The organism is Serratia sp. BNK-17, assembly GCF_048684935.1.
GTDB lineage: Bacteria > Pseudomonadota > Gammaproteobacteria > Enterobacterales > Enterobacteriaceae > Serratia > Serratia nematodiphila.
The window spans coordinates 1876551-1934221 of the sequence record NZ_JBLQTR010000001.1; the positions used below are offsets into that span (position 1 = coordinate 1876551).

Consider the following 57671-nt stretch of genomic DNA (forward strand, 5'->3'; position numbering starts at 1 on the left):
GCTTCCCCCATGCCGATCTCCCAGCCAACGAGGGTGAGCGGCAGCCCGGCAGTGAGCACCAGATGCGCGGCCTCGGCATCGGCGTAAAAATTAAATTCGGCCAGCGGGGTGATATTGCCGGGCATCAGCCCGGAACCGCCCATCACATAAACCCTCTTCACTTTTTCGGCCAGCGTGGGCGCTTTCAGCACCGCCATCGCGAGATTGGTCAACGGCCCGAGGGTGACGATTTCCAGCTCGCCATTGAGCCGTGCGGCGCAGTCGATGATGGCGTCCACGGCATGAACGGGTTCGGCGCTCTGGCGCGGATCGGGCAAGGCCATGTCGCCCATGCCGTCTTCGCCGTGAATATGGTGCGAATGATAACGCGTTCGCAAAAGCGGTTTCGCCATGCCGGCATAAACCGGGGGCGCATAGGTTCCCGCTTTTTCCACGCAGATAAGTGCATTTTTGACGCACTGTTCAAGCGGGCAGTTTCCCGCGACGGTGGTGATCGCTTCCACCTTCACGTCGGGTGCGCGCAACGCCATCAGCAGCGCGACGGCATCGTCGGAAGCAGTATCGGTATCTATCAAAATATGTCGCATGGCCATCTCCTCGGGTGGGCTATGCGGAGAAAGTACCCAGACGACCTAAGGCAAAAAAGGTCAGATGTCCTTTTTCGTTCTGAAGCGCGTCGGCTATGCTGAACGCAGTCGAAAGCGAGGATGTAAGACGGTTAAGGATGAGCCCTGGGAGTGAATCGCCTTGAAAACGGTCGGTGACAGCAAGCTAAAAGAAGCTTTTATCGACGCTCACGATCTGCGAACGGCGCTTTCGCCCACGCTGCTCGCCGCACTGCGCCTGGTCAGCGTCGAAGCCGGCGAATACCTGGTGACGCAAAGCGATCGTTTGACCCACCTGTTTTTTCTCGTGCAGGGAAAATTGCAGGTTGAGAATTTTGATGTGAATGGCGCGCACATTGTCTTTTCCTTCGAAACGGATTTCTCGGTGATTGGCGATCTGGAGCTGTTCTCCCAGGCGCAGCGCACGCTGTTCAGCACCGTGCAGGCGGTGACCGACGCGCTGCTCCTCGCGGCACCGATAGAGGCCATCAACAATCACGCCCTGAGCGACCCGGCGTTCCTCACCTTTATCTGCCGGCAATTGAGCAATAAGCTGCTGAATGCCTCTTTGCTGCATGCGAACGGCGTTTTTACGGCGGAGTATAAATTGCGAAAATTTTTATTATTCAAGATAAAGAACGAAGGGGAATTGATTGAGCTGGAAAACCGGGAGGCGCTGGCGGCGAGATTGGGCATCTCCGTCAGACAGCTGAGCCGCGCGCTGGCGCAGCTCGCGGCGGACGGCATCATTCAATTTAAAAACAAATCACTGCGGGTGACGGATCGCCAGCGGCTGTCCGACATCAACGGGAGCGCCAGGATCTAGCCGATCGCCGGCCCCTTCAATTCCACGCGATTGCCGTCCGGATCGCTGAAATAAATGGACGGGCCGTCGCCTTCAGCGCCATAGCGCGATTCGGCGGGATCAACGCCGATCCCCTGCGATCGCAGATAGGCCAACAGCTCGTCCTCGTTGAAAGGATCGATGCGCAGGCAGATGTGATCGACATTTTGCCGGTGAGGATCGGGCGCCGTGCCGCCTTTTTTCCCCAACACGCCGTTAATATCCACCAGATCGATCATGGCCGCTCCGGCGCGCAGGTGCATCAGCCCCAAATCCGGCCGCTGTTTGGCGATATCACAGCCGACGATCCGGGTATAAAAATGCAGGCTTTTCTGCATATCGCGCACGCGCAGCACCACATGGTCGATAGTCTTCAGGCTGAAAGGGCGCACGGCCATCTCCTCAAACGGAAGTCTCCTTTACAGCATAAACGGCGCTGGCGGATTTATCCTGCTCCAGAGCTAAAGCAAAAAAATGGCCGATGGTTTTCACCATCGGCCGTAAGCGTGAGGAGTGTTCACGCATTAACGCGGGAAGTTGCCGCTCAGCGCATGCAGGCCATCCTGGTAGATGCCATGGAACAGGGCGACGGCTTCGTCGTCGCTGATATTGACCGGCGTGAAGCTGCCCGACCATTCCACGCGCGCCACGTTGGCGTCGTCGGTGGCGTGTACCGACAGGGTGGACAGGTAATTCACCACCGGGAACGGCGCCTGCATGATGGAGTAGCTGTAGCTGCGTTGACGGTTGTCGAACGCTTCCAGCCGCTCGATAACGGTGCCGCCGTCAGAGGTCGTCAAAGTGCGCACGCGGCCGCCTTCAGAAACGACGCTTTTCGGAATGAACGGCAGCCAGTCAGGCAGGGCGTCGAAGCCGCCGATCAGTTGCCATACGGTGTCGGCGGATGCCGGGATGTTCATAGATACGGATGTAGTAGCCATTTTCTTTCTCTCTTGATATCGGTTTAGGGTACGGAATTACATTGCCAGGGTGTCGACGACGCCGCCGTCGACGCGCAGCGCCGCGCCGGTAGTGGCCGAAGACAGCGGAGACGCAAGGTAAACGGCCAGGTTGGCCACTTCATCGACGTCCGCCGCGCGTTGAATGATGGAGCTTGGGCGTTCGGTTTTAACGAACTCGTCGGCCTGATCGCGCGCGCTGCGCCCGGATTTGGCCGCCGCTTCCGCCAGCATCTCCTGCAGGCCTTCGGTAAAGGTTGGCCCTGGCAGGATGGCGTTGACCGTCACGCCGGTGCCGGCGAGGCGCTTCGCCAGGCCGTGAGATACCGCCAGGTTGGCGCTTTTGGTCACGCCGTAGTTGATCATATCCGCCGGGATGGCGACGCCGGATTCGGACGACACGAAAATAATGCGTCCCCAGCCCTGTTCGGTCATGCTCTGCGCGTAGTGGCGCGCCAGACGCACGCCCGAGAGGACGTTGACGTTATAGAAGTGCATCCACTCGCTGTCGGGCACGGTAAAGAAGTCTTTATCGTTGAAAATACCGAGGTTGTTGACCAGCACGTCGGCTTTAGGCTCCGCGGCGAACAGGGTTGCAGCCCCTTGTTCGGTGCCGAGATCGGCGACCACGCCGCGTACCTGCGCGCCGGGCACGTTGGCGCTGATGTCGGCGATGGCGTTATCGACCCCGGCTTTCTGACGGCCGACGATCACCACGGTGGCGCCCGTTTTGGCAAGCCCGCGCGCGATGCCGAGACCGATGCCGGAGGTGGAGCCGCTGACGACGGCGACTTTGCCTGAAAGATCCAGTTTCATCATGTATATCACTCTGTCATGTGGGTAATGGGGCCGGGGGCCGGCCCCATAAAACTTAACGAATCGGCAGCGGCGCGTTGTCGGCCACCAGTTTCTGACGGCGCATCTCCGCCCAGAACTCAGCCGGGATCACTGCATCCAGCGCAGCCAGATCTTCGGCCATGCGGCCAGGACGGCTCGAACCGGGGATCACGGCGGCGACGGCCGGGTTAGCCAGCGCGAATTGCAGCGCAGCGGCTTTGACGTCTACCTGGAAGCGAGCGGCGATCTCTTTGATTTTCGCGACTTGCTGGCGAATAGCCGGGGACGCTTTCTGATATTCGAAATGTTCGCCGCCGGCCAGCACGCCGGAGCTGTATGGGCCGCCGACGACGATATCGACATTCTGTTCCAGCGCTTCCGGCATCAGGCGTTGCAGGGCGCGTTCGTGATCCAGCAGGCTGTAGCGGCCGGCCAGCAGGAAGGCATCCGGTTTCGGCTCATCAAGCGCCAGCGTCAGTTCGCAAGGCTCGACGCGGTTGACCCCGAGGCCCCAGGCTTTGATCACGCCTTCGTCACGCAGGCGGGACAGTGCGCGGAAGGCGCCGGTACGGGCGATATTGAACTGTTCCAGCCAGCTGTCGCCATAGAAATCCTGAGCGACGTCGTGGATCCAGACGATATCCAGACGATCGGTTTTAAGACGCTTCAGGCTGTGTTCAATGGAGCGAAGCGTGCCGTCTTCCGAGTAGTCGTTCAGGATCTTGTTTTTCAAACCGTGTTCGAACAGGCCGCCTTTCTCACCCAGATCGCGGGCGGCGGGATCTTCCATTTCGTCCAGCATGATGCGGCCCACTTTGGTGCTCAGCACGAACTCATCGCGTGGGTACTGAGAGAGCGCTTCGCCCATGCGAATTTCCGACAGGCCGGAACCGTAAAGCGGTGCGGTGTCGAAGTAGCGGATGCCCAAGTCCCAGGCGCTGGTTACGGTAGCCAGCGCTTCTTCTTCTGGAATGGCGCGGAACATATTGCCGAGCGGCGCGCCGCCCAAACCGATCTTGCCGGGTAAAATATTTTTGATGCTCATGGTGAATCCTCAATACGTTATCTTTTCAGGGAAACTAGTGGGGCTCATACAGCGTCTGCCCCGTCACGAGGCTAAAGATAACTTGGCAAGTTGTGACTTGATAGGACATAATTTGTCTAAGTTAAGTCCTTTGAGGTCTCACGTGATCGATTTACGTCAGTTGAAATACTTTGTGGCGGTGGCGGAAGAAGAGCACGTCGGCCGCGCCGCCGAACGGCTGCACATTTCCCAGTCACCGCTGAGCCGGCAGATTTCCCAGCTTGAGGAACGTCTGGGTTTGATGCTGTTCGAGCGCAATCAGCAGCGCATCCGTCTGACCGCCGACGGCCAGACGTTTCTGGCCGAAACCCGCGCGCTGTTGACGCACGCCACCCGGCTCGAGTCGCTTGGGCGCCGTCTGGGGCGCGGGGAAGACGGCGGGCTGTGCATTGGCTATATCGAAAATGCGATGCACTCCGGCGTCTTGTCGAACGCATTGCGGTCGCTGCGGGTTTCCCGGCCGGATGTGCACATCGTGCTTTACAGCCAGCCTTCTTTCATACAGCTGGAAGGGCTGCGGCAGCGCAGCCTGGACGTGGCGCTGGTCAATACGGTGCCGGATCGCGCGGATCCGGATTTTGAATATACGCAGGTGCTGGACGATCGCATGCTGTTGGCCTTGCCGCAGGCCCATCCGCTGGCGGAGCGAGAGACGCTGCTGCCGGCGGATCTCACCGATCAGGCCTGGATTTCGGTGCTGCACAAGGAGGATGCCCATTCGCGCGACGACTTCGTGGCGGCCTGCGTGAAGGCCGGGTTCGATCCGGATATCCGGCTGGAGGCGGGCGAGCCGCTGACCGCGCTGGGGCTGGTCGCCGCCGGGTTGGGGATGACGTTGATCCAGCACAGCCTGCGGCATAACGCGCCGCAAGGCGTAGTGCTGCGCGAACTGCCCTGGATGCAATACACCACGCAGCTGTGGGCCGTGTGGCACAAGGCCAACCTGCGCCCGCTGGTCACCCATTTCCGCGAAGTGATGTCGGCCGGGCCGGCCTGCCACTGACTGCGCGGCGGTGTCCGGCCCGGATGGCGCCCGCTACGGCGCAGCGCGCAGGGCGGCGACGATCGCCGCCAGTGCGGCGCGTTGCTCGTCTGCCAGCGCGGGCTGCGCCTGCGCGGCATTTTCCGCCAGCAGGGTCTGCAGGCCGATCAGCCAGTCATAGATATAAAATGCGGTATTTTTGGTTGGCGTCGGTGCCAGCCGGGTGAGCCGCTGCTGGCCGCTCCAGTCCACCGCCGGCTGCGGCGGCGGGGTAAAGATCGGTTGGCCGGGATTGACGCGGCTCTCGGGGCGCGTTGCCGCATCGCGCCGCTGGAAGCCGAGCCAGGCGACGAAGTCGCCCAACAGCGCTAACGCCTGGCTGATCTGCCGATCTTCCCCCTGTTCCGGCAGGCCGCCGGCGCACAGCGCGCGCTCCAGCTCATCATCGAGCCGCTGGCGGCAGGCGGCGCCGATCAACGCATCAACCAGCAGTTCGAGATGCGGTTTGTCGACGCCGAGCAGATCCAGCAACCGGCGGCTGTCCGGCAGGCTGCGCAGATGGTTGATCCAATCCGCGAATATCCGCGTGGCAAAGGGTGACGTGGGGGGCTCGCCGGGCGCCGGGGTTTCCGGTGCGCCGAACAGATCGATGTCGAGCCCGAACGGCGCAGGCGTCGCCGGGGTCGGCGCGGCGTGCTGCTGTTGCTGGTAAAGTTGGCGCAGCGTATCGCGCTGGGGCAACAATCGTTCCAGCAGTTCGCCGTGGCGGCCGGCCTGCGCCTGCAGCGCGCGCAGCAGCTGTTGGGCGCGTTGCTGGGTCGCGTGCGGATCGGCGGCGGTGAGCCAGTTGCCGAGCAGGCTTTCCGTCAGCTCGCGCTGCAACTCTTCGCGCAGCTCGAGCAGGCGCGCTTGCTTGTGGGCCGGGCGCGCCTGTGCGGCCAGGTAGTTCACCATGCGGCGGCAATCCTGCTCATCCAGCGCCAGCAGTGTGGCCCAGCTGTCACCGGGTTCGCCGACCTGGCGCTGAACGGCGTCGTCAGGGCGCGGTTTGCCTTCCTGGCGTGGGTCGAACGGCGTGATCGCCCAGATTAAACCGGGTTTGCGGCGCTGGCGCAGCGCCGGGGTTTCCCCCTGGGTGTGGTCGACCCAACCGGCGAGCGCCTGGCCGATGCGCGCGGCGTCCTGCGGCGTGGCGGCGGCATCGGCTACCAGCAGCAGGTTGGCGTGCAGGCCGTCCGCGCAGCGGGCCAGCAAATGGGCGCGTTTCGCCTGTTGCAGCCGCTGCGTCGGTTCCGCCTGCGGGCGGGCGCAGCTGCCGGGCAGGTCGATCAGCGCCACGTCGGCGGGCAGGCCCGCCTGCGCCGTCTGCGGCAGAACGGTGGTGACTTCGGCGGTCAACCAGACCAGATCGCTCAGCGCGATCTCCCGTTCACCGTCGTGTTCGGCCATCACGACGATTGCCGTGTTTTCCGGTGCGGCGCTCGCGGTCAGCAGCGTCAAGGCGCGGCGCGGGGCATGAACCTGCCGGCTGTCACCGAGGGCATGCAGCGTGTGTGCCAGCTGGCGATAATGCGTCGTCAGCGTCGGTTCCTCTCCCCACAGCGGCGCAAACAGGCGCGCGCGATCGTCGATGCTAAGCTGCGGCGCCAGCGCCACGGCCTGCGGCCAGAAATGCCTGTCCAGCGTCTGTTGCCCCTTGTCGCCGTGGCGGCGTTGGCTATCCCACAGCGCCAGCACATCGCCGTCGCTGAGGCCGTCGGGGGCGATGGCTTGGCGGTGGCGCGCCAACGTTTGCAGATGGCCGGCGATCGCGCGGGCGTCCCAGTCCAGCCGGAAGCCGCCCATCGCGGCGGCATCGAGCGTGATGGCCAGCCACTGCGCTTCATTGAGCAGGGCGAGGGCGATCGGATACTCGGCGGGCCCCGCCTCGGCCGCCGTGCAGTAGCGCACCGCGAGCGAAAGGTCCGCGTTGAAGTGCTTTGCGCCAGGCGCCAGCGCCGCCAGCAGATGGGCCTTGGCGGCGGCGTTGTGGCCATACAAACCGATGGCGACCTGCGCAGGGCATGTGTTTTCCAACCGTGCGGCGCGGTTATGGCAACGGCGCAGGCGCAGCGTCAGGCGATCGGCCTCCCGCTCCAGGCGAGGGGATTGGCGGCGCGCGGCGTCCACCCAGTCGATCGCCTGCAATATGCCGGCGCTGAGCGCGTTATTCGGGGCCGCTGGGGCGAAGGTTTGTGTGTTCATCGTGGGTAAATGCTCCCGCTGTCTATCCAGTAGTGGGTCGCACCGGAGGCGCTGGCAGCCAGGGTATTGAGTTTCAGTTGCAGGTGGTGCGCCGGGACGGGGCTGCCGTCGGCCAGCAGCGCCTGCGCGATCTTGACGCTCTCGGCGCCCTGCTCGGCGCTGGCGGTGATGGCCAGCCGCAGGCTGATCACCGCGTCGCCGGCCAGCTTGCGCGCCAACTGGGCGTCATTGATGGTCAGCGTATAGAGCGGCGAGGCCGGCCAGCGTTCGTTGTCCAATTGGCGGAACCCCAGACGCAGCGGGCCGCGCAGCTGGAAGCTGCCGGCGGGATCGAGCGCGAAATCGGCGCGATCCAGATCGATGTCGCGGTAATAGACGTTATCGTCCGCCAGCATGTTGTTGCCGTCCAGCATGCCCAGATAGCGAATGGTGGAGTAGGGCTGGAAATCGCCGACGTTGAAGTAAAAGCTCTCCAGCCGCAGATCGATCGCCAGCAGGCACAGCATGGCGCCCACCGCTGCGGTGGATTTCGGGTTGTCGATGCGGCCGCGTTTGTTGAACGGGTACCAGCTGCGGGTGTGATACCCCTCGAGCGGCAGAATGCGGCTGGCGGGCAGCGGCTGCAGATGGCGCAGCAGCGCCTGCACGCCGGGGAAGCGCGCCGGGCGGCCGGTCAGCAGCAGTACGTCGCAGGTATACAGCGCCACCACTTCGGCCAGCAGGCGCAGGCAGCGGCCTATGCCGATGCGATCGGACAAGAAGGCGGCGTGCAGATCGGCCAGGCGGATCACCAGCGGGGTGTGCAGGATATCGAAGGCGTTGCTGTCGGCTTCGCGCTGCACTTCGCCGTTGATAAACGCCAGCACCTGCGGCGTCGGCGGCTGCGGCAGCAGATCGCCCAGGCTGGCGGCGATTTCCGCCCGGTTGTCCAGCGGGTCGTATTTTTCATAGGCGCCGAGCAGCGCGCGTCCGGCGGGCATGAAGATCTGCAGCGCGGCCTGCTGACGCAGGGTGGAAAGCCCGTCCATACGCCCTTCGTTGCCGAACAGCCTGTCCATCAGCGCCGGGGCGGCGTTCACGCCGGCGGCTTCGAATGCCTGCTGCACGGCGGGCAGGATAAACTGCTGGATGGCGTCCAGCAGGATATCGTCGCCGGCGACTTTAAAGCCCTCGCGGAACAGCAGGCGCGGGTTGATTTTGATGTTGTTGCCCACGCCGTCGTCGAGCGAATAGTGCGTGATCGCCAGATCCGTGGTGCCCCCGCCGATGTCGATGGAGGCGATGCGCAGCGTTTTTCCCACCTGCTCACCCGGCGCCAGCGACCGGTCGGGCCGGGCCATGGCGGCGAAAAAGGCGTCGGTGCGGCCGGCGAAGTTCACCTGGGTTTCGTTGTACAGATAGACCATCTGGCCGCAGGTGGCTTCGTCCCACTCGATCTGCACCTGCGGCGCCGGGAAGCGGGCGTGCGCGCCGTCGAACGGCGCATCCTGCGGGTGCCAGCCGAGGGCTTTCCACACCAGCCCGATCGCTTCCTGCATGCGGCGGCGGAAAATCTCGCGCTCCGGCTTCGGCATCGCCGAAGGCAGCGTCAGGATGATGGCGCGTAAACGGCGCGGGGCGGCGGCGTTCGGCATGCGGCTGCGCTGGGCGATGCTGTTGATCTGCATCAGCGCCTGCGCCAACAGCTCGCTCAGCATCAGGCTCATCACCGCGCTGCGGCTGTAATGGGCGGCGAACACCGGCAGCCGTTCGGCCGTCGGCAGGGTGGACAGCGGCACGCCTTCGTCGTTGATCAGGGTGGTCAACGGCGCGGCGGCGGCCATCGGCTCGTGCCGCTCGTTGAAGCGCCAGCCGGGCGCATAGCGCTCTTCGTCCCACAGATAGCGGCGCGGGCTGGAGATGCCGGTGGTGCCTTCATGCCCTTCGCGTCGCTGCGCCAATTGCGCGGCTTCACGGCCGACGCGGGTGATGGACGGCCACTGGAAGGCATCGTCGCGTCCGCTCTGGAAGGACAGATGCGGCTTGCCGAACGCGGCCCGAGAAAACTCCACCCGGCTCTCGAACAGTTCGTTGTAGACGTGATGCGGTTCGGACAGCGAACGCAGCTGCAGCTCGTAGGTTTGCTTCAGGCCGTTGCTCTCTTCCGGGTGGTCTTCGACCAGCACGCCACAGGTGTGCGAGTTACCGACGTCCAGCACCAGATCGACGTCGATCGCCGGTTGCTGCAGCGTTGCAGCCGCCATTTTTATCTGCGGCACCGCCAACTGATGGCCGAGCATGTGCAGCAGGTTGAGGTAGTGCGCCTGATACTCGAAGGTTTTCAGCCCGGCGTTGATCTCCACTTCGGCGCGCTGTTCCCGCTCGGCGGCGCGCTGGCTGAACGCCTCGCGCAGCCAGCCGTCCACCCAGGTCAGATCGAGGAACTCGCCCAGCTCGTGGTTGCGGTGCGCCAGCGCGAAGCTCAGATCGGCGCCGAGATCGCTTTCGCCCGGCGCCAGCGCCTCCTGGCCGGGCGCGGCGGCGCGAGTGTCGAAGGCCAGCACCACGCGCAGCAGGTTGCCGTCCTGATCCGGTTCATCCAGCTGCACCACCTGCAGGCGCGCCCAGTTGTCCGGGCCCGACAAAAACAGGCCCGCCGGGGTGTGGCGCAAGAAGGGCAGCGGCAGCCAGAGCTTATCCAGCAGGCGCAGCGACTGCTGCAGCGGATAGCTGAACTCCGGCCGCACCACTTCGGCGGCCTGGTCGCCCACGGCCGGCAACTGGTATTTGCCGCTCTCGGCCTCCCATTGCAGGCGCAGCAGCGGGCCGCTGGCGGTCTTGCGCACGAATTTGCCGGGAAACTCGGCGTCCAGCAGCGGGGTCAGGGCAAAGTCCAGAAACTGAATGCCGCTGTCCTGGATCAGCGTAATGCCGTGTTTGTAGTCCGTAAGGGGTGCCAGCATCATTTACTCTCGCGCTTGAACGTCATGGGATAGGTGGTGTCCGCATCGTAGCGGCCGGTGCACTCTGCCGCGCCGGTTTCGCCCTGGCGGCAGACGATCTCCGGGATCTGGTAGCGGCTGCCGTCGCTGCAGCGCGCCTTGGTGCGGCTGTTGATCACCAGATTGCCGGACTGCATCAGCCCGGCTTCGACCGCCACCCGGCAGCTGACGCCGTCGCCGTAGGCGATGACAGCGCTGCCCTTGCCTGCGTTCAGGCGGTATTGCAGACCGGGGCGCTTGCCGGTAATCGGATCTTTCAGCGCCACCGTGGCGCGCCATTTGCCGTTAAGGAAACGGGTGGAGCCGGCCTTCACCGCCTCGGGCGGCAGCACCAGCGCATTTTTGTCCGCCGGCTGCGGGATGACCGGGGCTGGGGGCGGCGGCATCAGCGTGGCGTGCGCCAGCGGCAAGCGCAGCTTGGGCAACGGCGCGGCGGTTTTTTCCGGCGGCGCCGGATGGCGCACCTCAGCCGGCATCGCCGGTTGCGGCGACGGTGAGCGGTGCAGCCAGGCGGCCAGCGCCGCGCTGCCTAGCAGCAGTACCGGCAACAGCCACAGCGCGTGGCGCCGATGTGGGCGAACAACGGCGGGGGATTCGACGGGCGCCGCCGGGGCGGGCGCCGGTTCGGGCTCGGCGGCCGGGGCCGGCTTTACCGGTTCGACAACGGCCGGTTTACGCGGAGCGGCGGCGATCGGCGCCGGTTTTTCCACTTCGACTTTCATCTCTGCTTCGATCGGGCGCAGGCAGGCCAACGGATCGTTCGGGCTCTGCGCCTGCGGCTTGATAAAGCCCCAGAAGGTCAGCACCGGTCGATCGTCCACCAGGTAAACGTGGTTGGGGTCGGGTATGTGCATCGCTTTGGCCAGCAGCGCGCCGAACAGGCGATGGCTGGGGTGATCGGTCGCCAGGGCCTGTTCCGTCAGGCTGCGGAAGGTCGTCAGGCAGTGTTCCAGGTGCCGTACCGCCTGCGCGCGCTGGGCATCGCTCGCCGCCAGCCAGGAGGTGACTTTGCCGGGGAAGGGCGCATACCAGTCGATGCGGGTGCCGCTTTCGTTCGGCTGGGGGATCGCCAGACAGTCGGCGGCCTGCTGCTGTCGGCGAAGGCGCAGGGTTTCCCGCAGCTGCTGCGCGCAGGCGTAGACCGGTTGCCCGTTCTCGCCTAAAGCCAGCACGTCATCCAAACTGCCACTGCGTAAGAAGGGTTTCACCACGGCGCCGCACCTTGTCCTGTTCTACAAAAACGCATAAAAGTCCATGATACCCCGCAGGCAGGGCCGCCAAACGGCCAAGGACAGCCCGAAAAACGCCCTTCTTTGGCGTTAGCGGCGCGCTTTGCTAACCGGCACAGTGAAAATTTCACTATCTGGACCTGTCTGTGAACCGCTTTATCTGAAAAATAGAACGCAGCCCCGGCAAACGACGCCGGGCAACGATGTTCTCTTTCACTATGACATCGCCTCGCGGGTTGCCGATTTCGGTATGCCTCAGGCGTGCGGAGCGTTCACATGACGGACAGTCAGTCTGCAAAAACTCTCGTTGTTACCCCTGCACATCCCGCCGCCGGGCATTCGGCCCAGGGCTGGATGAACGGTTTTCTTGGTATGATGATCTTCAGCGGCTCGTTGCCCGCGACCCGGGTGGCGGTGCTGGAGCTCGATCCGCTGTTTCTGACGGCGGTCAGGGCGGCGATCGCCGCTTTGCTGGCCCTGTGTGCGCTGCTGATCACCCGGCAGGCGCGGCCGACGCGGGCGGATTTGCCGCCGCTGCTGTTTGTGGCGCTTGGCGTAGTCATCGGTTTTCCGCTGCTGACGGCGCTGGCGCTGCAGCACACCACGTCGGCGCATTCGCTGGTGTATATCGGCCTGCTGCCGCTGGCGACCGCCGGTTTTGGCGTTTTGCGCGGCGGAGAGCGGCCCAAGCCCGCTTTTTGGGCTTTTTCAGGCGTCGGCGCCGTGCTGGTGGGCGCTTTCGCGTTGAGCCAGGGGAGCGGCGGCGCCTGGCAAGGGGATGCGCTGATGGTCGGGGCGGTGTTGCTGTGCGGCCTGGGTTATGCCGAAGGGGCGGTGCTGTCGCGCCGGATCGGCGGCTGGCAGGCGATCTCCTGGGCGCTGGTGGTCGCCTTGCCGTTGACGCTGGCGGCCACCTGGCTGGCGGCACCGGCCGCCTGGCCCGTGGTCAGCGGCGCTGCCTGGCTGTCGCTGGTTTACGTCTCGGTGTTCAGCATGTGGATTGGGTTTATTTTCTGGTATCGCGGCCTGGCGCAGGGCGGCATCGCCGCCGTCGGGCAGTTGCAGCTGCTGCAGCCGTTCTTCGGCCTGGCGCTGGCGGGCTGGCTGCTGCATGAGACCGTCCAGCCGATGATGATCGCCGTGATGGCCGGCGTGGTGGTTTGCGTGTTCGGCGCCAAACGTTTTTCCCGCTAGGCGCCGCTGCCGGCGCAGGCCAGGATCACCCGTCCGAGCCGTTCCACCGCCTGTTGCACCTGGCGGTCGGCGTAACCGCCCAACCCCAGCACCAGGCCCGGCTCACCGTGGCCGGGCGCATACATCGGCGACACCGCCCGCAGCGCCAACCCGGCTTCGTTGGCCTGCAGGGCGACCCGCACGTCGTCGAGATCTTTTCTCAACCACAGCACCATGTGCATGCCCTGATCGCAGGGCTGCACCACCGCCAGCTCGGCCGGGATGTACGCGTTGATCGCCTCGATCAGCACCCGACGCTTCTCGGCGTAGACGCCGCGCATTTTGCGGATATGCCGGTCGAGATACCCTTCGGCGATAAAGGCGGCCAGCACGTATTGATCCGCGCTGGGTGGATGGCGATCCATCAGGATCCTGGCGCCGCAAAAGGCGTCGACCAGCGGCGGCGGCACGATGGCGTAACCCAACCGCAGCGAAGGGAACAGCACCTTGCTGAAGGTGCCGAGATAGAGCGTCCGCTCGGGCGCCAGCCCCTGCAGCGAAGGGAACGGGTGGCCGGCGTAGCGCATCTCGCTGTCGTAATCGTCTTCCACGATCCAGGCCTGCCGCTCTCTGGCCCAGGCCAGCAGGGCGCTTCTTTTCGCCATGCTCATCGGCATGCCCAGCGGATACTGATGCGACGGCGTGACAAAGGCGGCGCGGGCATTGGCGGCCAGACGCACGCCGGCGGCGACGTCGATGCCGTCGTCGGCGACGGGCACCCTAATCATGCGCCGATCGCGGAACAGGCTATCGAAAATGGCGGTAATGCCGGCGTAGGCAGGATCTTCGACCCAGGCGCTGTCGCCGGCGTCCAACAGGATCTGCGCGGCCAGATACAGTCCCTGTTGGGTGCCGGAGGTAATGAGGATTTGCTGCGGCGTGCAGTTTACCGAACGGGAACGGCGCACATAGTCGCAGATGGCTTCGCGCAGCGGCAGTGCGCCCAGCGGATCGCCGTAGCCCGACGGCGCGCCGGGGCCGCGGGCGCGGATGCGGTTGCCGAGCCGCCGCCAGATATCGTCGGGCGCGGTATCGCCGATTGGCACTGACACAGTGAACGGCACCGGCGGCAGCGCCCGCGCCTGCGTGGCAAAGCGCGCCAGATGCTGCGCCTGTGAAGAAAGCGGAACCGCTACCGCCGAACTCGCCTGCGCCGTGGCGTGCGGCGTGCGGCGCGGCGCCTGATAGTGGGCGACCCGAGTGCCGGAGCCGGGCTGCGGTTCGAGAAAGCCTTCCGCCGTCAGCTGAGCAAAGGCTTCCAACACCGTGCCGCGCGCCAGAGCCAGCGCCGCCGACAGCCGGCGCGTCGAGGGCAGCAGATCGCCCGCTTTCAGATCGCCCCGGTGAATGGCCCGGCGCAGGGCCTGCGCCAGCTGGTGGCTCAGCTGCCCCGCCTGGCGGTCAATCTCGCCGAGGGCGGGGACGTCAACGACTTGGGCTGTTCGGGGCATGGATTCCGGCTCGCTTTGCAGTGTGAAAATGAGTATTCAGAGTAAACCACTCTTTCGGCACTCGCGAGTCCGTTGTCAGTCAACTCAGCCCGCGCTGATTCAGCAGCACCTTATTCAGCTCGCTGTTTTTTCGCACGTTCAGCTTGCGCATCGCCGAGCGTTTATGGGCGCTGATGGTTTTCTGGCTGCGCTGCAGCAGGCCGGCGATGCTGCAGGCGGACATGCCGCTGCTCATCAACCCCAACACTTTTTTTTCGCAGTGGCTGAGCGCGGCGATGCGGCAGGCCTGGCATTTCCACATGCCGGCGGCGTGCAGCGCCATCCACGGATGCTGGATAAATTTCTCCAGCGCCATCTGCAGCTTGAGGCGGATGGCGTAGGCCGAATCGCGCCGATGGATGCTGAACAGCGGCGGCAGGTTTTTCACCTGTTGCTGAGTCGTGTCGTCGAGGATCAGCAGAGTCAGCTGCCGCTGGCGCGGGATGCCGTAGGGGCTCTGGTAACAGCAGGCGCAGCCCCAGCGCTCTTCCGGCGTGCGGAGCACGATTTCGATGTTATCCAACGCCTGCAGTGCCAGCGGCGAGAACTGCGGGTACCGGCGCTGGCATTCGTTCAGGGAGTGCAGATAATCCTGCAGCAGCAGACGCAGCCCCTGCTGGTAGAAGTTATCGCTGTCGAACAGCGTGAAGCGAATATCTGGCATGGGTGCCTCCTTAAAAGGCCGCGCCGGAGCGAACGGTGACGGCCCATTGCCGGCGATTGCGCGCCGGGCGTTTTCCTGATTTCCCTGGGGCGGTGCGGGGCTTATTGGTACGCCAGCACAAAATTGGCGACGGACGTGAATTCGCCTTCGGTAATGCTTTGGTTTTGAATCGCGCTCGGCCGCCCTTGTACGTAGGCGGTGAAGTTCAGGTTGTTGGGGCCGTTTTGCAGCGCGACGGCGCTGGTGGCCTTATTCAGAGAGATGTCCGCACCCTGATGATCGAACAGGGCGATGGCGGCGCCGTTCGCGCCGTTGTTGATCGCCAGCTTGCCCGGCAGCTCTCCGTCTTCGGCGCCGCTGAAGGTCACGCTGACGGATTTGAACACCGTGGTCTTGCAGTCGGTCAGCTTGATGCTGAACGGCACCGGCGTGGTATGTCCGTAGCGGTACAGGGTTTTGACGATCACCGTGCCCATCTCCACCAGCTGATCGGCGGACTGCGGTTCGATATTGCACGGGCGGCTCACCACGGTGCCGTGGAACTGCACCGGCGCGCCGATAAGCTCGGTGTTCGCCGCCGCCGGCATGGCGGCAAACCACCAGGGCGCGCAGCTCAGCAGCGCTAAAGCGCGTAGACGCATTTTCCGTTCCTCCCTCGGTTACTGGAATGCCGCCACGATGGTGGCCGATGCGTTGAATTCCCCTTCGCCGATCTCTGCGCCGCCGTTGGCGAACGGCGCCGCCACCAGGTTCCAGGAGCCGCCGTTGCCGATGTTCGGCACCGGGTAAAACTCATTCGGGATAACCAGCTGGCCGTTATGCGTCAGCCGGATGCCGAGATCGTTCTTGTCGGTTTTGAATACCTCGTTGCTGAAGGAGGCCGCCGTGCCCGACACCGCCAGCTTGATATTCAGCGTGCCGTCCTCGAAGCTGCCGCCCTCGCACTGGAAGCGCACCGGAATGCTTTGCGGGTAGTTCGAGCCGTTGAGATCGCTGCCGCCGATCTCGCCGAACTCCACGTTGATCAACTGGCCTTCGTTCACCACGCATTTATCGGGCACGTAGAGGATTGCGGACTGGATAAACACCTGCGCCATCGGGTTGGGGCCGAAACCGCCGTCGGTCGAGCCGAGGCGGCCGTACATCTCGATGATCTGCCGATCGTTAATCTCAACGCCGTTAATGATTTTTTTGCGCACCCGGAAGGTGATCTTGCCTTTGGAGCCGCTGCCGTAGTTGTTGACCTGCAAGTACGGCGGCTGGCAGCGGTGTTGGCTCAGCAAATTCGATTCGTTGTAAAAAGGCACGGTGACGTAGGCGTTCTTGTTGCCGGCAATCCACACCTCGGCTTTTAAATCCAAAAAGTCATTCAGCTTTAAATAGCCGTTGCCGTAGTCGGAGGGGGGCAACGCCGAATCCGACTTGTAAAAGTGCGGGCTGGTGGGGATAGGGGTATCGCAATACACCTTGCCGGTATAGGTGCCGCCCAGATCATAGGGAAACAGTTTGGTGAACCCCACCTGGTTGGTGATGTTGCTTTCATTCAGATCGATATAGAACTGTTTCGGCCCGCCGTCCGGCGTGACATAGCCGTTGGCCCAGGCGGCGGGGGCCGCCAGCGCAATCGCCAGCGGCAGGCAGAGTTTGGTCAGTTGAGTTTTCATTGCGTTCTCGAGCCTCACAGGTAAATCACCTGAATGTGCGCCACGGCGGCGAACCCGGCCGCCATCACCGCCCGCTGGGTGGATTCCACGCTGGCGCTGAACCACAGGGTGTTGCTGCCGGGCTGCAGAATGTAGGGGCGGCTGCGCTGATTCAGCTCCAGCGCCTGGCCCTGCTGGTCTTGCAGCCGCAGGCCGATGCCCTGTACGCCGCCGTTCAGCTTCAGCAGCGACGGGTTGTCGACGTCGCTTTCGCCGAGAAACACCAGCGTGGCGGCCTGCTCACCCTGCAGGTAGAGGCGGCCGGCATCGCCGTTGCGCGGGCCGGCCGGGTTATCCGCCAGCGCGCGCGCGCCCAGCAGGCAATTGCGGAACGAGAGACGAAAACGCACCGGCGCGCTGCGATCGCCGGCGTTGCGGAAGTCGCGTGCGCTGACGTCGCCCAGATCGACGGACTGATCCCGGCTGTCCGGCGTCAGGCTGCAGGGAGAGCTGAGCAGACCGCCGTGAAAGCTGACGGTGCCGGTGGTGCCTTCGATCACGCCCAGCGGCGTTGCCGCCAGCGCGCCGCCGCCGCACAGCAGTGCGCCGAGCAGCAGAGGGCGCAGTCGATCGGTGAATTCAGCCATGCTGGACCTCCTTATTTTTTCTCGGGCACGGCGGTGCAAACGCCGCCATTGCAGACGAAGCGAAGCTCCGGATGGCCGCCGTAGTCGTTGATGTAGGTGATGACGAAGCTGTTCATGCCGGTGTCGTGCAGCTTGAGGCTTTCGCTGGATTTCGGCTTCAGCATCAGCGGCTGAAAACCGCCGATCGCGCCGCCGCCCTGTTTTTGCGTCTGCCGCGTCATGCCGGTCAGGGTGATATAAAACGGCGTCGGGTTGTCGACGGTGATGGCGCCGCCGCTTTTACGGAACACCAGCTTTTCCTGCCACACTTCACCCTTGGGCGCGACAATCGCCTTCGGCCGGTAAAACAGCTTGATCTGCGTCTGCAGCGCCAGCTGCATCACGTTGGTTTTGGTGCTTTTCGGCGGGATCTCGCGCAGGTTGAAGTAGAACACCGACTCGCGATCCTGCGGCAGGCGATCCGCTTCCGGCGTCTTGGTGATGCGCACCACGCTGCGCTCGCTCGGCTCCACGCGCTGCAACGGCGGCAGCACCACCAGCGGCGAGGTGATCTTCTGATGCTGCTCGTTCTCCAGCCAGGACTGCGCCAGGAAAGGCAGCTCTTTGTTTTCGTTGACGATATTCAGGCTGATCGATTTGGCGTCGCTCACATAAACGGCGCGCGTGCGATCCAGCGATATCGCCGCGTCGGCGGTGGGCAGTACGGCGCTCAGGGCCAGGCCGGCGGCGGTCAGTAGCGTTATCGGGTGTTTGTTCATGTCATTATTTCTCAGCGTTACGGATTACAGGGTGGCGCACGGCAGCAGCAGCTGGTCCAGCGGCTTGGCGGCGCCCGGGATCACGATGCGGCAGCGGCGTTGGCCTTCCCAGGCGACATCCAGTTTTTCCTCCGGCTGTACGCCGGTCAGATAGACCGAGCCGCCGTCGTTGACCACCGCGACCTCGCGGCCTTTCTCGCTCAGCACCGCGGCGCCGAACGGCGGTTCGCTGCCGTCCGCGAGGCGAATGGTGGCCAGCAGCTTGCTGCCTTTCACCACCTCGAAGTGGCGGTAGCCGATGGCGCCTTCGGTCAGCGTGCCTTGCACCACGGCGCGAGTGGCCTCGACGTCGTCCGCCAGCTTGTTGACGTCAATACGGGTGTCGGTGTTGTAGTAGCTGGTGATGTCGGAAATCACCGCCAGCCCGAAACGGTTGCTGTAGGCGCGGCCGTTATTGATCGGCACGCCGGCGATGCCGTCGGTGTCGAGCATCATGCGGCTGCCGCCGTTGCTCGAGTTCTGATGCGCCGCGATACCGTGCCGGGTCGCGGTGAGACCGCCGCGGAACGAGCCGCCGATCGACGAGTAGCTGTCCTGCTGGTAAGAGGCGCTGGCGTTCAGCGAGCCGAACGAGGCGTTGTGGGTGTAGTACCCGCGCGCCAGCGATTTGCCGGACTGGTTAAAGCCGCCGCTGACCTGCCAGGTATTGTCCGGATCGCTGTAGTCGTTGTACGACGCGGTCTGCGTGACGTCGCCGTTGTTGGTTTGCAGCGCATAGCCGACGCGCCGACGATCGCCGATCGGTACGGTGAAGTTGAGCATCACGCTGTCGTCGGTGCGGCCCTGGTAATAGGTGCGGTAAGCCGACAGCGAGGCGGTGATGTTGCTGATATCGCCGATGCTGAACAACTTGCTGGTCGACAGCCCGTAACGATCCTGGGTTCGCGCGTCCCAATAGGTCTGGTGCGAGTAAGTCAGATAGGTGGTGATCGCCCTGGCGCTGTCTTCCGCCATAAAGGTTTTACTGGCGGTGATGGTATACAGCTCTTTCTGACGGCCGTTGTAATTCTTGTCGTAATCGCCGTAGCGCTCCTGCAGATACTGCGACATGTTCATGAATTTGCGTTGCGAGAAGCGGTAGCCGGCGAAGGTGATCTGGCTGTTCAGCTCGTCGAAGCGTTTGGCGTAGTTGAGCTTGAACGACATGCCGCTGGCGGTCGGCTCGCCGGGCAGGCGAGCGATCGACTGGGTGACGTCCAGCGACATGGCGCCGAACACGTTCAGATCGCGGCCGAGGCCGAGCGCCCAGGCGTTATAGTCGCCGCCGAGCAGCGCGCCACCATACAGCGACCAGGCGTTGCTCAGCCCCCAGGAGAAGTCGCTGGCGGAAAACAGCGGCCCCTGGGTGCGGTGGTCGTAGGCCGAGGTTTTGCCGAGCGCCACGTTGTAGCGCACGTAGCCCGGGCGGGTCAGGTACGGAATGGTGGCGGTATCCACCTGGAAGGTCGAAACGGTGCCGTCCTGCTCTTCCACCTTGACGTCCAGCTTGCCGCGCACCGAGCTGTTGAGATCCTGGATGGCGAACGGCCCGGCGGGCACGGTGGTTTCGTACAGCGTGCGGCCTTCCTGCGAGACGGTGATCTTGGCGTTGCTCTTGGCGATGCCGCGCACTTCCGGCGCGTAGCCCTGCAGGTTAGGCGGCAGCATGCGCTCGTCGCTGGCCAGGTTGAGGCCGGTGAAGCGATAGGCGTCGAACACCCCGGAGTCGAGATAGATCTCGCCCAGCGTCAGCTTGGCGGCCTGCATCGGCAGCGCGCGGTAGGCGTAGATCTGGTTCCAGTCGAAGCCGGTGCTGCGATCGCCGGCCTGCTGATTGTAATTGGCCTGGTAGTCCGCGCGCAGGCGCCAGGGGCCCAGGTTGGCGCCCAGCGTGCCGTAGCTGCTCAGGTTCTGGGCGGTGTTGTTGTTGTGGCTCTGTTTGCCTAACTGGCCGCTCAGGTTGTAGTCCAGCAGCAGGCCGGGAATGCCGTCGTCCCACTGCTCGGGCGGCGTCCAGTCGGGATCGGAGTATTTCATCCACGCCTGCGGGATGGTGATCGCCAGCACGCCGCCGCCGATGCGATCGGATATGGTCGCGCCTTTGATGCCGCGAATGTCGGCGCACTGGTTGTCGTGCCACAGGGTGATTTTTTTGGCCGCTTCTTCTTTTAACGCCATTTTTTCCACCAGGTCAGGCGGCAGGCACACCTGGCTGCCGCTCTTGTTATCCGGCGACGGGAAATACTGAATGCTGCGCTGGGGCAGCGTTTTCTGGTTGATCTTGATGTCCAGCAAATAAGCGCCGGGCATGACGTAGTCGGCATCGGAGAAACGCGAAAGATCCACTTTGCTGCGCTCGCCGATATCCAGGACGTCGGTATTGAATTCCGTGGCGGAAAATGCCGGACGCACCCAGAGGAAAGACAGAATGACGAGGAGAGGTAGGTGTTTCCGTGTCAGTAATGACGTCATAGCATAATCACTCATGGCAAGTCCGCGCCCAATAGCAGGTCATCCGTACGACCTGAATACGTAATGCTGTGCAGCGCCCGCCGGCGCTAGAGATAAGACAGGGTGAATTTGGCCAGAGAGCTGAAGCCGCCCGCCCGCGCCTTGTCGGGATGCAGGCGCAACTGCGCGCCAAAGCGCAGCGTGTTGTCGCCGGCGACGATCTGGTAATCCGCCGTCGTGCTGCCGAGCGGGATCGGCGTGCCGGCATCGTTCAACAGCTCGATAGCCACGCCCTGCGCCTCGCCGTAAACGCCGAGCAGGGAAGGATCCCCGCTGTCGGCGGTGCCGTCGAACGTGACGTTGGCCGCGCGATAGATGAAGTCAGGCTTCACCTGGCTGGCCAGCTCGCAGTTCACCAGTTTGATCGTGAAATGGCGGCGGCTGCCGATCAGCACCGACTGCCCATCCTGCGAGGCGTCGGTCATGGAAATCAGACCAAAATCGACGGTTTGATCCAGGCTGTCGCTGGCGATGCCGCACGGCGTTTCAACGATGGTGCCGCCCAGGCTGACTTTGCCGTGGCCCTGATTTTTCGCTGCCGCCGCCGCGCTGCCGACGCTTAGCGCGATGAGCAACAGGCCGCAAAGGCGGATAGTCATGCTGGCGTCTCCCTGTCTTTCCCTGTTCCCTTGCCGGTATCCTCGGCATGCAATAAAGCGGGGGATGCCCTGAGACATCCCCTGTGGGGTATTACAGGTAAGCCAGGGTGAAGTTCGCCACGCTGGTGAAGTCGCCCGGCACCACGGCGCTTGAGGCGCTGCTGCCCTGCAGATAAGCGGCGAATTTCAGCGAGTTGTCGCCATCGTTCAGGCCCTGACCGTCGGTCGCGGTGCCCAGTTCCACCTCTTTGGAGTGCAGGTTGTCGTAGATCACGATGCCGGCGCCGGTTGCCGTGCCGCTCAGGGCCAGCAGTTTGTTGTTAACCGGATCAGGCGTGCCGGTAAAGGTCACTTTGACGTTTTTCATGGTGGAGATGGAGCAATCTTTCAGTTCGATGTTGAAAGGCTGCATGCTGGATTTACCCTGGTTGGCCAGGATGCGGCTGCTGATCTGGCCCATCGGCACGGTTTGGTCAACGGATTCCGGCGCGACGCTGCATGGCGCATCGATAATTTCGCCGGTAAAGGTGACTTTACCGCTGCCCTGATTAGATGCGGCATGAGCAACAGATGCGGAAGCGAAAGCAATCATGGTTGCCAGCATTAATTTATTCAGTTTCATTTCTCAGGTTCCTGTAGAGAGTTTTTAAATAAAAAGAACAGCACATCTAAATCCCCCGCGGCGGTGGCAACGCCATGTCGCCGCCCGTGCGGTTGGAGCCAGATCCTTTTGCTCTGGGCAATACGCCGATATCCGTTATTTATGAGAAATAACGAGATTTGGAAAATCGATAATGGATTTTCTGGTAAATAAAATACGTTTTTTACGTGTGGCGTGTTGCTGGGAATATTCTTGCAAATAATAGTATTGCTTGGAAATAGATTTTATTAAATTAAGTCAAATTCAGAATATAAAACCAAAAGGAAAAAGAAATATATTTGCTTTAAAATCAATAGATCGTATACAAATATTATCCAGTATAAATCACTATATAAATAACGATATGCGAGATATTAGATCGGGGGAAATAGGGTGACACCTACAATTCACAATATTGTTTTGCTAATATCGCTCTGAGGCAGCAGATGATGCATTTCCCTTTAGAAACAAAATATAAAACATAATTTATTGTTTTTATTGTTATTTCATGGTTGTTTGTTCATGAGGGAATGGGGTTTCTTATTCGCGTTTAGCCAGCGTTTAGACCTAATTGGTTAACAATTAAATAACAATTGCACCGGTAGTGAATTATTCTATCGCATTGCGTGATAGGGATTTTTTGCTACCTAACCCATTTTGATTAATCAAATTAAGGCATGTGCTGCTGCCGTTCGCCACATAATGATGACCTAAGTGACAATTAAAGGATTATAAACGGAATGATAACGATGATTAATGCTTGCGGCGGGCGCCGTTGGGTGGGGTTGACCCTATTTCTGCTGTCTCTTATGGCGCTTTCTGGCTGTGCGGGCGGGAGCAAGACAAAACTGAATTCCGTGAAAAAAATCTCACAGAATAATCCTAATGATAAATCCGATGAGCAACGCATCGCGCTTTGTCAGCAGCGGGTTAATTCATTAAAGAATATTAATCCGCAAAGTTACCAAAAACGCATCGCCTATTTTAATGGCCTGCTTTCCAACGCTTCGGGATATGCCGGGGTGCGCGGCAACGTGGATGAGAGTACCCGTAAAGCGATTGATGCTCTTTATCAATATAAAACCGAGAAATTCTGCGCTGACGTCGAGCATGAGCTGATGTCCGATCTGTCCAGCCGGGTTGAGAATCTGTAGCCATGAAGCGATGCGCGCAAGGATGGGCGATGGGGCTTTTGCTGTTGGCGGCGAGCGGGGCCGCTTGCGCCGCCGATGACGGCATTCCCGCGCTGTTGAAGTTTGCCGAACAGCGGCAGGCGCCACCGGCCGCGCCCAGGGAAGACACCGCGCGTAAATCGGCGTCAGCACCAGCTGCCAAACCGGCCGCAGACAGCGCTCGTTTAACGTCGTTGCAGCACTCTTTGCAACAGCAGGCGGAGAAAATCCGTCAGCTGGAGCGGCAGTTGGCGGCGGCTCAGGCCGCGGCGGCGCCGAAATGGGAACCGGCCGTTGTCGATATTCGGCCGCTGGCCGATGCTTTGAAGGGATTGCGGCAGGCCGTTGCGCCGGTGCCTGAAGTGAGCGTGCTGGCCGCTTCGTTAACGCGGGCCGAACAGCGCAGCGCAAGTTTGGCGGCGCAGCTGGCGCAGCAGCAGCGGCGGGTGGAGACCTTGCTGGCCGAACGGCAGCAGGCGGCCGAGCCGCCTGCGCTGGCCAGCGAGGCGGACAAGCAGGCGTATGCCGCCGGCGTATCGCTCGGACGCGACATTCTGCATCTGCAGCAGGAGAACCGGCGCGCGGGGCTGGAAGCGGATACCCAGCTGTTGCTGGCGGGCATCGCCGATACCCTGGCCGGGCGGTTGCGGCTCGATGAAGCCGCCATCGACGGCGCGCTGCACACGGCGCAGCAGCGGTTGCAGCAGGCGCAACAGACGCAGGCGCCGCCTCGGGATGACAACGCCTACCTGGCCAATTTCGTTCGTCAGGAGGGGGTCAAGCAGGATGCGCTCGGTTTCTATTACCGGGTGGACTATGTCGGCAGCGGGGCGATCGGCGCCGACGATCGGGTGGATATCGTGGTGCGCGAAAGCCTGACCGACGGCCGGGTAGTCAAAGACATGGAGCTGGCGGGGACGGTGATCTCGCAGCCGTTGACGCGCTACCCGCCGCTGTTTCGCGCGGCTATCGAGAAGCTGCAGCAACACGGTGCGATCACGCTGGTGGTGCCGCCGGCGCTGGCGTACGGCAAACAGGGCAACCCGCCGGCGATCCCCCCGAATGCCACCATGATTTACACCCTGCGCATCGCTGACGTGCAGCCGTGAGCGGGGTGCTCAGCAGTAACCACTCAGGAGGAATGCTATGGCCAAGGCGCCGAAAACGTTTGAAAGCAGAAAATCGCTGATGCTGAATGTGTTGCAAGGATTGTGCAGGGAGCGTGTGGAAGGATCTGGGGGCCATCATCCCCCGCCGGAGCAGTGGCCGAAGACGCGCGAGCTGGCGGATAAATGCGGCGAAAATATTTATACCACCCGCACCCTGCTGCTGGCGCTGGAAAAGGAGGGTAAGGTTCACTGCACCCACCGCAGCATCAACAATTCTCTCCGCTGGTACAGCTGCGACGAACAGGCAGCGATAAAAAAAGAGTGATTCGACCCTGGCGGTCGCTTTTGACTATTCCTACAGCTAATCATTAATTAAATTTATCATTTGGCGGGGCGTTTCGCTCCGTCAATCCTTCCCCTTCGTTCGCTGCCATCCGCACAGCCATTGCTAAGATGTTTTTGGCGGCCATATACTTATCGCTCAGACGGGAACAGGTATAGGGAGCCGGCATCGTAATGAAGGAAAAGAAAGACATACTGAGATTGGATGATATTCATTATCAAATAGACAGCCAGGTGATCCTGGATTCCGTCTCTTTCACGCTGGGTGAAGGCGAGTTCAAACTGATCACCGGACCTTCCGGCTGCGGGAAAAGCACCCTGCTGAAAATCATCTCTTCCTTAATGGATCCGACCAGCGGAAAGCTCTATTTCGACGGCCAGGCGATCGACGAGATGTCGCCGGAGGCGTATCGCAAGCAGGTCTCTTACTGCTTCCAGACGCCGTCACTGTTCGGCAGTACGGTTTACGACAATCTGGCGCTGCCCTACCAGATCCGCCAGGAACCGCCGGCCGAGCGAAAAATGAAGGCCGATCTGGCGCGTTTCGGGCTGCCGGAGGCGATGCTGACCAAAAGCATCAATGAACTGTCCGGCGGGGAGAAGCAGCGGGTGTCCCTGATCCGCAACCTGCAGTTTATGCCTCGGGTGCTGTTGCTCGATGAGATCACCAGCGCGCTGGACGAGGAAAACAAACGCAACGTCAATGAGATAGTGCATCAGCTGGTGGCGGAACACCGGCTGGCGGTGCTGTGGGTGACGCACGATACCGAAGAGATAGCGCATGCGGACGAAGTGATCACCCTGCGCGCGCGCGGCGCCGAGCAACAGGAGCAACAGCATGAATCAGCATAACATCACCAACGAATCCTTGGGCTTGTCGATGGTGCTGGTGGTGGTCGCCATCCTGATCAGCCACCGGGAAAAGCTGGCGCTGGAAAAGGACATTATCTGGAGCATCTGCCGCGCGGTGGTGCAGCTGATCATCGTCGGCTACGTGCTGAAGTATATTTTCGACCTGGATAACGCCGTTCTCACCGTGTTGATGGTGCTGTTCATCTGCTTTAACGCGGCTTACAACGCCAAGAAACGCAGCAAGTACGTCGAACACGCGTTCGTGACGTCGTTTATCGCCATCACCACCGGTGCGGTGCTGACGCTGGCGGTGCTGGTATTGACCGGCTCCATTGAATTTACGCCGATGCAGGTGATCCCCATCTCCGGGATGATCGCCGGCAACGCCATGGTGGCGGTGGGGTTGTGCTACACCAACCTCGGCCAGCGTTTCAAAAGCGAGCAGCAGAAGATTCAGGAGATGCTCAGCCTGGGGGCGACGCCCAAGTTCGCCTCGGCGGCGCTGATCCGCGACAGCATCCGCGCTTCGCTGATCCCGACCGTGGACTCGGCGAAAACCGTCGGGCTGGTCAGCCTGCCGGGCATGATGTCCGGGCTGATCTTTGCCGGCATCGACCCGGTGAAAGCGATCAAATACCAGATTATGGTGACCTTTATGCTGCTTTCCACCGCCAGCCTGTCGACCATCATCGCCTGCTATCTGGCTTACCGTAAGTTTTACAATGCGCGCCACCAGTTGGTGGTCGGCAACCTGAAGTAACGCCATGAAAAACGGCCTCCGCGGAGGCCGTTTTTTTACCCTTGCAGCAGGGCGATGCTCTGGCGGATTTCCCGTTCGATATCCGCCTCGCTCCAGCCGTCCAACTGCGAAGAGAAGGGCTCGAAGGCATAGACGCCGGTGTAGCCCAGGCGTTCCAGGTTCTGTACCTGGCGGCGGCTTTCCAGCCGATCGCCCGCGCTCAGCATGATGCGCTCTTCATCGCTCAGCGCGCCTTTATCCCGCCCATCCTCCACGCCGGACAGATGCACCAGGCCGATCTGCGCCACCTGGATCTGCGCGTCGAAGTCGGCTTGCGCCACACCGCTCAAATAGTGGTGGAAAGTATCGAGCACGATGCGGTATGGCGCGCCCGAATCGCGGATGATCGCCTGGGTCAGCAGCGACGATCGCAACGAGCTGATGCCGAAGCCCAGCGGCTCGACGTATCCCTGCACGCCGTAGCGGGCAAACAGCGGCGCCAGCAGACGCAACGCGGCGAGGGTATCGTCCCGTTTTTGCTGCTCGCTGCGCGTGTCGTCGGCGCTGCAGTGCGGGCACAGCACCAGCGCCCGGCTGTGGATGGCCTGCGCCTGCGCCAGCAACGCTTCGGCGCGCTGCTGCAGCGCCGCCGGGTCATCCACCCGATTGAACATGCCGAGGGCGTTGATCGTGACGATTTCAATGCCGTATTGCGCGGCGAGCGCGTTGAGCTGCGCGTCGCTCAGATCGTCGGTCACCTTGCCGCTGGGCATGTCGTTGCGCAGCTCAACTTTGCTGAGCCCGCAGCGTTTCACCAGGCGGAAAAAATTGTCCAGATCGAGATTCGGCGCGATCTTGCGGTTAATGCAGAAGCGGTCCAGCGCAATGTTCATGGGGCATGACTCCAGCGGTCAGGGTTGAGAGATCAGGATTTGCCGTTTTCCAGCGGCAGCGGCTTGCCGTCGGGCAGGGATTGGCGGAGGCGTTTGGCCAGCACCACCTGTTCCATTTTTTCCAGCGAGACGCCTTTGGTTTCAGGAATATAGCGGCCGATAAACCAGTAGCTGAACAGGCAGCAGGCGGCAAAGATCCACATCGGGAAGGCGCCGTGGAAATGCGAGAACAGGTAAGGGTGGTCGTTGATCATCGGGAACGACTGCGACACCGCAAAGTTGGCGACCCACATGCAGCCGACGGCGATGCTCATCCCCTGCGCGCGCATGCGGTTCGGGAAGATTTCCGACACCAGCACCCAGGCGCCGACGCCCCAGGACAGCGCATAAAACACCATGAAGAACAGCATGCCGAACAGCGCGAAATAGCCGGTGGCCTGCGTGTAGAGCGCGTACGAGGTGAGCAGCAGGCCGGCGATGGCGCCCAGCGTGCCGTAACGCATTAGCGGAATGCGGCCCATGCGATCCATCAGCATGGCGCCGATGACCGAACCGACCAACTGCAGCACGCCGATCCAGATGGTTTGGAACAGCGCTTCCTGCGCGTTTTCGGTGACGGTTTTCAGCACCACCGGCGCGTAATACATCATCACGTTGACGCCGGTGACCTGCTGCAGCATGGCGATCATACAGCCGACGAACAGGATGAACCGCACCCGTACATCGCCGTAGTTCAGCTTCCGGTGCTGCTGCTGTTGATCCTGCTGCAGCGAGTCTTTGATTTCTTTCAGCAGATTCTGCGCATGGGCGGCGTTGGAGACCTTGGTCAACATCGCCAGCGCCTGATCGTCGCGGCCCATCATCACGTTCCAGCGCGGCGATTCAGGAATGACGAACACCAGGATGCAGAACAGAATGCAGGGGATCACGCCCGAGGCGAACATCCAGCGCCAGCCCATTTCCACCAGCCAGGCTTCACTGGCGAGGCTGGCGATTTTGAAGTTGACGTAGAAAATCACGATCTGGCCGAAGACGATGGCGAATTGCTGCATGCTGAGCGCCCGCCCGCGCATGTCTTTCGGTGACACCTCCGACATGTACATCGGCGACACGGTGGCGGCAATGCCGACCGCCAGCCCGCCGATGATGCGGTAGATGACGAACCAGGTGAAGGTCGGAGCCAATGCGGCGCCGACGGCGGACACGGTGAACAGCAGCGCTGCCAGCATCAGCGCCTTTTTACGGCCCCAGCGCGCCGCCAGCGGCCCGGCGGCGAAGGCGCCGACCACGCAGCCGATCACCACGTTGGAGACTGCCCAGCCGGTTTCGGCCGGGCTGAGATCGAAATAGGCTTTCAACGCTTCGATCGCGCCGGAGATCACGGCGGTATCGTAGCCGAATAGAATGCCGCCCAGGGCGGCGATGCCGCAAATTCGCAATATGTAGCCGGTATTGTGCTTACGCTGATATGACATGTGTTGCTCCGATTTTTATCCTGGCTTCCGTCCGCACGGTTGGGTTGTCGGGAAGAGGGCGAGCGGAAGGGTGTGAACCGTGCCTGTCATCAAGGCGATGTCGTCGATAAATGCTGGAACAAACAAGAACATTTATTTCATAATTAGTGAATAATGGAATATTGATTTTTAGATCCAGTTCAAAAAAAACCGTCGCGAGCGATTCGGGCACCTTGGGCGCTCGAGGGCGTGCGGTAACGGCGACAGGGCAGACGCAGTGCGGGTTTTCTGTAGCAAAGTCAGTGTGTATTACCCCAACTTTCTCCGCCGCAGTTGCGCTTTCCCTGGCACGGCAATGCAAGCGCCAACCCGATCGACACCGCAAAATTGCGACCTCACGCACTAAAAACAAATTTTTCAAAACAATTTATTTGAAACTTTTTTTTCAATGAAATAGAGTTTGCTGCATCCGGTCAGGATTTAGCCGGCTTGCCGACGGGGTTTGGCGAGCGGGACGATTAACGCCGCGCCGCCTGGGTGTGGCCAGGCGACAGCGGACTTGAAAAGAGGGCGTGACATGAAAACCGTGGGTAACTTTATTGACGGGCAGGTGTGCCTGAGCAGCAGCAATCAAACCGTCGACGTGCACAACCCGGCCAGCGGGCAGGTTGAGCGGCGCGTCACGCAGAGCACCGCCGCCGAAGTCAAGCAGGCCATCGACGTGGCCCACCGGGCGTTTGCCGACTGGTCGCGCACCACGCCGCTGCGCCGCGCGCGCATCATGTTCAATTTCAAGGCGCTGCTGGAACAGCACCGCGACGAGCTGGCCGAGCTTATCGTCAGCGAACACGGCAAAGTGTATTCGGATGCGCTGGGCGAACTGACGCGCGGCATGGAAGTGGTCGAATTTGCCTGCGGCATCCCGCATCTGATCAAGGGCGAATACTCGCCGGACGTCGGCGGCGGCGTCGACAGCTTCTCGCTGATGCAGCCGCTGGGCGTGGTGGCGGGCATTACCCCGTTCAACTTCCCGGCGATGGTGCCGATGTGGATGTTCCCTATCGCGTTGGCCTGCGGCAATACCTTTATCCTCAAGCCGCCGGCGCTGGTGCCTTCGGCCTCGGTGCGCCTGGCGGAGCTGCTGAAAGAAGCCGGCCTGCCGGACGGCGTGTTCAACGTGGTGCACTGCGCCAATGAAGATGCGGCGCAGCTGTGCACCGATCCGCGCATTCAGGCGGTGAGCTTCGTCGGTTCCTCCACCGTGGCGGAACATATCTATACCACCGCCAGCGCGCACGGCAAGCGGGTACAGGCCTTCGGCGCGGCGAAAAACCAGGCGATCGTCATGCCGGACGCCGATCTGGACGCCACGGTCAATGCGCTGATGGGCGGCGCGTTCGGCTCTGCCGGCGAGCGCTGCATGGCGCTGCCGATCGCCGTGGTGGTCGGTGACGACACCGCCGACAAACTGATCGCCAAACTGAAGCCGCTGATCGCGCAGCTGCGCGTCGGGCCGGGCTTGCAGCAGGGCGGCGAAGAGAATGAAATGGGGCCGCTGGTATCGTCCGCTCACCAGAAAAAGGTGCTGGGCTACATCGATCTGGGCGTGGAAGAAGGCGCCACCCTGGTGGCCGACGGCCGCAATTATCAGGTGCCGGGCTACCCTGAAGGCTACTACGTCGGCGGAACGCTGTTCGACCATGTGAAGCCGAACATGCGCATCTACCGCGAAGAGATCTTCGGGCCGGTGCTGGGCATCGTGCGGGTGCCGGACTATCGCACCGCCATCGACACGGTTAACGGCCACGAGTTTGGCAACGGCAGCGCCATCTTTACCGGCAGCGGCCACTACGCGCGCCAGTTCGTGCAGGAAGTGCAGGCCGGGATGGTCGGCGTCAACGTGCCGGTGCCGGTGCCGATGGCGTTCCACAGCTTCGGCGGCTGGAAGCGCTCGGTATTCGGCGCGCTGAACGTGCACGGCACCGACGGCGTGCGTTTCTACACGCGCATGAAGACCGCCACCGCGCGCTGGCCGGCCGGGCAGCAGACGGTGTCTGAATTCAGCATGCCGACGCTGGGTTAAGCGATCGCAGAGTATGAGCGGGCCGTTGCTCCATGGGGGCAGCGGCCTTTGCACGGGGAGTTAACAGGAGAATCGAAATGTCTTCACTGCTTGCCAAATGTCAGGCGCCGAACGCCGAGGGGCGTATCCAGCACGTGACGCCGGAAAATGCCGGTTGGGGCTATGTCGGCTTTGACGTTTACCGCCTGGCCGCCGGGCAGTCGCTGCAGCTGGAGTGCGGTGACAAGGAACTGTGTCTGGTACTGGTGGCCGGTATCGCCTCCGTCGCCACGCTGCGCGCCGAATACCCGCATATCGGCAAACGCATGAGCCCGTTCGAGCGCACGCCGCCTTACGCGGTGTACGTGCCGCACCACGATCGCATCGACGTGCGGGCAGAAACCGATCTGGAGTTGGCGGTGTGCAGCGCGCCCGGCAGCGGCCATCTGCCTTCACGCCTGATCACGCCGGCGGAAATCGGCGTGGAGCGGCGCGGCAAGGGGCGCAACCAGCGGTTGGTGCATAACATTCTGCCGGACAGCGAGCCGGCCGACAGTCTGCTGGTGGTGGAGGTTTACACCGACGAGGGCAACACCAGCTCCTACCCGAGCCACAAGCACGATCAAGAAGATTCGCCGGACGAGACCTATCTCGAAGAGACGTACTATCACCGCATTCAGCCGGAGCAAGGGTTCTGCATGCAGCGCGTCTATACCGACGATCGCACGCTCGACGAATGCATGCCGGTCTACAATCGCGACGTGGTGAAAGTGCCGCGCGGTTATCATCCGGTGGCGACCCTAGCGGGCTACGACAACTATTATCTCAACGTGATGGCCGGGCCGGTGCGGCAGTGGAAATTCACCTGGGAAAAAGACCACGCCTGGATTAACGGCGAAGGTTACCCCGCCGCGCAATAGGCGCTTGAGGCCCGGCTTGCCGGGCTTTCTCTTTATCAGGGTATAAATTTGACCTAAATTTGCCCTCTATCTTGCTCAAATGATAACCTGTCCGCACGCGATTGCTCCCTGGCTGAGTGAATCTAACGAACCGCTGTTATGCAGTGAGAATGCCGGTACACAGGAGGAAAAACTATGACAACCACCATGTCTCAAAAAGCGGCGCGCGAAGGATTAGGTTCGCCCGATCTGTTTGAAGGCGGGGTTTACGTCACAAAAAATGGTGTTGCCGAGCTGTTTGTGCAAACGGCGGCTGAGAGAGAGGCCGAAATACGGGAACGCAATCTCGAGCGCCAGTCCAACGCGTTGTTGAAACTGACTATGATGGCGAAGCAAGAGATTAAAAATCAGCGCGGTCTGTCGCCCGAAGAAACCTTGCAGCGGCTGCGTGACGCGCGGAAATAGACCCGAGGTGCAGGATGCCCCAGGAAATACGTTTTACCGTCGCGCCGGCGGCGGAATGGAGCCTGAAAGACATCGAGTCTTATAAGAGCGGAACGATAGGGGCCGTCGCAGCCGGGATGTTCGTGGACAATCTGTTGTTATCGTCCCTCGCGGCAATCGCCGACGATCCCGTCCGCTATCGCTTCAACGCCGTGCTGGCGGGCATGGGAGTGCGGTTGCACGAACGATTGGATCCCGACAGCGAATACCGCGTCATCTATGACTACGACGGCCAAACGGTGGAGATTCTGCTTTTCATCAGCATGAAGCAGGATCTGGAAAGCGCGCTCTACCGCTATTTGTTGCTGCAATAATCCCGCCGCGCCCGAGCCTGTCGGGCGCGTTCACATCCGCCTTACTCGTCCCGGGCGTTATTCAGCGCCAGCGAGACCGCCAGCGTCTGCGCCAGGCACATCGAGGCCACCTGCGAACGGAACCCGTCCACCTGCGCTTCACGCACCACGAAACAGACGTCGCTGAACGCGGCCAGCGGGCTGACCTGGCTGTCGGTGATGGCGATCTGCTGCGCGCCGCGCTTGGCGCCCAATTCCACCAGTTCCACCGCCTCGCGGGCGTACGGCGAATAGCTTATGGCGATCACCACGTCTTTCGGTTTCACCATGCTCAGCTGTTCGGTGAACATGCCGCCCAGGCCGTCGATCAGAAATGCGCGGCGCTCCAGATGGCGCAGCGCATAGGTGAGGTAGGAGGCGACGCTGAACGAGCGGCGCAGGCCGATCACGTAGATGTTTTCGGCGTTGTTGAGCAGTTCGACGGCGCGATCCAACTGCTCGGGGGCAATCTGCATCGCCAGCTGCTGCAGCGCCTGCGCATTGACCATGGTGAATACGTTGAGAATCTCCGCCGGCTTCTCCGGCGCGACGTTGTCGTCGGTAGAGGTTTGGCGGAACAGGCGCGCGCGCTCGGTATAGTTCACCGTTTCTTCCATCAGATGCTGACGGAACACCTGCTTCATTTCGTTGAAGCCGCTGAAGCCGAAGGCGTTGGCGAAACGGATCAGGGTGGAAGGCGGCACGCTGGCCTGTGCGGCGATGGAGGCAACGGTATCGAAAGCGATGCTGTTACTGTTATCCAAAATATAGCGCGCCACCTGCTTCAAACGCTTGCTCAGCGTTTCATAACGGTGGCGGATCTCGTCCTGTAACAGCGAAAGTTGAGTTGGGTTGTTCATCCATTCGGCTCGCAGTGGGGTGAAGGCGCATTGGCCTGATGCCTGAAATATTGACAGGGTATTTTAACAGACGGAGCGGAAATTTCATTTCCTCAAAAAGCGATTTATTCGATCGCACATTGCGCGACTTCACAGAAAAGGGGCAAAAAAATCCCCTTAAAGCGGCGAAATGGCCTTAAGGGGACGTGAACCTGCTGTTGCTGTCAGTGCGTGCCGCCCGCCTGCGGACGATACTGGCGCCAGAAACCGATCAGCGTCAGGTATTTTTGTTTCACCTGCTCGATCAGGGCCGCGTCGTCGATTTCCCCCTGCAGCCAGCGGCGCGAAGGTTGGCCGAAAATGGTGCGGCCGACGGCGAAACCTTTCACCCAGCGCGCATCCGCGGCGGCGGCGAAGCCCGCCTTCAGCACCGCCTCCGGGGAGTCGAGCCCCAGGATCAGCACGCCGCGGCAGAAGGGATCGTAGGTGTCGATCAGGGCACCGACCTGCCGCCAGTTTTCTGCGCTCAGCGGTGGCAGTTTCCACCAGTCGGGCTGAATGCCCAACTGGTAGAAATGCTCAATCATCTCCAGGTAATAACGTTCGTCTTTGTCGGCGTTGCTGTCCGGCAGGATCACCTCCAGCAGCAACTCGTGGCCGGATTTACAGCAGCCGCGGTAGACGTCGGCGATCAGCTCATCCTGTTCGCGGCGCAGTTCCTCCGCATCGTGCGGGTGATAAAACACCAGGCACTTCACCACGTGCTCCTGCGGCCAGTCGATCAATTGCGAACCGATATTGCCGTGCTCCAGGCGCAGCGGGCGCGAGCTGGGCAGCTCCACCGGCCGGCCGATCCACCATCCCTGGCCAGTGATCTCGTTCAGCGCCGCCTGCCCATAGGTGGTGTCGGCCAGAATGCCGCTGTTGCCGTTGAGGCCGGCCTGCGCGGCAGCCTGTTGCGCCGCGGTGAGCAGCAGGGTCTTCAGGCGCGGAATGCGTTCCTCGCCGACGCCGGCTTCGCGCGCCATGTCCGCCAGCTGCTTGCGGTGATCGAAGGCGAACACGCACAGTTCCGGCCACTGTTGCTTGCGGGTGGTGACCCGGTGCAGGTGGTTCAGGCGTGCGTCGCGGTCCGGGCGCGTGACCTGCTGTTCACGCTGCAGGTAGTCGTCCAGTTCCCGTTTGGTCGGCATCGCCGGCGCGCAGCCGTGGCGCGAAACCACCAATGCGCCGCAGGCGTTGGCGTAGCGGCAGGCCTGCTCCCAGCCCTCATCGTTCAGGTAGCCGCGCAGCAGCCCGGACATAAAGGCGTCGCCGGCCCCCAGCACGTTCAGCACTTCAACCCGCACACCGGCGTGCAGCTTCACCTGCGCCCAGTCGTCGGCGATTTCACCTTCGAACACCGAGCAGCCCTGCGCGCCGCGCTTGCACACCAGCGTGGCCGCGGTAGTCCGGCGCACGTTTTTCAGCGCCGTCAGCGTGTCGGTGCTGCCGCCGGCGATATGAAATTCCTCTTCGGTGCCGACGATCAGATCGAAATGGTGCAGCACCTCCTGCAGTTCGCGGGTCACCTGGTCTGATTCCACAAAGCGGGTTTCGCCGTCGCCCAGCGACGTCAGCCCCCACAGTACCGGGCGGTAATCGATGTCGAGCGCGGTGCGCAGGCCGTGGCGGCGCGCATACTCCAGCGCCTTCAGCACCGCGGCGCGGGTGTTCGGGTGCGACAGGTGCGTGCCGGTGATGGCCAGCGCGCGGGAGGAGGCGATGTAGGCCTCGTCGATGTCGTCCGGCGTCAGCGCCATGTCCGCGCAGTTTTCGCGGTAGAAGATCAGCGGGAAGGTTTCCTGATCCTTGATGCCGAGGATCACCAGGCCGGTTAATCGTTGCTTGTCGGTGATCAGACAGCGGGTATCGGCTCCGACGCGCTGCAGCTCTTCACGCAGAAAGCGGCCCATGTGTTCATCGCCGACGCGGGCCAGCATGCCGGATTTCAACCCCTGAATGGCGGTGCCGTAGGCCACGTTGCCGGAAGAGCCGCCGAGGTATTTGGCGAATGTGCCGGCGTCTTCCAGACGCGCGCCGATCTGCTGAGCATAGAAATCGACGGCGATGCGCCCGAGACAAATGACATCAAGCTGTTTTTGTTGTGTAGCCATACCCGTTTCCTTCTGTTAAGCAAAACTCCGGCGGCGGCCCGAGCGTGGCGCCCTGCAGGAAGCATGGGGACAGTATGGGGAATGAAAATTTCAATTTCAATATGAAATGAAATTTACACCCCAAAAATGTGATGCGTTTAAAACATCGACAGAGGCGTGGGAAAAGGCGATGAATCGGCTGCGCAAGGGCCGCCGGGGCGGAACATAAAAGGGAGGTGAGGGCAGAGGAAAAGGCTGTCAGCCCATGTGCCAACGACTTTTATCGGCCGGTGCGCGGCACGAAGCCCATGAAGGCTGAACCACGAGATGAAACGGGCTTTTCATGCAATATGCGATCTTTATCGCAAAATGAAATGTTTCTTCTGTAATGTGATTTTATGAAAAATATATTTGTTTATAATCGCTTCACGTTTCAGGTTGTCGACTTCGTGAGCAGCGCGGGCATCGCCTGCTCAAGATAATAGCTGCCGCCGCGTAACACAAACACGGGATTGTCGGCTCGGCATGAGCGCTTTCCGGGGCGGCCCTTAATCTAAAGGGTGGGTAAATGGGCAAGATCAGGTTAACCATGGCGCAGGCGCTCGTCAGATTTCTCGATAACCAGTATCTGCTGGCCGACGGCGTGGAAACCAAATTCGTCGCGGGCATTTTCGCGATTTTCGGCCACGGCAATGTGCTGGGGCTGGGGCAGGCGCTGGAACAGGATAGCGGCGATCTGCGGGTGCACCAGGGCCGCAACGAGCAGGGGATGGCCCATGCGGCGATCGGCTTCGCCAAACAGAAGCTGCGCCGGCAAATTTACGCCTGCACCTCATCGGTCGGCCCCGGCGCCGCCAATATGATCACCGCCGCGGCCACCGCCACCGCTAACCGCATTCCTTTATTGCTGCTGCCGGGCGACGTTTACGCTTCCCGCCAGCCGGACCCGGTGTTGCAGCAAATCGAACAGTCTTACGATCTCAGCATCAGCACCAACGACGCGTTCCGTGCGGTGAGCAAATACTGGGATCGCATCGTGCGCCCGGAACAGCTGATGAGCGCCTGCATCAATGCGATGCGCGTGTTGACCGATCCGGCGGAAACCGGCGCGGTGACGCTGTGTCTGCCGCAGGACGTGCAGGGTGAAGCCTACGACTACCCCGACTATTTCTTCCAAAAGCGCGTGCACCGACTCGATCGCCGCCCGGCGACCGACGGCATGTTGGCGGACGCCTTAGCGCTGCTGACGGCCAAACGCAAACCGCTGCTGGTGTGCGGTGGCGGCGTGAAGTACTCGCAGGCCGGGCGAGCGCTGCGCGAATTCGCCGAGCGCTTCGGCATTCCGTTCGCCGAGACCCAGGCCGGTAAAGGCACGGTATCGAGTGACCATGAATTCAACCTCGGCGGCATCGGCGAAACCGGCTGCCTGGCGGCCAACACGCTGGCCCGGCAGGCCGATCTGGTGATTGGCGTCGGCACCCGTTACACCGATTTCACCACCTCGTCCAAATGGCTGTTCCAACACCCGGACGTCAGCTTCCTCAATATCAACGTCAGCGCCTTCGACGCCGGCAAGCTCGACGGCGTGCAGGTGCTGGCGGACGCCCGCGAGGCCCTGAACGCACTGGGCGCGCTGCTGGCGCAGGCCGATTATCGCGCCGGCTGGGGCGACGCCATCGCCGCGGCGCGCGGTGCCCAGCGTGAAGAGACCGAGCGTGTTTACTCGGTGGAATACAGCGGCGCAGACTTTGTGCCGGAGATAGACGATCACCTCGACCGCGAGCAGGTGTTCGACGAATTTATCGCCCAGACCGGCTCGGCGATGACGCAAAGCCGGGTGCTGGGGGTGCTGAACCGCGAGCTGCCGCCGGACAGCGTGATCGTCGCCGCCGCCGGCAGCCTGCCGGGCGATCTGCAGCGGGTGTGGCACAACCGCGGCGAGCACGGTTACCACGTGGAATACGGCTACTCCTGCATGGGGTACGAGGTGAACGCCGCGCTGGGGGTCAAGCTGGCCGAGCCCCAGCGCGAGGTGTACGCGATGGTGGGCGACGGCGCCTTCATGATGCTGCATTCCGAACTGGTCACCTCGATTCAGGAAGGCTGCAAGATCAACGTGGTGCTGTTCGACAACATGACCAACGGCTGCATCAACAACCTGCAGATGGAACACGGCATGGACAGCTACACCACCGAATTCCGCTTCCGCAATCCACAGGGCGGCAAGCTCGACGGCAAACTGGTGCCGGTCGATTTCGCCATGCTGGCGGCGGCTTACGGCTGTAAAACCTATCGCGTCACCACCGAGCAGCAGCTGCTCGACGCGCTGGCCGACGCTCGCAGGCAAACCGTGTCCACGCTGCTGGACATCAAGGTGCTGCCGAAGACCATGGTGCACAAGTATCTCAGTTGGTGGCGCGTGGGCGGCGCTCAGGTGGCCGACAGCGAAAAAATCGTCGCAGTGGCGCGCAAGCTGCAGGAAAACATCGATAAGGCGCGCGATTACTGATTCGTTTTCATACATTAATCTCGAGGGTAGCGAAAATGACATTGAACATTGGGGTTATCGGCACCGGCGCCATCGGCCGCGATCATATCCGTCGCTGCAGCAAAGTGTTGCAGGGCGCCCGCGTGGTGGCGGTCAACGACATCAACCGCGACAACGCCGCCAAGGTGGTGAGCGATCTGCAGCTGGATGCGCGGGTGTATGACAACGGCCACGATCTGATCAAGGCCGCCGACGTGCAGGCGGTGTTGGTCACCTCCTGGGGACCGAGTCATGAAGAGTTCGTGCTGGCGGCCATCGCCGCCGGCAAACCGGTATTCTGCGAGAAGCCGCTGGCGGTGACCGCGCAGGGTTGCAAAAACATTGTCGACGCCGAAGCGAAGCACGGCAAACGGCTGGTGCAGGTCGGCTTCATGCGCCCCTATGATCAGGGCTATCGCGCGCTGAAACAGGTACTGACCAGCGGCCAGATCGGCGAGCCGCTGATGCTGCACTGCGCGCACCGCAACCCGACGGTCGGCGAGGCCTACACCACCGATATGGCGATCACCGACACCCTGATCCACGAAATCGACGTGCTGCGCTGGCTGCTCGACGACGACTATGTGTCGGTGCAGGTGGTGTTCCCACGCAAGAGCCCGAAGGCGTTCCCGCACCTGAAAGATCCGCAAATTGTGCTGTTTGAAACCGCCAAAGGGACGCGCATCGACGTCGAAATCTTCGTCAACTGCCAGTACGGCTACGACATTCAGTGCGAAGTGGTGGGGGAAACCGGCATCGCCAAACTGCCGGAACCGTCCTCGGTGCAGATGCGCAGCGGCGCCCGCCTGTCGACCGAAATCCTGACCGACTGGAAGGATCGCTTTATCGATGCCTATGACGTCGAGCTGCAGGGCTTCATCAACGACGTAGCTGCGGGCAAGTTGACCGGGCCTTCCGCCTGGGACGGCTACGCCGCCGCGGTAACCGCCGACGCCTGCGTGGCGGCCCAGCTCAGCGGCGAGATCGTGCCGGTGACCCTGCCGGCGCGCCCGGCGTTTTACGGTAAATAACCGCTCGCAGCGCGTAACCACGATTGCAGAGGAGTGACCATGAAGATCGCTTTTGATGTCGACGTTATCCGGGATTTGGGCGTCACCAAAATGGTTCAGCAGGTGGCGGACTGGGGCTACAAATACATCGAGCAGTCGCCGCACCCGCAGATCAACCCGTTTTACAAGCATCCGAAAGCCAGCCGCGAAATCATGGCGGAGTATAAAAACGCCCTAAAAGCGACCGGCGTGGAGATCTCCTCATTTATCGTGGTGTATCGCTGGTCCGGTCCGGGGAAGATCGCCGCCAGGCGGCGGTCAAAAACTGGCGGCGGATGATCGAAATTGCGGTGGAAATGGGCGTGCAGGTGATCAACACCGAACTGGCCGGCAATCCCAACGAACCGGAGATCTGCGAGGAGCTGTGGTATCGCTCGATGGAGGAGCTGCTGCCGATCGTTGAGCGCGAGGGTATTCGTATGGAGATCCAGTCGCACCCGTGGGACTTCTGCGAGCTGAGCAACGAAACCGCCGATCTGGTGAAGTCGCTGCGCAGCGACCACGTCAAATATCTCTACAGCGTGCCGCACACCTTCTACTACGACAAGGGGCAGGGTGACGTAGCCGGCATGCTGCAGTACGCCGGAGACGATCTGTCCCACGTGCTGATCGCCGACACCATGAATCACACCAAGCATTGCCGTTATATCGTCAACCCGCCGGGCGTTGACGCCGCGGTGCACCAGCACGTCGGCATCGGCGAAGGCGAGGTGAATTTCGACGCCCTGTTCCAGACGCTGCGCGATATGGAATTTGCCAACCGCAGCTTCAAGGTCGGCGGCGAATCGATCATCTGCACCTCGCTGTTCGGCTACCCGGAAAAGATGCCGAGCCAGGCGGTGGCGACCAGAGAACGCATCGAAAGAGAGCTGTTGGGCAAATAATCTGATTCGGCTCGCCGGCGGCGTTTGTACCGGCGGCCCTGCAAGGACCGAGGCAAACCATGAATAAAGACAACGTGAAATTGGCCATTGCGCCGATCGGCTGGACCAACGACGACATGCCCGATCTGGGCAAGGAAAACACCTTCCAGCAGTGCGTTAGTGAAATGGCGCTGGCCGGTTTCACCGGCAGTGAAGTGGGCAGCAAATACCCGCGCGATCCGGCGGTGCTGAAACCGATGCTGGATATTCGCGGCATCCAGATCTGCAACGCCTGGTTCAGCACCTTTTTCGCCGACGGCCAGAAAGACAAAACCATTGATGAATTTATCAACCACATGAATTTCCTGCATGCCATGGGCGCCAGGGTGATTGGCTGCTCCGAGCAGAGCAAGAGCATTCAGGGCACCACCAAAGGCGTGTTCGAAGAGAAGCCGTACTTCAGCGATGAAGAGTGGCAGCGCGTGGCCGACGGTTACAACGAGCTGGCGAAGATCGCCGCCGGCAATGGCATGCAGGTATGTCTGCACCACCACATGGGCACCGGCATTCAGACCACGGCCGAAATCGATCGCTACATGAGCATGGTCAACGACGACGTCTACCTGCTGTTCGATACCGGCCATGCCTACTATTCGGAAGGCAGTCAGCAGGCGATGATGGCGATCCTGGAGAAGTATCTGCCGCGCATCAACCATGTCCACCTGAAGGACGTGCGCGATGAGGTGGTGGCGGAAGTGAAGGCCAACAAGCTGAGCTTCCTCGACGGCGTGAAGAAGGGCACCTTCACCGTGCCGGGTGATGGCGTGATCGACTTCAGACCAGTGTTCAAGCTGCTGGACGAGCGCGGTTACAAAGGGTGGATGGTGGTGGAGGCCGAGCAGGATCCGGCGCTGGCCAACCCGTTCGAGTATGCGGTGAAGGCGCGCCGTTATATTCGGGAAACCGCCGGCATTTGACGTAATTTATCTTTTGGGAGGATGGTAGCCACTTTCGGTTTTCATCTTCCCAATTTTAAATAAATTTAATCTATTAAATACTACCAACTCATCTAAAAAAATTACATGGTGCATTCGGACATTATACTTCTGAGCTCCGTTGTAGGGGGCGTCTGAGCGTTAATAAAAATTGCCTAAGGCAAAAAAAAGCCACCAGGATGGTGGCTTTTCGTAGCATGAAAGCTTAGGACTTAAGTATTCCCAGTTTCGATACTATTTCATTTGAGAAGAGAACTGCTCCACTTTTCGTAAAGTGCGTTTCGTCACCATATGTTATATGATTCTTATCATCGACTATTCGACAGAGTTTTTTTCCCGGGCAAACGACATTCATTAGATCTAAAAATTCAACACGTTTAGGCAAGGATGATGCGATACTCTCATTTATTTTCAATATATCATCGCTGATATATTTTGCAGCAAAGGAATCTACATCTTCACTCTGGTTGCTCTTATTGAAGATAAAAATCCCATTTGCCTTCAAGCTCTTTCTTCCAATAACAACAACCTGAGCGTTAGATTGTGTCTCTTTTATTTTATCCAACGTCTCATTGATGTATTTAACGTTGAAATCCTTCCAGTTCATGGCAATCAAGATGAAATCAGCGGCTTTCATGTTTCTTTGGTTGAATTCATTAAATGTATCGAGAATGTTTCGTTTACACATCTCCTGAAGACCGTTTGATGATATAACCGCAAGGTTAACAGTTTTAAGATAGTTCTCTATTTCTGTCGGGTTAATATAAGGAATGCCACATTTGACGTCTACTTGTATAGACGCTATATCAAGCTTATTATTATACTTAGACTCCATAAGCGTATTGATAACATCAGCTGCCTGTGAGTCACCTATTACGACTATTTTTATCTTTTCAGAATGGGTTATATCTTTCCTTTGAAAACCATTGCTGTTAGCCCACACATATCTATCTGATGCTTTTTTATCAAATGCATAGTTTGTCTTTTGCAAATCCGCAGGTAATCGCCATATCCACCCGCTGAAAACCGCGGTAGCGGAGATAACAACCGTTAATGCAAGAGTAAATACATATTTTACGACTAGCTTGTTCTTGCTTTCATTTTTCCATGCGGTTCGATAGCGCTGCTCTACGTAGTAATACATAAGCAGAGCGATGAAATAGCTAATAGGAATGGATATTAACCCACCAATTAAGTTTTTTTCTCCTAAAACAAAGGTCACCATAACAATAGTTGGCCAGTGAGTTAAATATAAAGAATAGCTTATCTCACCTATATGGATGATCGGCTTTCGCTCTAACCATGTTGCTATATTAGAGTTTTCACCAAAAATTAGCATTAAACCGGTACACACCGTTGGTATTAATGCATAATAACCAGGGAATACTATTTTCTCATCCAAATGTACTATGAAAAAGATGATGGCGGCTAAGCTCAATGCGTAAATAATGTTGCTTAATGCCTTGCTATCTTTTATTTTTTTTAGTTTAATTACATAAAATAAGCCGCCAATTGATAACTCCCAAAGACGAAATGGAGTCAACAGGTATGCTGCGGTTAGGTTCCTGTTTACTGCATACAGGGAAGACAAGAAGAAAATAATGGTAAATAAAGTTATGGTAATTTTAGCCGGGATTTTTCTGGACATGGTTACCATAAGTACCAATGGCCATATAAAATAAAACTGACTTTCTACAGATAAAGACCATGTGTGCAATAACGGCTTGGTAATTGGAAATGCATCAAAATAGCCGCCAGTTAAATAAAAATATAGGTTGGATATGAAAAATAACGATGATATGGATGCTCTGGCGTTATTCTTAAACTCTATAGGCTGAAGAATAAAATACCCTGCAATAAAGGTCAGTATAACTATTGCCAGAAGTGCAGGTAGTAATCTAAATGCTCTTTTTACCAAAAAGTCAAAAAGACTAAGTTTATTCTTTTCTATGTCTCTAATTAAAATGCCACTTATCAAATAACCACTGATAACAAAAAAGATATCAACGCCTATAAATCCGCCACTAAATCCTGGGATTCCGAAGTGAAAACCTAAAACAGAAATAACGGCTATCGCTCTAAGAGCTGTTATGTCATCTCTCATTTTGACAGGGTTTAGTGCCATTTTGACTCCATGTTTATCCGCATCATAATAGTAAAACTTATTTATATAGACTAAAGTAGGTGTTAAGTCTCTTTCATTTACATCGTCATTTCATTTATCAAAATTTCAGTTGGATTAAAATAGATAAAAATACTTTGCCAAGTATAACATAATGGTTGAGCTAACGACTATAAGCTTACTCTCAAAATGCATGCTCATAAACGACGACGGCTGGCGTGTCGCCAGGTATCCGCATAGGATGGGAGAGGCTTCTTTATCTCTAACACATTGATTATGCAGCTATGGTGTGGCGGGGGCTTTATACCAGCATCAAAAAGCCGTTATAACACCATTAACAGTACGCCTTCTTTATCTAAATGCTAGGAAATTTCTTAAATCCATTAAAGGAAGAGGTTTGCAGAACATATCGATATCGTTGAAAGTAGAACGTGCGATACAAATACTAATAGTACCTATCATGAGAGTAACGGCGCGCCTCCGTACAACGAAGATGCTTGGGTTGTAGTTTGTAAGGGATAACGGAGACCATCAGGTATTAGGAGAAGCCGAGGTAACAAGTGAATGTATTTCAGCTGTTGCCCTTATTACTGGCAAAGACTGCTTACTGGGCTGCTGGATTTCATGGTATGCGGCCTGGCGAACCCGATTACAACGGGAAATTTAAATAGACTATAAGCGCCTTAATTTTAAAAATTGGCGGACAGCTGCCCGCCAGATCAAGAAGTTACAAATCACTATCCTTTATATCTCTATCTGTGCACGGCGAAAACGCGCCATATGGTAGGCATCGACCAGCACGCCGTCGCGAATGGCGAAAGCGCGGCTGGTGCCTTCAATCTCAAAACCGAACTTGCGATACAGCGCGATGGCCGCCGGGTTGTCGGTAAACACCGTCAGTTCGATGCGCTCGATGGCCGCCCAGTTGTCGCACAGGTCGATCATCGCTTGCATCAGGCGGCTGCCGACGCCTTTACCGTGGTAGCGCGGATCGACGCCGATGCCGAAGGTGGCCACGTGGCGGCGGCGAACGCGCTGATTCAGCATCACGGCTAACTGACCGACAAGCTGCCCGTCAACGAAGGCCGCCAGGTTATGCGTGCCCGGTTCGGGGTTGGCGAGACGTTTCTGCCAGGACTCGACGGACGGTAGCGGGAGCTGCAGCGTATCGCGGTAGACGGGCGTCTGAGAATAAAGATGATGCAGAGCCTGCGCATCCGATGTTTCCACGTGGCGTATCACGATCTCGCTCATCTCGCTGATCCTTTTGCTTACCGGTTGAATAACCTCTGAATTTATCCGTTTACTGCCTTGAGTCAATATTATTTCAACGGGTCAAAAAAAACGCTTTACAGGTGCGAATGATAATGATTATTATTGCGATGCGTTCCGGGGAGGGCATCAATCCTTGATACTCTCGCTGCGAAGGCACGACATTGCTCACATTGCTTCCAGTGTTTACTTAGCCAGCTCGGGTGCTGGCTTTTTTTTTGCCCTTTTTCAGCCGGTTCCGCTTTCAACAAATCCGCTGCCCATCCGCTGTTTCATTCCATCGAAATTTTTGAACAGAGGCATGAGTTTTTTACGCTTTCTTATTCTGCTGGCAGGACTAGACTGTAAAAAAACATTGAGGAGAGTTGAAAATGATTTATGTACGTAAAGCGGAAGACCGCGGCCACGCCAATCATGGCTGGCTGGATAGCTGGCACACCTTCTCATTTGCCGATTACTACGATCCGAACTTTATGGGGTTCTCGGCGCTGCGAGTGATCAACGAAGATGTGATCGACGCAGGGCAGGGTTTCGGTACTCACCCGCATAAAGACATGGAAATCCTGACCTACGTGCTGAGTGGCACGGTGGAACACCAGGACAGCATGGGCAACAAGGAGCAGATCCAGGCCGGCGAATTCCAGATCATGAGCGCGGGCACCGGGGTGCGTCATTCTGAGTACAACGCTAATCAGGATCGCCCGTTGCACCTGTACCAGATTTGGATCATCCCGGATCAGGTCGGGCTGGAGCCACGCTATGAGCAGCGCATGTTCGACGCGCCGCAGGGCCGTCAGCTGGTGCTGTCGCCGGATGCGCGTGACGGCTCGCTGAAGGTGTTCCAGGATATGACGCTGTCGCGTTGGGCGCTGAATAAGGGCGAGCAGGGGGAATGCCCGATTGCCGCCGGCCGTCGCGTTTGGATCCAGGTGGTGCGCGGCAAGGTCTCGGTCAACGGCCAGACCGCCGGTATCAGCGACGCGTTCGCGGTGTGGGATGAATCGGCGCTGACGATCCAGGCCGACGAAGAGAGCGAAATCCTGCTGTTCGATCTGCCGCCGGTGTGATTAAGCGGTAAATTTCAAGGGCTCACGATGTGAGCCCTTGAGGTTAATGACACGTCTGACGATGTTGCCTGACTTGACGCCGCCAGCATATAAAAACAAGGAAAATCAATTTATTGATTTTCGGCTAATCATCACAAAGGGGGAAAAACCACGCTTTTTCCCCCTTTGTCAGCGTATGAAGGGCTCACGGTGTGAGCCCTTTTTGCGTTGGCCGTCGCATAACCGACAATATCGGCCCGCCGTTTTTTTTGCTAAAATGACTGCCCATTCACGGTTAGTCAGTTCATTGAAAATGAAGAAAAAACGGCCGGTACTCCAGGATGTGGCAGACAAGGTGGGCGTGACCAAGATGACGGTGAGCCGTTATCTGCGCAATCCCGACCAGGTTTCCGCCGCCCTGCAGCAAAAAATCGCCGTCGCGCTGGATGAGCTGGGCTACATCCCCAACCGCGCGCCGGATATCCTCTCCAACGCCACCAGCCGGGCGATTGGCGTGCTGTTGCCGTCGCTGACCAACCAGGTGTTCGCCGAAGTGCTGCGCGGCATCGAAAGCGTGACCGACGCGCACAACTACCAGACCATGCTGGCGCACTATGGCTACCTGCCGGAACGTGAAGAAGAGCGTCTGACCTCGCTGCTGTCTTACAATATCGACGGCCTGATCCTGTCCGAGCGCCACCATACGCCGCGTACCCTGAAGATGATCGAGGTGGCGGGCATTCCGGTGGTGGAGCTGATGGACTGCGTCTCGCCGTGCATCGATCTGGCGGTGGGCTTCAACAACTTCGAGGCGGCGCGCCAGATGACCCAGCAGATCATCGCGCACGGCCATCGTCACGTGGTCTATTTCGGCGCTCGTCAGGATGAGCGTACCATCATCAAGCAGCAGGGGTATGAGCAGGCGATGCGTGAATCCGGCCTGGAGCCGTACAGCATCATGACCGCGCGTTCTTCCTCTTATTCCGCCGGCGGCGAGCTGTTGCGCCAGGCGCAGCGTGACTACCCGCAGATCGACAGTATCTTCTGCACCAACGATGACCTGGCGATCGGCGCGGCCTTCGAATGCCAGCGGCAAGGGCTGTCGATCCCGCAGGACATGGCGATCGCCGGTTTCCACGGCCATGACATCGGCCAGGTGATGGTGCCGAAGCTGGCCAGCGTGCTGACGCCGCGCGAACGCATGGGCCAGATCGGCGCCGAGCGCTTGCTGGCCCGGCTGCGCGGCGAAACGGTGTGCCCGCGCATGGTGGACGTCGGTTTCACCGTGATCCCCGGCGGCAGCATCTGAGCCATTTTAACGTTCTGTTTTAACACTCTTTCTTTTTACAGCGCGCCCTGAGGCGCGCTGGTTACCCCGCCTGTAAGCCCGCCGCTCGTTGCCGGCATAAGTTTGATCTCTGTCCCAGAACGCGAATTTTAGCCGGTTACCCGGTTCCGGCGCTCATGTTGTTACCGGTATCATGATACCGGTAACAACGAGTGCGCGGTCATCTTGCTGCAAGACTGAACCTCTGACTCAACAACACCTACAGCTCTTCTTAAACACCGGGAAAGAGCCTAAAAATAAAACAACCGCACGCTTTACGCCTATTGTAAAGAGAGTCGCGATAAAAGGTTGGAGAAAAACTATGCCATTAGTGATTGTTGCAGGCGGCGTAGCGCTGCTGCTGCTGCTGATGATCCGCTTCAAGCTGAACGGCTTTATCTCTCTGGTTCTGGTTGCTTTGGCGGTCGGGATCGCGCAGGGTATGCCAGTCGATAAGGTCATCGGCTCCATCAAGGCCGGCGTGGGCGGCACGTTGGGCAGCCTGGCGCTGATCATGGGCTTCGGCGCCATGCTCGGCAAACTGCTGGCGGACTGCGGCGGCGCACAGCGCATCGCCACCACGCTGATCGACAAGTTCGGCAGAAAACACATTCAATGGGCGGTGGTGCTGACCGGCTTCACCGTCGGCTTCGCGCTGTTCTACGAAGTGGGCTTCGTGCTGCTGCTGCCGCTGGTGTTCACCATCGCCGCCTCCGCGCGTATCCCGCTGCTGTACGTCGGCGTGCCGATGGCCGCCGCGCTGTCGGTGACCCACGGCTTCCTGCCGCCGCACCCAGGCCCGACCGCCATCGCCACCATCTTCCATGCCGACATGGGTAAAACCCTGCTGTACGGCACGCTGCTGGCGATCCCGACGGTGATCCTGGCCGGCCCGGTCTACGCCCGCTTCCTGAAAGGCATTGACAAGCCGGTGCCGGAAGGCCTGTACAACCCGAAAACCTTTACCGACGCGGAGATGCCAAGCTTTGGCGTCAGCGTCGCCACGTCGCTGGTGCCGGTGATCCTGATGGCGCTGCGCGCGGTCGCTGAAATGGTGCTGCCGAAGGGCCACAGCCTGCTGCGCTTCGCCGAGTTCTTCGGTGACCCGGTGATGGCCACCCTGATCGCCGTGCTGATCGCCATCTTCACCTTCGGCCTGAACCGTGGCCGTACCATGGATGAAGTGATGGGCACCATCACCGACTCGATTAAAATCATCGCCATGATGCTGTTGATCATTGGCGGCGGCGGCGCCTTCAAGCAGGTGCTGGTGGACAGCGGCGTTGAGAAGTACATCGCCGGCCTGATGGAAGGCAGCAACGTTTCGCCGATCCTGATGGCCTGGTCGATCGCCGCTGCGCTGCGTCTGGCGCTGGGTTCCGCCACCGTGGCGGCGATCACCGCCGGCGGCATCGTGGCGCCGCTGATCGCCACCACCGGCGTCAGCCCTGAGCTGATGGTGATTGCGGTCGGTTCCGGCAGCGTCATCTTCTCGCACGTCAACGATCCGGGCTTCTGGCTGTTCAAGGAGTACTTCAACCTGAGCATCATGGAAACCATCAAATCCTGGTCGGTGTTGGAAACCATTATCTCGGTGTGCGGCCTGGTGGGCTGTCTGCTGCTGGCGACGGTCGTATAATCTTTATCCGGCGCCCTGCGGGGCGTCGGCGTTCCAGAGTATCTTTATCAGTTGGGACGCATTTGGCGCGCTCGCGCCAGTTCCCATAAGGGCATGACACAATGAGTAATCCGCAGAATCACGTATTTGTTTTGATGGGCGTTTCCGGCAGCGGCAAATCCGCCGTGGCCAGCGCTGTCGCTCACCAGGCCAACGCCGCCATGCTGGATGGTGACTACCTGCACCCGCGCGCCAACATCATCAAAATGTCCTCCGGGCATGCGTTGGACGACAACGATCGCGCGCCGTGGCTGGCGGCTCTGAACGACGCCATCTTCGCCATGCAGCGCACCAACGACGTGTCGCTGCTGGTGTGCTCGGCGCTGAAGAAAAGCTATCGCGATCGCCTGCGCGACGGCAATCTCAACCTGCATTTCCTGTATCTGAAAGGCGACCAGTCGGTGATCGAGGAGCGTCTGAAGCAACGCAAGGGCCACTTCTTCAAGCCGCAGATGTTGATTTCCCAGTTCGCCACGCTGGAAGAGCCGGGCGAGCAGGAGCCGGATGTGCAAGCGATCGACATCAACCAGCCGCTGGACGGCGTGGTCGCCGATACGCTCGCCTATATTCGCCGCGTTACCGCCCGCTAAGCGCGGACCGTTGTCGGCGCCGCCAGGCGCCTACAGCTTCATGTAAGCCCGCACGCCGTCCAGGAACATCTGGGTCGACAGCATCACCAGAATCAGCCCCATCAACCGCTCCAGCGCGCTGACGCCTTTGCTGCCCAGCAGGCGCAGGAACAGGTTCGACATCAGCAAAATGGCCGCAGAGAGGCCCCAGGCGATCAGCAGCGCCGCCACCAGATGGGGCAGCTGATGCGGATACTGGTGCGACAGCAGCATCAATGCAGCCAAAATCGACGGCCCGGCCACCAGCGGGATCGCCAGCGGCACCAGGAACGGCTCCTCGCCGGCGGACAGCCCGGAGCTGTTTCCTTCCTGAGAGGGGAAAATCATCTTGATGGCGATCAGAAACAGGATGATGCCGCCGGAAATGGAGACGGTTTCGGTGCGCAGGTTGAGGAACGCCAGAATTTTCTCGCCGGCGAACAGGAAGATCAGCATCAGCAGCAGGGCGATCAGCAGCTCGCGGATCAGCACCACCCGGCGGCGGCGCGGCTCCAGATGCTTGAGCACCGACATGAAAATCGGCAGATTGCCCAGCGGATCCATAATTAAAAACAGCAATACCGTAGCGGAAATCATCTCTGTCATGGTGACCTCGTGATCGGGAAAACGCCTCGGCCTTTACGGCCGCGTCCTTGCCTATAAGAAGGATTGCTGAGAAATCCCCAGCCATCGAATAAATTCACTTTGCGCCCGCGCCGACATTTTGTAAGGTGAGGAGATATTGCACACAACTCGTTATCACCTAATAAGCCCTTATCCGGGCGGGACACAGATATTATGAAAAACGTTGGTTTCATCGGTTGGCGCGGAATGGTCGGCTCGGTTCTCATGCAACGCATGACGGAAGAGCGCGATTTCGACGCCATTCGCCCGGTCTTTTTCTCCACCTCGCAGCACGGTTCCGCCGCGCCGGCCTTTGGCGGCCAGCAGGGCACGCTGCAGGATGCGTATGACATCGACGCGCTGAGCGCGCTCGATATCATTATTACCTGTCAGGGCGGCGATTATACCAACGAAGTCTATCCTAAGCTGCGCGCCAGCGGTTGGCAGGGTTACTGGATCGACGCGGCCTCGTCGCTGCGCATGCAGGACGACGCCATCATCATCCTGGATCCGGTCAACCACGCGGTGATCCAGCAGGGCCTGGACAAAGGCATCAAAACCTTCGTCGGCGGCAACTGCACCGTCAGCCTGATGCTGATGTCGCTCGGCGGCCTGTTCGCCAACGATCTGGTGGAGTGGGCGTCGGTCGCCACCTACCAGGCGGCCTCCGGCGGCGGCGCGCGCCACATGCGCGAACTGCTGACCCAAATGGGCATGCTGCACGCCGACGTGGCGAAAGAGCTGCAGAACCCGGCCTCCGCCATTCTGGATATCGAACGCAAGGTGACCGAGGCCACCCGCAGCGGCAAACTGCCGACCGATAACTTCGGCGTGCCGCTGGCCGGCAGCCTGATCCCGTGGATCGACAAGCAGCTCGACAACGGCCAGAGCCGCGAAGAGTGGAAAGGCCAGGCGGAAACCAACAAGATCCTGAACACCGCCAGCGTGATCCCGGTCGACGGTCTGTGCGTGCGCGTCGGCGCGCTGCGCTGCCACAGCCAGGCGTTCACGCTGAAGCTGAAAAAAGACGTGTCGCTGCCGGAAATCGAGCAGATGCTGGCGACGCACAACGACTGGGTGCGCGTGATCCCGAACGACCGCGAACTGACCATGCGCGAACTGACGCCGGCGGCGGTGACCGGTACGCTGAATACGCCGGTCGGCCGTCTGCGCAAGCTGAATATGGGGCCGGAGTACCTGTCGGCGTTCACCGTGGGCGACCAACTGCTGTGGGGCGCGGCCGAGCCGCTGCGCCGCATGCTGCGCATCCTGCTGTAAACCCGCACTTCCAGGGGGCTGGCTGCTTTCAGCCCCCTAATGCCTTATTTTCCGCTTTTTTGTTCGCCGCGCACCGCGTCGGGCAGCGTCATCGCCAGCCTCGTTTCAATGGGCGGGATCCCGCCTATCTCCTCGTCAGCCGCCGCATGCAAACGCCGCCAGGCTGGCAGTTTTCTTAATGAAGAATTTTCCTGAGCAATGCTGAGCAGTTTTTAACAGACATTGGCTATGCTTAATGCATGGGTGGACAATTTTTCACCATGACTGAAATATTTCAAAAAATAAGCATAAAGAGCGAAATTCAGGTCGGCAGAGTAAAGATTGGTCAATAACCGACCGCAATCACGCTTTAGAGTCCGAATGCATTGCATGATGACCAAAACGGCCAAGGAATAATCAACAAGCCGTGCTTAGATCATGCTGTTAATCTAAGGAAGAAGACTATGCCTGTACTTCCCGATCGTGACGTGATTGATCAGATCATCTCCGGCCATTACGCCGATCCCTTCGCTCTGCTTGGCATGCATGCGACCGATAACGGTCTGCAGGTGCGCGCGCTGCTGCCGGACGCCGGCGCAGTCTGGTTGGTGGAACAGCAAACCGGCCGGCGGCTGGTGCAGCTGAACTGCGACGATCCGCGCGGTTTCTTCAGCGCGGTGGTGCCGCGGCGCAAAAATCCTTTCCGCTATCAGCTGCAGGTCAGCTGGCGCGATCATCAACAGATCGTCGACGATCCTTATCGGTTCGGCCCGCTGCTGCAGGATATCGACAGTTGGCTATTGGCTGAGGGTACGCATTTGCGCCCCTACGAACGGCTGGGCGCCCACCTCGTCACGCTGGATGGCATCGACGGCGTCAGCTTTGCGGTCTGGGCGCCCAACGCCCAGCGTGTTTCGGTGGTGGGGGAATTCAACTTCTGGGACGGCCGCCGCCACCCGATGCGTCTGCGGCGTGAAAACGGCATCTGGGAGCTGTTCTTGCCCGGCGTGCAGGCCGGCCAGCTGTACAAGTATGAAATCGTCGATTGCTACGGCAATACTCAGTTGAAAGCCGATCCTTACGCCTTCGAGGCGCAGATGCGCCCGGATACCGCCTCGCTGGTGGCGCCGCTGCCGGAGGTGGTGCCGTCGACGCCGGCGCGCCGCCGCGCCAACGATTTTGACCAGCCGATCGCCATCTACGAGGTGCATCTCGGCTCATGGCGCCGCCACACTGACAACCACTTCTGGCTCAGCTACGGCGAGCTGGCAGTGCAACTGATCGATTATGTGAAGGACATGGGATTCACCCATATCGAGCTGCTGCCGATCAACGAGCACCCGTTCGACGGCAGCTGGGGCTATCAGCCGCTGGGGCTGTATGCGCCGACCCGACGCTTCGGCACGCCGGCCGACTTCAGGGCGTTTGTGGCGGCGGCGCATGAAGCGGGCATCAACGTGATCCTCGACTGGGTGCCGGGGCATTTCCCCAGTGACGCCTACGGCCTGGCGAATTTCGATGGCACTGCACTTTACGAGTACGCCGATCCGCGCGAGGGCTACCATCAGGACTGGAATACGCTGATTTACAACTACGGCCGCCACGAGGTGCGCAACTACCTGGCGGGCAACGCGCTGTATTGGTTGGAGCGCTTCGGCATCGACGCGCTGCGGGTGGATGCGGTGGCGTCGATGATCTATCGCGATTACAGCCGCGCCGACGGCGAGTGGGTGCCGAATTACTACGGCGGCAACGAGAATCTGGAGGCCATCGCCTTCCTGCGTTATACCAACCAGACTATCGGCCAGGCGCAGCCGGGCGCGGTGACGCTGGCGGAGGAATCCACCGACTATCCCGGCGTCACCCTGCCGCCGGATGCCAACGGCCTGGGATTCCACTACAAATGGAACCTCGGCTGGATGCACGACACGCTCAATTACATGAAGTGCGATCCGGTGCACCGCAAGTATCACCACAACCAGATGACCTTCGGCATGCTGTACGCCTATACCGAGAACTTCGTGTTGCCTATCTCGCACGATGAAGTGGTGCACGGCAAAAAATCGATCCTCGACCGTATGCCGGGCGACGCCTGGCAGAAGTTCGCCAACCTGCGCGCCTATTACGGTTTTATGTGGGCGCATCCGGGTAAAAAGCTGCTGTTTATGGGCTGCGAATTTGCGCAGGGGTGCGAGTGGAATTTCGATACCAGCCTCGACTGGCATTTATTGGAAGGGCTGGATAACTGGCATAACGGCGTGCAACGGCTGGTGCGCGATCTGAACCATTGCTACCGGCAGCAGGCGCCGCTGTATGAGCGCGACTACTTCCCGGACGGCTTCGAGTGGCTGGTGGTCGACGATCACGACAACTCGGTGTTTGCCTTCGCACGCTACGATTCGCAGGGCAATGAGCTGATCGCCATCAGCAACTTTACCCCGGTGCCGCGCTATCGCTACCGCATCGGCATTTCCCGCGCCGGTGACTATCGCGAGATCCTCAATACCGATTCGCACCACTATCACGGCAGCAACGCCGGTAATCAGGGGCGGGTCTCTTCCGAAGCGGTCGGCAGCCATGGCCGCGATTTCTCTATCAGCGTGACGTTGCCGCCATTGTCGACCATTTACCTGCTGCGGGAGGCGCCATGACCGAGCTGACGGCCGGCCTCGCCGCGCCGCTGGGCGCGCAGTATGACGGCGAAGGCATCAACTTTACCCTGTACTCGGCGCACGCCGAACGGGTGGAGCTGTGCCTGTTCGACGGCCAGCAGCGCGAAGTGCGCCTGCCGCTGCCGGCGCGCAGCGGCGATATCTGGCATGGCTACTTGCCGGGCGGCAGGCCGGGGCAACGTTACGGTTACCGGGTCTACGGCCCGTTTGACCCGGCGAACGGGCAGCGCTTCAACCCCAACAAGCTGGCGCTCGATCCGGCCGCGCGCGCGGTGGAAGGGCCGGTGGCGGACCACCCGCACCTGCACGGCGGTTACGAGCAGCCGGACCCGCACGACAGCGCCGAGCTGATGCCGAAGTGCGTGGTGGTGGACGAACAGTATGACTGGCAGGACGATCGCCCGCCCGCCACGCCCTGGGGACAGACGGTGATTTACGAAGCGCACGTGCGCGGCCTGACGCTGCTGCACCCGCAGATCCCTCCGGCGCTGCGCGGCAGTTTCGCCGCGCTGGGGCACCCGGCGATGATTGCCCACTTCAAACGCCTCGGCATCACCGCGCTGGAACTGCTGCCGGTGCAGCAACATACCTCCGAACCGCGCCTGCAGCGGCTGGGGCTGATCAACTACTGGGGCTATAACGTGCTGGCGCCCTATGCGCCGGACAACCGCTACGCCAGCCTGAGCACCGATGCCACGCCGCTGAACGAATTCCGCGATGCGGTTAAGGCGCTGCACCAAGCCGGCATTGAGGTGATCCTCGACGTGGTGTTCAACCACAGCGCCGAGCTGGACAGGGATGGGCCGATGCTGTCGCTGAGCGGCATCGATAATCTGAGTTACTACTGGCTGACGCCCGAAGGGGACTATGTCAACGACACCGGCTGCGGCAACACGCTGCGGCTCGATCAGCCGCAGGGCGTAGCCTGGGTGATGGATTGCCTGCATTTTTGGGTGCGGGAGTGCCACGTCGACGGCTTCCGCTTCGATCTGGGCAGCGTGCTGGGCCGCACGCCGGGGTTCGATCGCGATGCGCCGCTGTTCCAGGCGATGCTGGCGGACGATCTGCTGTCGCGCTGCAAGCTGATCGCCGAACCCTGGGACGTTGGCCCCGGCGGCTATCAGGTGGGGGCATTTCCCGGCCGCTTCGCCGAATGGAACGATCATTACCGCGACGACATGCGCCGTTTCTGGCTGCAGAGCGGCGTGTCGCTCGGCCAGTTCGCCCGGCGTTTTGCCGCTTCCAGCGATCTGTACAACCAGCGCGGGCGGGCGCCTTACGCCACCGTCAACATGCTGACCGCGCATGACGGCTTTACCCTGCAAGACGTGGTCAGCTTCAACGAGAAACACAATCAGCCGAACGGTGAGGGCAACCGCGACGGCAGCGATCGCAATTTCAGCAACAACCACGGCGTGGAAGGCCTGGTCGCCGACGACGCCATTGTGCAACGCCGCAGGGCCAGCCAGCGGGCGATGCTCGCCACGCTGTTGCTGTCCCAGGGTACGCCGATGCTGCTGGCCGGCGATGAACAGGGACACAGCCAGCAGGGGAACAACAATGCCTATTGTCAGGACAACGCCACCACCTGGCTCGATTGGGCCACGGCGGATGACGCGCTGACCGATTACGTCGCGGCGCTGATCGCGCTGCGCCGCCAGATCCCCGCGCTGCAGCAGGACCGCTGGTGGCAGCAGGACGACGGCAGCGTGCAGTGGCTGAACGCGCAAGGCCAGCCGCTCGACGCGCAGCAGTGGGAGCGGGGCGAGCTGCTCATGCAGATCCTGCTGTCGCAGCGCTGGCTGTTGCTGGTCAACGCCACGCCGCAAACGACGGAGATGAGATTGCCGGAAGGCGATTGGCAGGTTGTCGCCCCGTTCACTCAGGAAGACTCACGGGCGGTATTGCCCGCCTGGCACCAGGCCGCGCGCTCGCTTTGCGTTCTGGTACGGAAATAATAAAAGGAGTCCGCTATGGTTAGGTTTGAAAATAAAGACCCCCTGATGTTGGCGCGCCAGTTGCCGATTAAATCCGTAGCGCTGATCCTGGCCGGCGGCCGCGGCTCACGTTTGAAAGATTTGACCTCCACCCGCGCCAAGCCCGCTGTCCACTTTGGCGGCAAATTCCGCATCATCGATTTCGCCTTGTCGAACTGCCTGAACTCCGGCATCCGCCGCATCGGCGTGATCACCCAATACCAGTCGCACACGCTGGTGCAGCACATTCAGCGCGGCTGGTCGTTCCTCAACGAGGAGATGAACGAGTTCGTCGATCTGCTGCCGGCCCAGCAGCGCCTCAGCACCGAGCATTGGTACAAGGGCACCGCCGACGCGGTGTACCAGAACCTGGATATCATCCGCCGCTACGAGGCCGAATACGTGGTGATCCTGGCGGGCGATCACATCTACAAGATGGATTACTCACGCATGCTGATCGATCACGTCGAGAAAGGCGCTCAGTGCACCGTGGCCTGCCTGCCGGTGCCGCGCAGCGAAGCCGGCGAATTCGGCGTGATGAAGGTGGATGAAAGCGACCGTATCATCGAGTTTCTGGAAAAGCCCGCCGATCCGCCGGCGATGCCGGGCAACCCGGATATGTCGCTGGCCAGCATGGGCATCTATATTTTTAATGCCGCTTATCTGTTCCAGCTGCTGGAAGAGGATATGTCGACCCCTGGCTCCAGCCACGATTTCGGCAAGGATCTGATCCCGAAAATCACCGCGCAGCAGGCGGCGTGGGCGCATCCGTTTACCTTGTCCTGCGTGACGTCCAACCCCGATCTGCCGCCGTACTGGCGCGACGTGGGCACGCTGGACGCCTATTGGCGCGCCAATCTCGATCTGGCGTCGGTGACGCCGGAGCTGGACATGTACGACCGCGCCTGGCCGATCCGCACCCACATGGAACCGCTGCCGCCGGCCAAGTTTGTGCAGGATCGCTCCGGCAGCCACGGCATGACCATGAACTCGCTGGTGTCCGGCGGTTGCATCGTGTCCGGATCGGTGGTGGTGCATTCGGTGCTGTTCCCGCGCGTGCGAGTGAACTCGTTCTGCACCATCGACTCTACCGTATTGTTGCCGGACGTGAACGTCGGCCGTTCCTGCCGCCTGCGGCGCTGCATCATCGACCGCGCCTGCCACATTCCTGAGGGCATGGTGATCGGGGAAAACGCCGATGAGGACAGCAAGCGTTTCTATCGCTCGGAAGGCGGCATCGTGCTGGTGACGCGCGAAATGTTGTCAAAATTGTGAGTTAACGTGGGGGGCAGAACGATAGCCTGCCGCCCGATGAACGGTTCGATGGCTTGCGCAACGCGGCACACATAACAGCGGCAAGCCTGCTTTATTTCTTATCCAGAGGCCTTCGGCCGACTTTCAGGAGTGATAATGCAGGTCTTACACGTATGTTCTGAAATGTTCCCCCTGCTGAAAACGGGCGGACTCGCAGACGTGGTTGGCGCGCTGCCGGCGGCGCAAATCGCCGAAGGCGCCGATGTTCGGGTGCTATTGCCCGCTTTTCCTGACGTACGCAACGGCATACCCGACACCGTGCTGGTGGCGGAAATCGACTCGTTCGCCGGTCGGGTTGGCCTGCGTTACGGCACCTACCATGGTGTGGGCATCTATCTCATCGATGCGCCCTGGCTGTATGACCGGCCGGGCAGCCCGTACCACGATCAGTCCATGTATGCCTACCCCGACAACCACCGCCGCTTTGCGCTGCTGGGCTGGATGGCCTGCGAGCTGGCCAAGGGGCTGGATCGCTACTGGCGTCCGCAGCTGGTGCACGCCCACGACTGGCATGCCGGCCTGAGCTGCGCCTATCTGGCTGCCAACGGCCATCCGGCGCGTTCGGTGTTCACGGTGCATAACCTGGCCTATCAAGGGCTGTTCTCCGCCCATCACGTGACCGAGCTGTGGCTGCCGGCGTCGTTTTACGATGTCTATGGCCTGGAATTCTACGGCCAGATGTCGTTCCTCAAGGCCGGGCTGTTTTATGCCGACCACGTGACCGCCGTCAGCCCGACCTATGCGCGCGAGATCACCCGGCCGGAGTTCGGCTACGGCATGGAGGGGCTGCTGCAGGAGCGGCAGCGGCAAGGCAGGTTGAGCGGCATCCTCAACGGCGTGGACGACAAGATTTGGGATCCGGCCCACGACCCGCGGCTGAGCGCCCGCTATGACGCCGACGATCTGAAAAGCAAGGTCAAAAACAAGCTGCATCTGCAAAAGGCCATGGGGCTGAAGGTGGACGAATCGCTGCCGGTGTTCGCGGTGGTGAGCCGATTG

Annotated in this window: 48 protein-coding genes and 1 pseudogene (2 of these 49 cut by a window edge); 25 read left to right on the top strand and 24 right to left on the bottom strand. The window is 60.3% G+C overall.

The features are described from left to right. Positions 1-587: the 5' portion of a nucleoside hydrolase gene (locus ACMGF7_RS08935; RefSeq protein ID WP_197800628.1), read on the bottom strand. The gene continues 349 nt to the left of window position 1, outside the view; 587 of the gene's 936 nt are visible here — the first part of the coding sequence; its start codon is at positions 585-587; its stop codon lies beyond the left edge, outside the window. Positions 588-747: 160 nt separating this feature from the next. Here ACMGF7_RS08935 and ACMGF7_RS08940 point away from each other — a divergent pair, with 160 nt between their 5' ends. Beyond that, positions 748-1431, top strand: a complete 684-nt coding sequence (locus ACMGF7_RS08940) for a Crp/Fnr family transcriptional regulator (RefSeq protein WP_021505201.1) — start codon at positions 748-750, stop codon at positions 1429-1431. On the opposite strand, the gene ACMGF7_RS08945 is transcribed toward ACMGF7_RS08940, so the two are convergent. The 4 genes from ACMGF7_RS08945 to ACMGF7_RS08960 all read right to left on the bottom strand — a co-directional run bounded on the left by ACMGF7_RS08945 (position 1428) and on the right by ACMGF7_RS08960 (position 4290). Next, positions 1428-1847, bottom strand: a complete 420-nt coding sequence (locus tag ACMGF7_RS08945; protein ID WP_004930960.1) for a VOC family protein — start codon at positions 1845-1847, stop codon at positions 1428-1430. The genes ACMGF7_RS08940 and ACMGF7_RS08945 overlap by 4 nt on opposite strands. 126 nt (positions 1848-1973) lie before the next feature. Continuing rightward, a complete protein-coding gene (locus tag ACMGF7_RS08950; protein ID WP_049240480.1) occupies positions 1974-2390 on the bottom strand; it encodes an SRPBCC family protein in 417 nt (138 codons plus the stop codon). 36 nt (positions 2391-2426) lie between these two features. Continuing rightward, complete coding sequence (locus ACMGF7_RS08955) at positions 2427-3224, bottom strand: SDR family NAD(P)-dependent oxidoreductase (RefSeq protein WP_004930955.1); 798 nt, start codon at positions 3222-3224, stop codon at positions 2427-2429. 55 nt (positions 3225-3279) lie between these two features. Then, positions 3280-4290, bottom strand: coding sequence for an aldo/keto reductase (locus ACMGF7_RS08960; RefSeq protein ID WP_015379355.1), 1011 nt, complete (start codon positions 4288-4290; stop codon positions 3280-3282). A 142-nt stretch (positions 4291-4432) separates the two neighbouring features. On the opposite strand from ACMGF7_RS08960, the gene ACMGF7_RS08965 reads away from it, so the two are divergent. Beyond that, on the top strand, positions 4433-5332 hold the full coding sequence (locus ACMGF7_RS08965) for a LysR substrate-binding domain-containing protein (RefSeq protein WP_004930950.1): 900 nt from the start codon (positions 4433-4435) through the stop codon (positions 5330-5332). Positions 5333-5365: 33 nt separating this feature from the next. Here ACMGF7_RS08965 and ACMGF7_RS08970 read toward each other — a convergent pair whose 3' ends face one another. From ACMGF7_RS08970 to ACMGF7_RS08980, 3 genes are read right to left on the bottom strand one after another with little or no spacing between them, the layout of a single operon-like run. After that, positions 5366-7555, bottom strand: a complete 2190-nt coding sequence (locus ACMGF7_RS08970; protein WP_197763985.1) for a virulence factor SrfC family protein — start codon at positions 7553-7555, stop codon at positions 5366-5368. Next, positions 7552-10497, bottom strand: a complete 2946-nt coding sequence (locus ACMGF7_RS08975) for a virulence factor SrfB (RefSeq protein ID WP_274852016.1) — start codon at positions 10495-10497, stop codon at positions 7552-7554. Before ACMGF7_RS08975 ends, ACMGF7_RS08970 begins: the two co-directional genes overlap by 4 nt. Then, on the bottom strand, positions 10497-11747 hold the full coding sequence (locus ACMGF7_RS08980; protein ID WP_197763987.1) for an SrfA family protein: 1251 nt from the start codon (positions 11745-11747) through the stop codon (positions 10497-10499). The genes ACMGF7_RS08975 and ACMGF7_RS08980 overlap by 1 nt, the downstream gene beginning before the upstream one ends. 294 nt (positions 11748-12041) lie before the next feature. Between ACMGF7_RS08980 and ACMGF7_RS08985 the strand changes: the two genes are divergently transcribed. Beyond that, a complete protein-coding gene (locus tag ACMGF7_RS08985) occupies positions 12042-12959 on the top strand; it encodes a DMT family transporter (protein ID WP_015379350.1) in 918 nt (305 codons plus the stop codon). Here the strand turns inward: ACMGF7_RS08985 and ACMGF7_RS08990 are convergent. From ACMGF7_RS08990 to ACMGF7_RS09030, 9 genes are all read right to left on the bottom strand, one after another. Continuing rightward, entirely contained in the window at positions 12956-14449 is a 1494-nt protein-coding gene (locus ACMGF7_RS08990) for a PLP-dependent aminotransferase family protein (protein WP_164095740.1), read from the bottom strand. The two genes, ACMGF7_RS08985 and ACMGF7_RS08990, sit on opposite strands and share 4 nt — an antisense overlap. A 79-nt stretch (positions 14450-14528) precedes the next feature. Then, positions 14529-15152 carry a helix-turn-helix transcriptional regulator gene (locus ACMGF7_RS08995; RefSeq protein ID WP_015379348.1) on the bottom strand — a complete coding sequence of 208 codons (624 nt, stop codon included), beginning with the start codon at positions 15150-15152 and terminating at the stop codon, positions 14529-14531. A gap of 101 nt (positions 15153-15253) precedes the next feature. After that, positions 15254-15793, bottom strand: a complete 540-nt coding sequence (locus ACMGF7_RS09000) for a fimbrial protein (RefSeq protein ID WP_015379347.1) — start codon at positions 15791-15793, stop codon at positions 15254-15256. Positions 15794-15811: 18 nt separating this feature from the next. Then, positions 15812-16816 carry a fimbrial protein gene (locus tag ACMGF7_RS09005; protein WP_004930911.1) on the bottom strand — a complete coding sequence of 335 codons (1005 nt, stop codon included), beginning with the start codon at positions 16814-16816 and terminating at the stop codon, positions 15812-15814. 14 nt (positions 16817-16830) lie between these two features. Further along, positions 16831-17442, bottom strand: coding sequence for a fimbrial protein (locus tag ACMGF7_RS09010; RefSeq protein ID WP_004930909.1), 612 nt, complete (start codon positions 17440-17442; stop codon positions 16831-16833). 11 nt (positions 17443-17453) lie between these two features. Further along, complete coding sequence (locus ACMGF7_RS09015) at positions 17454-18200, bottom strand: molecular chaperone (protein WP_021505171.1); 747 nt, start codon at positions 18198-18200, stop codon at positions 17454-17456. A 24-nt stretch (positions 18201-18224) separates the two neighbouring features. Next, positions 18225-20711 (bottom strand): fimbria/pilus outer membrane usher protein, encoded by a 2487-nt coding sequence (locus ACMGF7_RS09020; protein ID WP_049186521.1) that lies wholly within the window; start codon positions 20709-20711, stop codon positions 18225-18227. 86 nt (positions 20712-20797) lie between these two features. Continuing rightward, a complete protein-coding gene (locus ACMGF7_RS09025) occupies positions 20798-21349 on the bottom strand; it encodes a fimbrial protein (RefSeq protein WP_015379343.1) in 552 nt (183 codons plus the stop codon). A gap of 91 nt (positions 21350-21440) precedes the next feature. Continuing rightward, positions 21441-21971 carry a fimbrial protein gene (locus ACMGF7_RS09030; RefSeq protein WP_004930897.1) on the bottom strand — a complete coding sequence of 177 codons (531 nt, stop codon included), beginning with the start codon at positions 21969-21971 and terminating at the stop codon, positions 21441-21443. A 758-nt stretch (positions 21972-22729) separates the two neighbouring features. Here ACMGF7_RS09030 and ACMGF7_RS09035 point away from each other — a divergent pair. The 5 genes from ACMGF7_RS09035 (at position 22730) to fetB (ending at position 26224) form a co-directional block, all read left to right on the top strand. Beyond that, positions 22730-23143, top strand: coding sequence for a hypothetical protein (locus tag ACMGF7_RS09035; RefSeq protein ID WP_015379341.1), 414 nt, complete (start codon positions 22730-22732; stop codon positions 23141-23143). 29 nt (positions 23144-23172) lie between these two features. Next, the gene (locus ACMGF7_RS09040; RefSeq protein WP_164095739.1) at positions 23173-24270 is read left to right on the top strand and encodes an FKBP-type peptidyl-prolyl cis-trans isomerase N-terminal domain-containing protein; all 1098 of its coding nucleotides are present in this window, start codon (positions 23173-23175) and stop codon (positions 24268-24270) included. A 37-nt stretch (positions 24271-24307) separates the two neighbouring features. Beyond that, positions 24308-24595 carry a FaeA/PapI family transcriptional regulator gene (locus tag ACMGF7_RS09045; protein ID WP_004930885.1) on the top strand — a complete coding sequence of 96 codons (288 nt, stop codon included), beginning with the start codon at positions 24308-24310 and terminating at the stop codon, positions 24593-24595. Between the two features lie 191 nt (positions 24596-24786). Next, complete coding sequence (gene fetA / locus ACMGF7_RS09050) at positions 24787-25464, top strand: iron efflux ABC transporter ATP-binding subunit FetA (RefSeq protein ID WP_075684682.1); 678 nt, start codon at positions 24787-24789, stop codon at positions 25462-25464. After that, positions 25451-26224: an iron efflux ABC transporter permease subunit FetB gene (gene fetB / locus ACMGF7_RS09055; RefSeq protein ID WP_004930878.1), complete on the top strand. Its 774-nt coding sequence runs from the start codon at positions 25451-25453 to the stop codon at positions 26222-26224. The genes fetA and fetB overlap by 14 nt, the downstream gene beginning before the upstream one ends. 35 nt (positions 26225-26259) lie before the next feature. Here fetB and ACMGF7_RS09060 read toward each other — a convergent pair whose 3' ends face one another. Together ACMGF7_RS09060 and ACMGF7_RS09065 are read right to left on the bottom strand one after the other, a co-directional pair. Next, positions 26260-27096: a TIM barrel protein gene (locus ACMGF7_RS09060; RefSeq protein ID WP_004930876.1), complete on the bottom strand. Its 837-nt coding sequence runs from the start codon at positions 27094-27096 to the stop codon at positions 26260-26262. Between the two features lie 32 nt (positions 27097-27128). Beyond that, positions 27129-28571, bottom strand: a complete 1443-nt coding sequence (locus ACMGF7_RS09065) for a sugar porter family MFS transporter (protein WP_049240490.1) — start codon at positions 28569-28571, stop codon at positions 27129-27131. 556 nt (positions 28572-29127) lie between these two features. On the opposite strand from ACMGF7_RS09065, the gene ACMGF7_RS09070 reads away from it, so the two are divergent. From ACMGF7_RS09070 to ACMGF7_RS09085, 4 genes are all read left to right on the top strand, one after another. Next, positions 29128-30633: a CoA-acylating methylmalonate-semialdehyde dehydrogenase gene (locus ACMGF7_RS09070; protein WP_021505174.1), complete on the top strand. Its 1506-nt coding sequence runs from the start codon at positions 29128-29130 to the stop codon at positions 30631-30633. Between the two features lie 77 nt (positions 30634-30710). Then, complete coding sequence (iolB, locus tag ACMGF7_RS09075) at positions 30711-31532, top strand: 5-deoxy-glucuronate isomerase (protein ID WP_044030037.1); 822 nt, start codon at positions 30711-30713, stop codon at positions 31530-31532. A 174-nt stretch (positions 31533-31706) separates the two neighbouring features. Next, positions 31707-31976, top strand: a complete 270-nt coding sequence (locus ACMGF7_RS09080; RefSeq protein ID WP_004930864.1) for a hypothetical protein — start codon at positions 31707-31709, stop codon at positions 31974-31976. Positions 31977-31990: 14 nt separating this feature from the next. Next, positions 31991-32329, top strand: a complete 339-nt coding sequence (locus ACMGF7_RS09085; protein WP_015379333.1) for a type II toxin-antitoxin system RelE/ParE family toxin — start codon at positions 31991-31993, stop codon at positions 32327-32329. A gap of 41 nt (positions 32330-32370) precedes the next feature. Here ACMGF7_RS09085 and ACMGF7_RS09090 read toward each other — a convergent pair whose 3' ends face one another. Together ACMGF7_RS09090 and ACMGF7_RS09095 are read right to left on the bottom strand one after the other, a co-directional pair. Next, positions 32371-33207 carry a MurR/RpiR family transcriptional regulator gene (locus ACMGF7_RS09090; protein WP_004930856.1) on the bottom strand — a complete coding sequence of 279 codons (837 nt, stop codon included), beginning with the start codon at positions 33205-33207 and terminating at the stop codon, positions 32371-32373. A gap of 203 nt (positions 33208-33410) precedes the next feature. Next, on the bottom strand, positions 33411-35342 hold the full coding sequence (locus ACMGF7_RS09095; protein WP_015379332.1) for a bifunctional 5-dehydro-2-deoxygluconokinase/5-dehydro-2-deoxyphosphogluconate aldolase: 1932 nt from the start codon (positions 35340-35342) through the stop codon (positions 33411-33413). A 547-nt stretch (positions 35343-35889) separates the two neighbouring features. Here ACMGF7_RS09095 and iolD point away from each other — a divergent pair. The 4 genes and pseudogenes from iolD to iolE all read left to right on the top strand — a co-directional run bounded on the left by iolD (position 35890) and on the right by iolE (position 40758). After that, the gene (gene iolD, locus ACMGF7_RS09100) at positions 35890-37830 is read left to right on the top strand and encodes a 3D-(3,5/4)-trihydroxycyclohexane-1,2-dione acylhydrolase (decyclizing) (RefSeq protein ID WP_015379331.1); all 1941 of its coding nucleotides are present in this window, start codon (positions 35890-35892) and stop codon (positions 37828-37830) included. Between the two features lie 35 nt (positions 37831-37865). Next, positions 37866-38879 carry a Gfo/Idh/MocA family protein gene (locus tag ACMGF7_RS09105; RefSeq protein ID WP_004930848.1) on the top strand — a complete coding sequence of 338 codons (1014 nt, stop codon included), beginning with the start codon at positions 37866-37868 and terminating at the stop codon, positions 38877-38879. A gap of 39 nt (positions 38880-38918) precedes the next feature. Further along, a pseudogene (locus tag ACMGF7_RS09110) lies at positions 38919-39802 on the top strand (sugar phosphate isomerase/epimerase family protein). A 59-nt stretch (positions 39803-39861) separates the two neighbouring features. Beyond that, positions 39862-40758: a myo-inosose-2 dehydratase gene (gene iolE / locus ACMGF7_RS09115; protein ID WP_004930840.1), complete on the top strand. Its 897-nt coding sequence runs from the start codon at positions 39862-39864 to the stop codon at positions 40756-40758. 223 nt (positions 40759-40981) lie between these two features. Here the strand turns inward: iolE and ACMGF7_RS09120 are convergent, their stop codons facing one another. Then, the gene (locus ACMGF7_RS09120) at positions 40982-42901 is read right to left on the bottom strand and encodes an acyltransferase family protein (protein ID WP_049240498.1); all 1920 of its coding nucleotides are present in this window, start codon (positions 42899-42901) and stop codon (positions 40982-40984) included. A gap of 741 nt (positions 42902-43642) precedes the next feature. Next, a complete protein-coding gene (locus ACMGF7_RS09125) occupies positions 43643-44152 on the bottom strand; it encodes a GNAT family N-acetyltransferase (protein ID WP_049240499.1) in 510 nt (169 codons plus the stop codon). A 389-nt stretch (positions 44153-44541) separates the two neighbouring features. Between ACMGF7_RS09125 and ACMGF7_RS09130 the strand changes: the two genes are divergently transcribed. From ACMGF7_RS09130 to gntK, 4 genes are all read left to right on the top strand, one after another. Beyond that, positions 44542-45237, top strand: coding sequence for a pirin family protein (locus ACMGF7_RS09130; RefSeq protein ID WP_004930835.1), 696 nt, complete (start codon positions 44542-44544; stop codon positions 45235-45237). A 292-nt stretch (positions 45238-45529) separates the two neighbouring features. Then, positions 45530-46525 carry a gluconate operon transcriptional repressor GntR gene (gene gntR, locus ACMGF7_RS09135; RefSeq protein ID WP_004930833.1) on the top strand — a complete coding sequence of 332 codons (996 nt, stop codon included), beginning with the start codon at positions 45530-45532 and terminating at the stop codon, positions 46523-46525. A 340-nt stretch (positions 46526-46865) separates the two neighbouring features. Continuing rightward, complete coding sequence (gntT, locus tag ACMGF7_RS09140; RefSeq protein ID WP_004930830.1) at positions 46866-48182, top strand: gluconate transporter; 1317 nt, start codon at positions 46866-46868, stop codon at positions 48180-48182. A 101-nt stretch (positions 48183-48283) separates the two neighbouring features. After that, complete coding sequence (gntK, locus tag ACMGF7_RS09145) at positions 48284-48811, top strand: gluconokinase (protein WP_015379326.1); 528 nt, start codon at positions 48284-48286, stop codon at positions 48809-48811. A 30-nt stretch (positions 48812-48841) separates the two neighbouring features. Here the strand turns inward: gntK and ACMGF7_RS09150 are convergent, their stop codons facing one another. Further along, on the bottom strand, positions 48842-49435 hold the full coding sequence (locus tag ACMGF7_RS09150) for a YhgN family NAAT transporter (protein ID WP_025159894.1): 594 nt from the start codon (positions 49433-49435) through the stop codon (positions 48842-48844). A gap of 192 nt (positions 49436-49627) precedes the next feature. Between ACMGF7_RS09150 and asd the strand changes: the two genes are divergently transcribed. The 5 genes from asd to glgA form a co-directional block, all read left to right on the top strand. Continuing rightward, complete coding sequence (gene asd / locus ACMGF7_RS09155; RefSeq protein ID WP_004930820.1) at positions 49628-50731, top strand: aspartate-semialdehyde dehydrogenase; 1104 nt, start codon at positions 49628-49630, stop codon at positions 50729-50731. A gap of 443 nt (positions 50732-51174) precedes the next feature. Then, positions 51175-53361, top strand: a complete 2187-nt coding sequence (gene glgB, locus ACMGF7_RS09160) for a 1,4-alpha-glucan branching enzyme (RefSeq protein WP_197800642.1) — start codon at positions 51175-51177, stop codon at positions 53359-53361. After that, positions 53358-55340 carry a glycogen debranching protein GlgX gene (gene glgX / locus ACMGF7_RS09165; protein WP_049240502.1) on the top strand — a complete coding sequence of 661 codons (1983 nt, stop codon included), beginning with the start codon at positions 53358-53360 and terminating at the stop codon, positions 55338-55340. Before glgB ends, glgX begins: the two co-directional genes overlap by 4 nt. A gap of 15 nt (positions 55341-55355) precedes the next feature. After that, on the top strand, positions 55356-56633 hold the full coding sequence (gene glgC, locus ACMGF7_RS09170) for a glucose-1-phosphate adenylyltransferase (protein ID WP_004930810.1): 1278 nt from the start codon (positions 55356-55358) through the stop codon (positions 56631-56633). A gap of 135 nt (positions 56634-56768) precedes the next feature. Further along, on the top strand, positions 56769-57671 hold the 5' portion of the coding sequence (glgA, locus tag ACMGF7_RS09175; protein ID WP_033645308.1) for a glycogen synthase GlgA. Its footprint extends 528 nt past the window's final position; only the first 903 of its 1431 coding nucleotides appear in the window; the start codon lies at positions 56769-56771; the stop codon falls past the right edge of the window.

Coding starts and splice junctions, on each gene's coding strand:
- asd (WP_004930820.1), top strand. CDS start 49,628: ATGAAAAACGTTGGTTTCATCGGTTGGCGCGGAATGGTCGGCTCGGTT.
- ACMGF7_RS09120 (WP_049240498.1), bottom strand. CDS start 42,901: ATGGCACTAAACCCTGTCAAAATGAGAGATGACATAACAGCTCTTAGA.
- ACMGF7_RS09125 (WP_049240499.1), bottom strand. CDS start 44,152: ATGAGCGAGATCGTGATACGCCACGTGGAAACATCGGATGCGCAGGCT.
- ACMGF7_RS08950 (WP_049240480.1), bottom strand. CDS start 2,390: ATGGCTACTACATCCGTATCTATGAACATCCCGGCATCCGCCGACACC.
- ACMGF7_RS08975 (WP_274852016.1), bottom strand. CDS start 10,497: ATGCTGGCACCCCTTACGGACTACAAACACGGCATTACGCTGATCCAG.
- ACMGF7_RS09020 (WP_049186521.1), bottom strand. CDS start 20,711: ATGACGTCATTACTGACACGGAAACACCTACCTCTCCTCGTCATTCTG.
- ACMGF7_RS09025 (WP_015379343.1), bottom strand. CDS start 21,349: ATGACTATCCGCCTTTGCGGCCTGTTGCTCATCGCGCTAAGCGTCGGC.
- gntK (WP_015379326.1), top strand. CDS start 48,284: ATGAGTAATCCGCAGAATCACGTATTTGTTTTGATGGGCGTTTCCGGC.
- ACMGF7_RS09060 (WP_004930876.1), bottom strand. CDS start 27,096: ATGAACATTGCGCTGGACCGCTTCTGCATTAACCGCAAGATCGCGCCG.
- ACMGF7_RS09045 (WP_004930885.1), top strand. CDS start 24,308: ATGGCCAAGGCGCCGAAAACGTTTGAAAGCAGAAAATCGCTGATGCTG.
- ACMGF7_RS08995 (WP_015379348.1), bottom strand. CDS start 15,152: ATGCCAGATATTCGCTTCACGCTGTTCGACAGCGATAACTTCTACCAG.
- glgC (WP_004930810.1), top strand. CDS start 55,356: ATGGTTAGGTTTGAAAATAAAGACCCCCTGATGTTGGCGCGCCAGTTG.
- iolB (WP_044030037.1), top strand. CDS start 30,711: ATGTCTTCACTGCTTGCCAAATGTCAGGCGCCGAACGCCGAGGGGCGT.
- ACMGF7_RS09065 (WP_049240490.1), bottom strand. CDS start 28,571: ATGTCATATCAGCGTAAGCACAATACCGGCTACATATTGCGAATTTGC.
- ACMGF7_RS09105 (WP_004930848.1), top strand. CDS start 37,866: ATGACATTGAACATTGGGGTTATCGGCACCGGCGCCATCGGCCGCGAT.
- ACMGF7_RS09130 (WP_004930835.1), top strand. CDS start 44,542: ATGATTTATGTACGTAAAGCGGAAGACCGCGGCCACGCCAATCATGGC.
- fetB (WP_004930878.1), top strand. CDS start 25,451: ATGAATCAGCATAACATCACCAACGAATCCTTGGGCTTGTCGATGGTG.
- ACMGF7_RS09095 (WP_015379332.1), bottom strand. CDS start 35,342: ATGGCTACACAACAAAAACAGCTTGATGTCATTTGTCTCGGGCGCATC.
- ACMGF7_RS09005 (WP_004930911.1), bottom strand. CDS start 16,816: ATGAAAACTCAACTGACCAAACTCTGCCTGCCGCTGGCGATTGCGCTG.
- fetA (WP_075684682.1), top strand. CDS start 24,787: ATGAAGGAAAAGAAAGACATACTGAGATTGGATGATATTCATTATCAA.
- gntT (WP_004930830.1), top strand. CDS start 46,866: ATGCCATTAGTGATTGTTGCAGGCGGCGTAGCGCTGCTGCTGCTGCTG.
- ACMGF7_RS09090 (WP_004930856.1), bottom strand. CDS start 33,207: ATGAACAACCCAACTCAACTTTCGCTGTTACAGGACGAGATCCGCCAC.
- ACMGF7_RS08955 (WP_004930955.1), bottom strand. CDS start 3,224: ATGAAACTGGATCTTTCAGGCAAAGTCGCCGTCGTCAGCGGCTCCACC.
- ACMGF7_RS09000 (WP_015379347.1), bottom strand. CDS start 15,793: ATGCGTCTACGCGCTTTAGCGCTGCTGAGCTGCGCGCCCTGGTGGTTT.
- ACMGF7_RS08990 (WP_164095740.1), bottom strand. CDS start 14,449: ATGCCCCGAACAGCCCAAGTCGTTGACGTCCCCGCCCTCGGCGAGATT.
- glgX (WP_049240502.1), top strand. CDS start 53,358: ATGACCGAGCTGACGGCCGGCCTCGCCGCGCCGCTGGGCGCGCAGTAT.
- glgB (WP_197800642.1), top strand. CDS start 51,175: ATGCCTGTACTTCCCGATCGTGACGTGATTGATCAGATCATCTCCGGC.
- ACMGF7_RS09035 (WP_015379341.1), top strand. CDS start 22,730: ATGATAACGATGATTAATGCTTGCGGCGGGCGCCGTTGGGTGGGGTTG.
- ACMGF7_RS09010 (WP_004930909.1), bottom strand. CDS start 17,442: ATGGCTGAATTCACCGATCGACTGCGCCCTCTGCTGCTCGGCGCACTG.
- ACMGF7_RS09070 (WP_021505174.1), top strand. CDS start 29,128: ATGAAAACCGTGGGTAACTTTATTGACGGGCAGGTGTGCCTGAGCAGC.
- gntR (WP_004930833.1), top strand. CDS start 45,530: ATGAAGAAAAAACGGCCGGTACTCCAGGATGTGGCAGACAAGGTGGGC.
- ACMGF7_RS09085 (WP_015379333.1), top strand. CDS start 31,991: ATGCCCCAGGAAATACGTTTTACCGTCGCGCCGGCGGCGGAATGGAGC.
- ACMGF7_RS09015 (WP_021505171.1), bottom strand. CDS start 18,200: ATGAACAAACACCCGATAACGCTACTGACCGCCGCCGGCCTGGCCCTG.
- ACMGF7_RS09150 (WP_025159894.1), bottom strand. CDS start 49,435: ATGACAGAGATGATTTCCGCTACGGTATTGCTGTTTTTAATTATGGAT.
- ACMGF7_RS09030 (WP_004930897.1), bottom strand. CDS start 21,971: ATGAAACTGAATAAATTAATGCTGGCAACCATGATTGCTTTCGCTTCC.
- ACMGF7_RS09080 (WP_004930864.1), top strand. CDS start 31,707: ATGACAACCACCATGTCTCAAAAAGCGGCGCGCGAAGGATTAGGTTCG.
- ACMGF7_RS08960 (WP_015379355.1), bottom strand. CDS start 4,290: ATGAGCATCAAAAATATTTTACCCGGCAAGATCGGTTTGGGCGGCGCG.
- iolD (WP_015379331.1), top strand. CDS start 35,890: ATGGGCAAGATCAGGTTAACCATGGCGCAGGCGCTCGTCAGATTTCTC.
- ACMGF7_RS08985 (WP_015379350.1), top strand. CDS start 12,042: ATGACGGACAGTCAGTCTGCAAAAACTCTCGTTGTTACCCCTGCACAT.
- ACMGF7_RS09040 (WP_164095739.1), top strand. CDS start 23,173: ATGGGGCTTTTGCTGTTGGCGGCGAGCGGGGCCGCTTGCGCCGCCGAT.
- ACMGF7_RS08970 (WP_197763985.1), bottom strand. CDS start 7,555: ATGAACACACAAACCTTCGCCCCAGCGGCCCCGAATAACGCGCTCAGC.
- ACMGF7_RS08945 (WP_004930960.1), bottom strand. CDS start 1,847: ATGGCCGTGCGCCCTTTCAGCCTGAAGACTATCGACCATGTGGTGCTG.
- iolE (WP_004930840.1), top strand. CDS start 39,862: ATGAATAAAGACAACGTGAAATTGGCCATTGCGCCGATCGGCTGGACC.